Annotated in this window: 53 protein-coding genes and 1 riboswitch; of the genes, 23 read left to right on the top strand and 30 right to left on the bottom strand. The window is 58.4% G+C overall.

What is annotated here, in order from left to right; all coding sequences use genetic code 11:
• The first annotated feature begins 20 nt into the window (after positions 1-20).
• A complete protein-coding gene (pgl, locus tag GRPL_RS03655; protein WP_032697714.1) occupies positions 21-1,016 on the top strand; it encodes a 6-phosphogluconolactonase in 996 nt (331 codons plus the stop codon).
• Positions 1,017-1,143: 127 nt separating this feature from the next.
• Here the strand turns inward: pgl and GRPL_RS03660 are convergent, their stop codons facing one another.
• The 8 genes from GRPL_RS03660 to GRPL_RS03690 all read right to left on the bottom strand — a co-directional run bounded on the left by GRPL_RS03660 (position 1,144) and on the right by GRPL_RS03690 (position 7,806).
• Complete coding sequence (locus GRPL_RS03660; RefSeq protein ID WP_032688770.1) at positions 1,144-1,773, bottom strand: NrsF family protein; 630 nt, start codon at positions 1,771-1,773, stop codon at positions 1,144-1,146.
• Positions 1,760-2,317: a sigma-70 family RNA polymerase sigma factor gene (locus tag GRPL_RS03665; RefSeq protein WP_032688769.1), complete on the bottom strand. Its 558-nt coding sequence runs from the start codon at positions 2,315-2,317 to the stop codon at positions 1,760-1,762. The genes GRPL_RS03660 and GRPL_RS03665 overlap by 14 nt, the downstream gene beginning before the upstream one ends.
• 17 nt (positions 2,318-2,334) lie before the next feature.
• A complete protein-coding gene (locus GRPL_RS03670) occupies positions 2,335-3,573 on the bottom strand; it encodes a protein-disulfide reductase DsbD family protein (RefSeq protein ID WP_032700547.1) in 1,239 nt (412 codons plus the stop codon).
• A gap of 15 nt (positions 3,574-3,588) precedes the next feature.
• Positions 3,589-4,161, bottom strand: coding sequence for a peroxiredoxin (locus GRPL_RS03675; protein WP_032688995.1), 573 nt, complete (start codon positions 4,159-4,161; stop codon positions 3,589-3,591).
• Positions 4,162-4,341: 180 nt separating this feature from the next.
• A complete protein-coding gene (locus tag GRPL_RS03680) occupies positions 4,342-5,145 on the bottom strand; it encodes an anti-sigma factor family protein (protein WP_032697711.1) in 804 nt (267 codons plus the stop codon).
• On the bottom strand, positions 5,142-5,693 hold the full coding sequence (locus GRPL_RS0126065; RefSeq protein ID WP_072010705.1) for a sigma-70 family RNA polymerase sigma factor: 552 nt from the start codon (positions 5,691-5,693) through the stop codon (positions 5,142-5,144). Before GRPL_RS0126065 ends, GRPL_RS03680 begins: the two co-directional genes overlap by 4 nt.
• Entirely contained in the window at positions 5,680-6,231 is a 552-nt protein-coding gene (locus tag GRPL_RS03685) for a tetratricopeptide repeat protein (RefSeq protein ID WP_032688765.1), read from the bottom strand. Before GRPL_RS03685 ends, GRPL_RS0126065 begins: the two co-directional genes overlap by 14 nt.
• 291 nt (positions 6,232-6,522) lie before the next feature.
• A complete protein-coding gene (locus GRPL_RS03690) occupies positions 6,523-7,806 on the bottom strand; it encodes a putative acyl-CoA thioester hydrolase (protein WP_032700545.1) in 1,284 nt (427 codons plus the stop codon).
• 250 nt (positions 7,807-8,056) lie between these two features.
• Here GRPL_RS03690 and hutI point away from each other — a divergent pair, with 250 nt between their 5' ends.
• The 6 genes from hutI to GRPL_RS03720 all read left to right on the top strand — a co-directional run bounded on the left by hutI (position 8,057) and on the right by GRPL_RS03720 (position 15,995).
• Positions 8,057-9,391 (top strand): imidazolonepropionase, encoded by a 1,335-nt coding sequence (hutI, locus tag GRPL_RS03695; RefSeq protein ID WP_162180121.1) that lies wholly within the window; start codon positions 8,057-8,059, stop codon positions 9,389-9,391.
• The gene (gene hutG, locus GRPL_RS03700) at positions 9,388-10,344 is read left to right on the top strand and encodes a formimidoylglutamase (RefSeq protein WP_032700544.1); all 957 of its coding nucleotides are present in this window, start codon (positions 9,388-9,390) and stop codon (positions 10,342-10,344) included. The genes hutI and hutG overlap by 4 nt, the downstream gene beginning before the upstream one ends.
• A gap of 56 nt (positions 10,345-10,400) precedes the next feature.
• On the top strand, positions 10,401-11,126 hold the full coding sequence (locus GRPL_RS03705) for a histidine utilization repressor (RefSeq protein ID WP_032700552.1): 726 nt from the start codon (positions 10,401-10,403) through the stop codon (positions 11,124-11,126).
• Between the two features lie 143 nt (positions 11,127-11,269).
• On the top strand, positions 11,270-12,955 hold the full coding sequence (gene hutU, locus GRPL_RS03710) for a urocanate hydratase (protein WP_032697708.1): 1,686 nt from the start codon (positions 11,270-11,272) through the stop codon (positions 12,953-12,955).
• Between the two features lies 1 nt (position 12,956).
• A complete protein-coding gene (hutH, locus tag GRPL_RS03715) occupies positions 12,957-14,489 on the top strand; it encodes a histidine ammonia-lyase (protein ID WP_032688761.1) in 1,533 nt (510 codons plus the stop codon).
• Between the two features lie 99 nt (positions 14,490-14,588).
• Positions 14,589-15,995: an amino acid permease gene (locus GRPL_RS03720; protein WP_032700543.1), complete on the top strand. Its 1,407-nt coding sequence runs from the start codon at positions 14,589-14,591 to the stop codon at positions 15,993-15,995.
• A 267-nt stretch (positions 15,996-16,262) separates the two neighbouring features.
• Here GRPL_RS03720 and GRPL_RS03725 read toward each other — a convergent pair whose 3' ends face one another.
• Together GRPL_RS03725 and bioA are read right to left on the bottom strand one after the other, a co-directional pair.
• Entirely contained in the window at positions 16,263-16,739 is a 477-nt protein-coding gene (locus GRPL_RS03725; RefSeq protein ID WP_032688753.1) for a kinase inhibitor, read from the bottom strand.
• 75 nt (positions 16,740-16,814) lie between these two features.
• Positions 16,815-18,104, bottom strand: coding sequence for an adenosylmethionine--8-amino-7-oxononanoate transaminase (gene bioA, locus GRPL_RS03730; protein ID WP_032700542.1), 1,290 nt, complete (start codon positions 18,102-18,104; stop codon positions 16,815-16,817).
• An 85-nt stretch (positions 18,105-18,189) separates the two neighbouring features.
• Here bioA and bioB point away from each other — a divergent pair, with 85 nt between their 5' ends.
• The 4 genes from bioB to bioD are packed head-to-tail and all read left to right on the top strand — an operon-like array spanning position 18,190 to position 21,838.
• Positions 18,190-19,230: a biotin synthase BioB gene (bioB, locus tag GRPL_RS03735; RefSeq protein ID WP_049267849.1), complete on the top strand. Its 1,041-nt coding sequence runs from the start codon at positions 18,190-18,192 to the stop codon at positions 19,228-19,230.
• Positions 19,227-20,384 (top strand): 8-amino-7-oxononanoate synthase, encoded by a 1,158-nt coding sequence (gene bioF, locus GRPL_RS03740; protein ID WP_032700541.1) that lies wholly within the window; start codon positions 19,227-19,229, stop codon positions 20,382-20,384. The genes bioB and bioF overlap by 4 nt, the downstream gene beginning before the upstream one ends.
• A complete protein-coding gene (gene bioC / locus GRPL_RS03745; RefSeq protein WP_032697704.1) occupies positions 20,368-21,123 on the top strand; it encodes a malonyl-ACP O-methyltransferase BioC in 756 nt (251 codons plus the stop codon). Before bioF ends, bioC begins: the two co-directional genes overlap by 17 nt.
• Positions 21,116-21,838, top strand: coding sequence for a dethiobiotin synthase (gene bioD / locus GRPL_RS03750; RefSeq protein WP_032700540.1), 723 nt, complete (start codon positions 21,116-21,118; stop codon positions 21,836-21,838). The genes bioC and bioD overlap by 8 nt, the downstream gene beginning before the upstream one ends.
• Here the strand turns inward: bioD and GRPL_RS03755 are convergent.
• Complete coding sequence (locus GRPL_RS03755) at positions 21,780-22,502, bottom strand: ABC transporter ATP-binding protein (RefSeq protein WP_032688746.1); 723 nt, start codon at positions 22,500-22,502, stop codon at positions 21,780-21,782. The genes bioD and GRPL_RS03755 overlap by 59 nt on opposite strands.
• 736 nt (positions 22,503-23,238) lie before the next feature.
• On the opposite strand from GRPL_RS03755, the gene uvrB reads away from it, so the two are divergent.
• A complete protein-coding gene (gene uvrB / locus GRPL_RS03760) occupies positions 23,239-25,260 on the top strand; it encodes an excinuclease ABC subunit UvrB (protein ID WP_032688745.1) in 2,022 nt (673 codons plus the stop codon).
• A gap of 235 nt (positions 25,261-25,495) precedes the next feature.
• On the opposite strand, the gene pmrB is transcribed toward uvrB, so the two are convergent.
• From pmrB to yvcK, 4 genes are all read right to left on the bottom strand, one after another.
• The gene (gene pmrB / locus GRPL_RS03765) at positions 25,496-26,587 is read right to left on the bottom strand and encodes a two-component system sensor histidine kinase PmrB (protein WP_032700539.1); all 1,092 of its coding nucleotides are present in this window, start codon (positions 26,585-26,587) and stop codon (positions 25,496-25,498) included.
• 4 nt (positions 26,588-26,591) lie between these two features.
• Positions 26,592-27,263 (bottom strand): two-component system response regulator PmrA, encoded by a 672-nt coding sequence (gene pmrA, locus GRPL_RS03770; protein ID WP_032688742.1) that lies wholly within the window; start codon positions 27,261-27,263, stop codon positions 26,592-26,594.
• Complete coding sequence (eptA, locus tag GRPL_RS03775; RefSeq protein WP_032700538.1) at positions 27,260-28,906, bottom strand: phosphoethanolamine transferase EptA; 1,647 nt, start codon at positions 28,904-28,906, stop codon at positions 27,260-27,262. Before eptA ends, pmrA begins: the two co-directional genes overlap by 4 nt.
• Positions 28,907-29,024: 118 nt before the next feature.
• Positions 29,025-29,930: a uridine diphosphate-N-acetylglucosamine-binding protein YvcK gene (gene yvcK / locus GRPL_RS03780; protein ID WP_032688739.1), complete on the bottom strand. Its 906-nt coding sequence runs from the start codon at positions 29,928-29,930 to the stop codon at positions 29,025-29,027.
• Between the two features lie 209 nt (positions 29,931-30,139).
• Positions 30,140-30,278, top strand: a riboswitch (molybdenum cofactor riboswitch).
• Here yvcK and moaA point away from each other — a divergent pair.
• The 6 genes from moaA (at position 30,266) to GRPL_RS03810 (ending at position 33,726) form a co-directional block, all read left to right on the top strand.
• The gene (gene moaA, locus GRPL_RS03785) at positions 30,266-31,255 is read left to right on the top strand and encodes a GTP 3',8-cyclase MoaA (RefSeq protein ID WP_049267844.1); all 990 of its coding nucleotides are present in this window, start codon (positions 30,266-30,268) and stop codon (positions 31,253-31,255) included. (Overlaps the previous riboswitch by 13 nt.)
• A gap of 22 nt (positions 31,256-31,277) precedes the next feature.
• A complete protein-coding gene (gene moaB, locus GRPL_RS03790; protein WP_004859772.1) occupies positions 31,278-31,790 on the top strand; it encodes a molybdenum cofactor biosynthesis protein B in 513 nt (170 codons plus the stop codon).
• Positions 31,791-31,793: 3 nt separating this feature from the next.
• The gene (gene moaC / locus GRPL_RS03795; RefSeq protein WP_032688736.1) at positions 31,794-32,282 is read left to right on the top strand and encodes a cyclic pyranopterin monophosphate synthase MoaC; all 489 of its coding nucleotides are present in this window, start codon (positions 31,794-31,796) and stop codon (positions 32,280-32,282) included.
• Complete coding sequence (gene moaD, locus GRPL_RS03800; protein ID WP_032700537.1) at positions 32,275-32,523, top strand: molybdopterin synthase sulfur carrier subunit; 249 nt, start codon at positions 32,275-32,277, stop codon at positions 32,521-32,523. Before moaC ends, moaD begins: the two co-directional genes overlap by 8 nt.
• On the top strand, positions 32,524-32,976 hold the full coding sequence (moaE, locus tag GRPL_RS03805) for a molybdopterin synthase catalytic subunit MoaE (protein ID WP_004859775.1): 453 nt from the start codon (positions 32,524-32,526) through the stop codon (positions 32,974-32,976).
• Positions 32,977-33,021: 45 nt separating this feature from the next.
• Positions 33,022-33,726, top strand: coding sequence for a Bax inhibitor-1/YccA family protein (locus GRPL_RS03810; RefSeq protein WP_004859776.1), 705 nt, complete (start codon positions 33,022-33,024; stop codon positions 33,724-33,726).
• Positions 33,727-33,786: 60 nt separating this feature from the next.
• Here the strand turns inward: GRPL_RS03810 and GRPL_RS03815 are convergent, their stop codons facing one another.
• The 3 genes from GRPL_RS03815 to GRPL_RS03825 are packed head-to-tail and all read right to left on the bottom strand — an operon-like array spanning position 33,787 to position 36,751.
• Positions 33,787-34,752, bottom strand: a complete 966-nt coding sequence (locus tag GRPL_RS03815) for a lysylphosphatidylglycerol synthase domain-containing protein (protein ID WP_032688733.1) — start codon at positions 34,750-34,752, stop codon at positions 33,787-33,789.
• Complete coding sequence (gene clsB / locus GRPL_RS03820) at positions 34,752-35,996, bottom strand: cardiolipin synthase ClsB (RefSeq protein WP_032688732.1); 1,245 nt, start codon at positions 35,994-35,996, stop codon at positions 34,752-34,754. Before clsB ends, GRPL_RS03815 begins: the two co-directional genes overlap by 1 nt.
• Entirely contained in the window at positions 35,993-36,751 is a 759-nt protein-coding gene (locus GRPL_RS03825) for an endonuclease/exonuclease/phosphatase family protein (protein WP_032688731.1), read from the bottom strand. The genes clsB and GRPL_RS03825 overlap by 4 nt, the downstream gene beginning before the upstream one ends.
• 131 nt (positions 36,752-36,882) lie before the next feature.
• On the opposite strand from GRPL_RS03825, the gene GRPL_RS0126060 reads away from it, so the two are divergent.
• Positions 36,883-37,311: a YbhQ family protein gene (locus GRPL_RS0126060; RefSeq protein ID WP_032688730.1), complete on the top strand. Its 429-nt coding sequence runs from the start codon at positions 36,883-36,885 to the stop codon at positions 37,309-37,311.
• A 56-nt stretch (positions 37,312-37,367) separates the two neighbouring features.
• Here the strand turns inward: GRPL_RS0126060 and GRPL_RS03830 are convergent, their stop codons facing one another.
• The 5 genes from GRPL_RS03830 to cecR form a co-directional block, all read right to left on the bottom strand.
• Entirely contained in the window at positions 37,368-38,474 is a 1,107-nt protein-coding gene (locus GRPL_RS03830; RefSeq protein WP_004859781.1) for an ABC transporter permease, read from the bottom strand.
• A 119-nt stretch (positions 38,475-38,593) separates the two neighbouring features.
• A complete protein-coding gene (locus GRPL_RS03835; protein ID WP_162180120.1) occupies positions 38,594-39,727 on the bottom strand; it encodes an ABC transporter permease in 1,134 nt (377 codons plus the stop codon).
• A complete protein-coding gene (locus tag GRPL_RS03840) occupies positions 39,717-41,456 on the bottom strand; it encodes an ATP-binding cassette domain-containing protein (protein WP_032697694.1) in 1,740 nt (579 codons plus the stop codon). Before GRPL_RS03840 ends, GRPL_RS03835 begins: the two co-directional genes overlap by 11 nt.
• Positions 41,449-42,444, bottom strand: a complete 996-nt coding sequence (gene hlyD, locus GRPL_RS03845; RefSeq protein ID WP_032688726.1) for a secretion protein HlyD — start codon at positions 42,442-42,444, stop codon at positions 41,449-41,451. Before hlyD ends, GRPL_RS03840 begins: the two co-directional genes overlap by 8 nt.
• Positions 42,441-43,118, bottom strand: a complete 678-nt coding sequence (gene cecR / locus GRPL_RS03850; protein WP_032688725.1) for a transcriptional regulator CecR — start codon at positions 43,116-43,118, stop codon at positions 42,441-42,443. Before cecR ends, hlyD begins: the two co-directional genes overlap by 4 nt.
• A 281-nt stretch (positions 43,119-43,399) precedes the next feature.
• Here cecR and rhlE point away from each other — a divergent pair, with 281 nt between their 5' ends.
• The 3 genes from rhlE (at position 43,400) to ybiB (ending at position 48,189) form a co-directional block, all read left to right on the top strand.
• Positions 43,400-44,800, top strand: coding sequence for an ATP-dependent RNA helicase RhlE (gene rhlE / locus GRPL_RS03855; RefSeq protein ID WP_032688724.1), 1,401 nt, complete (start codon positions 43,400-43,402; stop codon positions 44,798-44,800).
• 233 nt (positions 44,801-45,033) lie between these two features.
• Positions 45,034-47,178 carry an ATP-dependent DNA helicase DinG gene (gene dinG, locus GRPL_RS03860; protein ID WP_032700536.1) on the top strand — a complete coding sequence of 715 codons (2,145 nt, stop codon included), beginning with the start codon at positions 45,034-45,036 and terminating at the stop codon, positions 47,176-47,178.
• Positions 47,179-47,220: 42 nt separating this feature from the next.
• The gene (gene ybiB / locus GRPL_RS03865; RefSeq protein WP_032700535.1) at positions 47,221-48,189 is read left to right on the top strand and encodes a DNA-binding protein YbiB; all 969 of its coding nucleotides are present in this window, start codon (positions 47,221-47,223) and stop codon (positions 48,187-48,189) included.
• A gap of 131 nt (positions 48,190-48,320) precedes the next feature.
• On the opposite strand, the gene ybiJ is transcribed toward ybiB, so the two are convergent.
• From ybiJ to GRPL_RS03890, 6 genes are all read right to left on the bottom strand, one after another.
• Positions 48,321-48,581, bottom strand: a complete 261-nt coding sequence (gene ybiJ / locus GRPL_RS03870; protein ID WP_032688720.1) for a DUF1471 family protein YbiJ — start codon at positions 48,579-48,581, stop codon at positions 48,321-48,323.
• A 285-nt stretch (positions 48,582-48,866) separates the two neighbouring features.
• Entirely contained in the window at positions 48,867-49,133 is a 267-nt protein-coding gene (locus tag GRPL_RS0126055) for a DksA/TraR family C4-type zinc finger protein (RefSeq protein ID WP_004859799.1), read from the bottom strand.
• Positions 49,134-49,400: 267 nt separating this feature from the next.
• Positions 49,401-50,078 (bottom strand): PKHD-type hydroxylase YbiX, encoded by a 678-nt coding sequence (ybiX, locus tag GRPL_RS03875; protein ID WP_032700534.1) that lies wholly within the window; start codon positions 50,076-50,078, stop codon positions 49,401-49,403.
• A 45-nt stretch (positions 50,079-50,123) separates the two neighbouring features.
• Positions 50,124-52,412, bottom strand: coding sequence for a catecholate siderophore receptor Fiu (locus GRPL_RS03880; RefSeq protein ID WP_032688717.1), 2,289 nt, complete (start codon positions 52,410-52,412; stop codon positions 50,124-50,126).
• Positions 52,413-52,682: 270 nt separating this feature from the next.
• Positions 52,683-52,949: a YdgH/BhsA/McbA family protein gene (locus GRPL_RS03885; protein WP_032700533.1), complete on the bottom strand. Its 267-nt coding sequence runs from the start codon at positions 52,947-52,949 to the stop codon at positions 52,683-52,685.
• A 155-nt stretch (positions 52,950-53,104) separates the two neighbouring features.
• On the bottom strand, positions 53,105-53,719 hold the full coding sequence (locus tag GRPL_RS03890; RefSeq protein ID WP_032688714.1) for a flavin reductase family protein: 615 nt from the start codon (positions 53,717-53,719) through the stop codon (positions 53,105-53,107).
• Between the two features lie 95 nt (positions 53,720-53,814).
• Between GRPL_RS03890 and rlmF the strand changes: the two genes are divergently transcribed.
• Positions 53,815-54,735 (top strand): 23S rRNA (adenine(1618)-N(6))-methyltransferase RlmF, encoded by a 921-nt coding sequence (gene rlmF / locus GRPL_RS03895; RefSeq protein WP_032700532.1) that lies wholly within the window; start codon positions 53,815-53,817, stop codon positions 54,733-54,735.
• A 53-nt stretch (positions 54,736-54,788) separates the two neighbouring features.
• Here rlmF and ybiO read toward each other — a convergent pair.
• Positions 54,789-56,906, bottom strand: a 2,118-nt coding sequence (gene ybiO, locus GRPL_RS03900) for a mechanosensitive channel protein (RefSeq protein WP_032700531.1), incomplete at its 5' end; no start/stop codon positions are given.

The raw sequence follows: 56,906 nt of genomic DNA, 5'->3' as shown, positions 1-56,906 counted from the left end.
CAGTGAGGAAAGGAGCAGTCATGAAACAAACCGTTTATACCGCCAGCCCGGAAAGCCAGCAGATTCATGTCTGGAGTCTCGATCTTGAGGGTAACCTGAAGCTTGTTCAGGTTGTGGATGCCCCGGGTCAGGTTCAGCCGATGGTGGTGAGCCCGAATAAAGAGTATCTCTACGTTGGCGTACGTCCGGAGTTTCGCGTCCTGGCTTACCGCATTGCGCCCGATAACGGCGCGCTGACTTTCGCCGGCGAAGCGGCGCTGCCGGGCAGCCCGACGCATATTTCGACCGATCATCAGGGCCGTTTTGTCTTCAGCGCGTCCTATAACGCCGGCTGCGTGAGCGTGACTCCGCTGATCGATGGCCTGCCGGGTGAAACGGTGGCCGTTGTGGAAGGACTGGAAGGGTGCCACTCGGCCAATATTTCTCCCGACAACCGCACCCTGTGGGTCCCGGCGCTGAAACAGGATCGTATTTGCCTGTTTACCCTCAGCGATGATGGATTCCTTGCCGCGCAAGAACCGGCGGAAGTGACCACCGTTGAAGGGGCCGGTCCGCGTCACATGGTGTTCCATCCGAATCAACAATACGGCTACTGCGTGAATGAACTGAACAGCTCCGTTGACGTCTGGGCGCTGAAAGATCCGCATGGCAAAATTGAGTGCGTCCAGACGCTGGATATGATGCCTGCCGATTTTACCGGCGTACGTTGGGCGGCGGATATTCATCTGACGCCGGATGGCCGTCATCTGTACGCCTGTGACCGCACCGCCAGCCTTATCACCATTTTCAGCGTATCCGAAGATGGCAGCGTGCTGTCGATTGAAGGGTATCAGCCGACGGAGGCGCAGCCGCGCGGTTTCAATCTCGATCACAGCGGTAAATATCTGATCGCTGCGGGGCAGAAATCACACCATATTGCGGTCTATGAGATCGCCGGTGAGCAGGGGCTGCTGACCGAGAAAGGGCGCTACGCCGTCGGTCAGGGGCCAATGTGGGTGGTGGTTAACGCTTACTAAGTTGCTGAGAAAAAAACCTCGCTGCGGCGAGGTTTTTTTTATCGGTTAGCGCAGCCTGAGGCGCTGGCAAACAAAGAGCCATCAACCTGACGGATGCCCCGTCCCGATCGGTAGCGGAGAACGCCCCTTAATCCAGCGCCACCCAGCGTCTGCCAACCAACACCGTCAGCGCCACGATCGTGACTATCGCCGCCAGATGCATGACAAAATCTATCGCGTGCAGATGTACCGGATGGCAAAACGCCAGCAGACTGACCGCCATGCTGGCAATGCCCAGTCCTGCCATCCCCAAGCTGCGCACCGGATGCAGCGTTCGGGTGCGGCGCAGGCTGGCAATCATCAGTACCATCATTGGCGTGCTGACCACCAGCAAAAAGGTAAAGCAGGGCGTGCTGTCGCTCTCCGGCACCCGCAGCGCCGGATAGGGAATGCTGCTGATACTCAGCCCCAGCCACATCAGGCCAATCGGCAGCAGGGCTTTCCAGCTGAGAGAACGCCGACCGGCAATACTCATCGTGAAGGCGCTACGAATCGCCAGCGCGCCGAGCACAAAAGCCAGCAGCAGCTGCACCACCGCCAGAGAGGCGCCAGGCTGTGACCAGTCGGTCGGGCTGCGTTGCACAAGGAAACTGGCGGCCGCCGCGCACGGCAGAGCCGCTGCCAGCCAGCTCAGAACCCGCCTGCCGGTCGATGGCAGGCGTTTCACCGGCCGCATGTCGCGCCCCAGCTTGTCTATTAACAGGTCATGATTCGTCATGATGAGCTCCAAAACGGCGCAGGTTTTTCAGCGCCCGATGCAGCAGCGATTTCACTGCGGCGACACTCAGATTATTATGTGCAGCGGCTTCCGTCAGGCTCATTTCGCGTAGATGGACATGCTCCACAATGGCTCGTTGGCGGGAGGGGAGCTGGCGCAAATAGCCTGCCAGCTCCTCCCGGCTATCCCGTTTTTGCGGATCCGCTAACGTTGCCGCTTCCGGCAACGTCTCTTCGGGGATCTCCCACTGCTGATAGCGACCGCGACGGCGCAACGCATCAACGGCCCGCGCCGAGATAATCGCCATCAGCCAGGGCAAAAAAGGGTAGGTCGGATCGTAGGTATGGCGTACCCGATGCACCGTCAGCAGCACATCCTGAATGACATCTTCGACTAACGCGTCGTCGGCGATTCGCTTACGTATCTGCGAACGAATGACCGGGACCAGCGCTTTTAACAGCCGGGTGTAGGCGAGCCGATCGCCCGCCTGCGCCTGCGCCATTAGCGCGGGCCAGCTTTCGCGCGCGCTATCGTTTATTTCCATAATCCGCCTTGTTGCGTTTATGCTTTTTTGCCGGTGGCCTGGTTCAGCGCGTTCACGACGATGCCCGGCGTCAGGAGCTGCGGCAGTACTTTTGGCGGCCCGCCATCGGCAGGATAGACCACGTACAGCGGCAGACCGCCCTGGCCAAACTGATTCAGCGCATCATCGACATCCGGATTAAATTTAGTCGAGTCTGCCACCATATACAGCGTCCCGGTTTTTGCCAGCGCGTCTTTTACGGCCTGGGTTGAAAGCGATGTCTTTTCGTTAACCTGGCAAGTGATACACCAGGAGGCGGTGAAGTTAACAAAGATCGCTTTGCCGTGGCCGCGCTGCGCCTCGACGGCCTGCGGTGTCCATTTTTCCGCAGCGCTCCCGGCGGTCGCGACAGTCTGTGCGCCGGGCGGCACGGAATCGGCCTGAATCAGACCGGCCAGCGGAGCAATAACCGCGACGGCGAGCACCCCGGTGACGGCGAACAGGCTCCTGTGCCCTTTGCCCTGAAAGCGGCGCTGCTGGGCTATACCATAGAGCCAGGCAGCAAAGCCCAGCACCACCGAGACCGCCAGTAGCGTCGCCAGCGCGCTGCTACCGGCCTGCTGCGCCAGTACCCATACCAGCCAGGCGTAAGCGCCGAACATCGGAAAGGCCAGCGCACGTTTAAGCATATCCATCCACCTGCCAGGACGGGGGAGGAGAGAAGCCAGCGCCGGAAACAGCGAAACGAGGGTGAATGGCGCGGAAAAACCGAGCGCGAGGGCAAAAAACACGGCCAGCGCGGTGGCCGGCGGCTGCACCAGCGCATAGCCAATCGCACTGGCCATAAACGGCGCCGCGCACGGGGTTGCAACGACGATCGCCAGCGCCCCGGTCATCGCCGAGCGTACAAAGGCGCCGCGACCAATATCCAGAGCGCCGACGCGCTGCGCCGATAGCCCGACCTCAAACACCCCCAGCAGGTTCAGCGCGGCGGCGAGCATCACCAGCGAAAGCAGGGCAATCACCAGCGGCGATTGCAGCTGGAATCCCCAGCCGACAGCGACGCCGCCGGCGCGGGCGGCCAGCAGAACGGCGGCCAGCAGCATCATGGTGACCATCACACCAAGTAAAAAAGCCAGCCCTTCGCGACGAGCGCCCACGGCGTTATCCGTATGGCGCAGAAGCCCGAGCGCTTTCAGGGAGATAACCGGAAAAACGCAGGGCATAAAGTTGAGTATGATGCCGCCAATAAAGGCGGCCAGCATGGCGGTGAGCATCGCTGGCCTCTTTGTTTAGTGGGTTTGCGGGTGGGCGGCGTCGTACTGCTTGACGGCGGCCAGGGTTTTCTCAATATGGGCATCCGGATTTCGATCGGTGTAGCTGAGCAGAATCGTGTTGTCCGGCGCAATGACAAATGAAGTCCGGTCGGAAACGGTCTTGCCCTTCATCTCCATCAGCGTTTGATACTGCGCGGCCACTTTGGCCCCCGGATCCGCGGCGACGGCGAACTTATCGCGGCACTCCAGTTTAGAGAAATCGCTAACCTGATCGGTGTTACCGGCGGTGACGCCGATGACGGTGGCACCCATTTTGTTAAATTCATCGCTGGCTTCGGCGAAGTCGTGGGCCTCAATGGTGCAGCCAGCGGTAAATGCCGCCGGGAAGAAATAGAGCACCACCGGCCCCTTTTGCAAAGCCTGCTGCAGGGAGAAGGCGATCGGTTTACCGGCTAAGGCGCCCTGCAGTTCGAAAGCAGGGGCTTTCGCGCCGACGGGCAGCGCCGCGCCGGCGTTAAACGCGGTGGCGGACAGGCCAAGCGCGACGGTCAGGGTCAAAGAACGAGCAAGGTTTTTCATCAGTTTCATTATTAGCTCCAGCGATGTCAGGGCGTTCTGGTCAGGTGACTCTGCTATACAGTTCGCCGGAGTGAGAAAGAAAGTTTCGCCGGGTGAAAAATATTTAGCGGCCGGATGCGATGGCCGGCGGCAATTCTCAGCGAAACATCGCCCGCGATCGCTGGTCATCGCCCCGAACGGCGACGTTGGCTATGACAGTAAGTCCTGCAACTGGCGGGCGTTATCGTGCAATTGCGCGCCAGGATTGCGACCAATCAGCACAAACTGATACCCGTTAGCGCGCCACCAGGCGAGATTCATGCCGTGTCGCCGTTCCGCGGCTATCCTGGTATCGTTTTGCGGGCTGTCCGGAGAGATGCACAGCGCCATCGGCCCATACGCCGCGTGAATCCAGGCGATCTGCGCAATGGTGGTGCGCTCATAGCGCAGAATACGCACCATTTTTAGCTCGGCGCCCGGTAGCGCGAGCTGCTGCGGCTTGAGCGCTAAACCGATATCCTCGGCGGTACGCGCCAGGCCGCGCTGTAATATCGCCGGTGAACTGTCCATATCGAGCAGGGTTTCCGCGCTGTAGAGCGACATGTAACGGGCTTCAAGATCGCGAATGTTTTCGCTCTCATCAGGTTCACCGGCATCGGGACGGGCCAGATAGCCTAAGCCGCTGCCGATGAGTAAAAAAGTGAGCGAGGCGGCAATCATGGCGCGGCGACTAAAGGCCGGGAGAGGTGCAGAGCTCTTCGGCGCGGGCATTGCTGCCAGATGGGCATCAAGCCGGCTCCGCATGCGCGCGACGGGAGCCTGCTCCAGCAGCGGGGCAAACGCCTGCTGATAATTCTGCGCGATGCTCTTCAGTTCGGCGGTGCGTGCGGCCAGCTGCCGATCCTCTCTGAAGGCGGCTTCAAAGCGGAGGGCGTCGGGAGCGCTCATTTCGCCATCCAGCCAGGCAATAATGGCCTCATCGCCATAGGGGGGAGTAAAAAAGGATGATTTCACAAGCGTTTCTCCCTGGCTGCAGCGGCGGTAGCGGGGGCTTTTGCCAGCGTCGATCGCGCCGCCGCCAGCCGGCTCATCACCGTACCGATGGGGACCGATAGCGTGTCTGCCGCCTCTTGATAGGTAAAACCTTCAACATACACTAAAAACACCGCGTTGCGCTGGGCTTCCGGCAGGGCGCTGACCTGACGCATAAGTTGCTGATACTGGCGATGATCCTCATTCAGCTCGCGATCGTCTGTGGCGAGCTGCGGGTCGTTTTCGACGAAGCCTTGCCCCCTTCGGACGTGACGCGCCCGCAGCTCGGAAATCCAGATGGAGTGGAGAATAGTGAACAGCCACCGGTCGATACGGGTGCCCGGCGTAAACTGCGCGCTCCGTTCGAGCGCGCGAACACAGGTTGACTGAACCAGCTCTTCGGCAATATCGCGATTGTGCGACAGAATTAGCCCGTAGCGCCAAAGACGGGCCAGATGTGCGGCAAGCTGTGAGCGAACGTCGCTGGTAGTAATTTTTTTACCCTCGCGATGAGCTTCAGGATTCCGGATGTCCGTTAATGGCGGCCTGCAAATCGCGATACTCCTCGCAGCTTTGACCGCAAATCCCGGAAATCACTTTGAGCTGTTCCTGCGCCAAATCCCGGCGGCCTTTTACCATCCACGCTTCGCCAAGATACTCACGCGCTTTGGCGTAGTTGGGCTCAAGCGCCAGCGCGCGCTGATAATAGCCAATCCCTTCATCCGTACGTCCGAGCTTACGGGTGGCATAGCCGCGATAGTTCCAGGCTTCGGCGGTATTACCGTTTTTCAGCGAATCCAGCAGGTTCAGTGCCGCCTGATATTCCCCTTTTTTCGCCAGATGATAGGCGTAGTTGGTTTTATCCTGGTCGCTAAGACTGCTGGTTTTATCCGGGACGCACCGTTTGCTGACGCTGTCATACACCTGTCCGCTGGGGCAGTCCGGCGTTTTGCTCTGGGTGCTGTTATCGCCCATGGCGAATGACGGCGATGCATATAACAAACATAGCAGTGCCGGAACCATTAAGCGGCGTGAAGCCGGCACAATCGATGAGATAAGAGTGTTCATTTTTCGTCTCCAGGGGCAACGATGCGGGTAACCCGGCGGTATCCCTTTCGCGGGGAAGCGTGCCGGAAGGCCGTTGTGTTGTTACAGAGAGTAAACGCATCAGCGCAGATATTTATTCGCCAGAAAACGCTATTTTTTGCACGCGCAAGAGAAGCGGCTGCGGTAGCGATCAATTGAGGGGGCGCAGCGGAGGAAAAAAGCAGAAGAGAAAGTCGCGAAAGAGCACGGCGCTAAGGAAAAGAGGGGGAAAAGAGAGGAAAAAGGGGGAGACGCGCTCCCCCTCGCGAAGATTTACTGCTTCGGCTCTGCGACAACCACGCTGCCCACGCCGCGGTTATTGTATTCCCACATGCGGTTGAAGCTGCTGTCGTTGAGATTACGCTGCGGCACGCCTTTCGCATCCGCGGCGCCGGTGTTGCCGCTGAACGCGCGGTTGGAAATTGCCGCGTCGGCCCACGGTTTCGCCACGTTGAAGCCTTCATTGATGGCGCTGTCGCGGATCACCACCTGGCCACTGGTGGCGCTGTCGACATCAAGAGAGCGTCCCAGTTGCGCCACGCCGTCGCCGGAGGCGGTAAAGCGGCTGTTCACGGCCAGGAAGCCGTAGGTGACGCTTTTCAGCGTTGCCGGTGCAAAGACGTAGGCTTCTTTCTGAGTGCGTGAATTCACGACGCGGAAATCGGTGTTATCAAACACCACGGCACCGCGGCCGGAAACGATATCAACATCGCCTTCAATGTAGCTGTTGCTCACCAGAGTACGGGTCTGGCGATCGTTTTGCAGACGGTTCTGCACGCCGCTGTTGGTGACGAAGAAGGTGTTCTGGCGACCCAGAATGTTGACGTTGTTAATCTGGACCTGGTCGCCATCGCTGCGCAGCGCAACGGCCTGGTGAGTCCCGGCATCCACGCTGTCGCCGAGGTTGTTGGCGATGGTCAGGTTTTGCAGCTGCAGGCCATTGTTCTGCGACCAGAATACCGCTGAACACATCACCCCGACGGTGGCGGCGCGTTTGCTCTGGCAGCTGTCAAACATATACCACGCCGGTTTACCTGGCATATATTTGCCGGCCGGGTTGACCAGGTGGCGCCAGGTGTTCACGTCCATCTCCGAGTCAATGGCCTGGCTGATTTTCACATCCAGAGGCTTCTCGCCGGTACCGTACAGCGTCAGCGCCCCGGGTGCCGCAGGGACATAAACGGTACCCGTATATTCACCCGGCATAATCGCAATAAACTGACGACGATCGGAGTGGCGGGCGATAGCCGCATCAACCGCAGCCTGAATGGTGGTATGGGTTACGCCCTGAGCGCCCGCCGGGCCGACGACGAAGTCAGGCTGAGACGGTATGCTGATGGCCGCCGGGGTCCACGCCGCGGCGTTTGGATCCAGGGACTGGAAATAGCTTGCCGGAGTGAAGTTTTTCGCTTCATCAGCGGTTAACACAGGGCGAGAGGCGGTGCCCGGCGCAGTCTGCGTCGAGGGCTGTTGATCGGCAGGGGTTGAGCTACAGGCGGATAACGTCACGCCAAAAGCCAGTGCCAGCGTCAGGCGGGAAACTGAGAATGTGTTCATGTTGCTCCGGGCAAGAATCAATTAACAAGACCTGTCATTCTTCAGGCTGCCTCTCTGTTGGCGTATTTGTTGATTTCCGCCGCAAAGCAACCCGAATGATTTGGGCAGGGCATTATACAAAAAACATGCAAGCGGCGTCAGGCCGGCAAGGTATGAATTACGCGTATAACGTCCTTTAAAACCTGCTTTTTATACTAAGTTGAGCGAAACGGGAAGACGCTGCGCGAAAAAGTTCGCCTGAACAGGTCAGATGGCCGCAGCGTCGCTCGCGTTCGGTCACAAAAAAATAACAATTACCTCTGCTTTTATTGACATTCCGCGTGGAATGAAAATAAATGTCTATACAACCCATGACAAGTTGACTGGTATGACTGAAGCCACCTCCGATCGCGTTATCTGGCGAAATGCTCGCCTCGCCACTCTGAACCCTGATGATTCGCAACCTTATGGCCTGCGGGAGGGTCATGCGCTGCTGGTGCGCAATGGCCGGATTGAAGCCATTGTGCCTGAAAACGATGCCCCTGCCGGGCGGAGCATTGACCTTGGCGGCAGGCTGCTGACGCCGGGACTGATTGATTGCCACACCCATCTGGTCTTCGGCGGCAGCCGGGCGCAGGAGTGGGAGCAACGTCTGAACGGCGTCTCCTACCAGACGATCAGCGCCAACGGCGGCGGCATCAACTCCACGGTGCGCGCCACCCGTGAAAGCAGCGAAGCGCAGCTGTTAGCGCTGGCCCAGCAGCGACTGGACCGTCTGCTTCGCGAGGGAGTGACTACGCTGGAAATTAAATCCGGCTACGGGCTGGATCTGGAAAACGAACGCAAAATGCTGCGCGTGGCGCGCCAGCTTGCGCAGAACAATGCGGTCGAGCTGTCGCCGACGCTGCTCTCGGCTCACGCCACGCCGCCGGAATATAAAGACCGCCCGGATGCCTATATTACGCTGGTGTGTGAAACCCTGCTGCCGACGCTGTGGGAAGAGGGGCTGTTTGAAAGCGTCGATGTTTTCTGCGAAAACGTCGGCTTCAGCCCGCAGCAGACTGAACGCGTATTCCAGGCCGCGCAGGCACGCGGTATTCCGGTCAGAGGGCACGTTGAACAGCTCTCTTCGCTGGGAGGCGCGCAGCTGGTGAGCCGTTATCAGGGGCTCTCGGCCGATCATATCGAATATTTAACGGAAGAGGGGGTTGCGGCGATGAGCCGCAGCGCGACGGTGGCGGTGCTGCTGCCCGGCGCGTTCTATTTCCTCAATGAAACCCGCAAACCGCCGGTCGGGCTGCTGCGTCAGTATCAGGTGCCGATGGCGGTGGCGACGGATTACAATCCGGGCACCAGCCCCTTTGCCAGCCTGCATCTGGCGATGAACATGGCCTGCGTCAAGTTTGGCTTGACCCCGGAGGAGGCGTGGGCGGGCGTGACGCGTCATGCCGCGCAGGCGCTGGGACGCCAGAATAGCCACGGCCAGCTGGCGGCGGGGTTTGTTGCCGATTTTGCTATCTGGGATGCTGAACATCCGGTTGAAATGGTCTATGAACCGGGGCGTAGTCCGCTCTGGCATCGCGTGGTGCGAGGAGAAATGCAATGACATTGTGGCAACCGACCCCCGCCGACATCTGGCAAGGGCGTGACGACAGCGCGGAAGCCGCCAATGCGCTGCGCCTGTTTCAGACTATCGTGCGGGCCGAACGCTTTGCGCCACAGGCGCTGCCGGGGGATATTGCCCTGCTGGGGTTCGCCTGCGATGAAGGCGTTCGCCGCAACCGCGGACGCACCGGGGCCGAAAAGGGGCCGGAAACCCTGCGTCGGGCGCTGGCGAACATGGCCAGCCACAGCGGTCACGAGCGCTGTGTCGATATGGGCACCATCAGCGTCGCCGGTGAAGGGCTGGAGGCAGCCCAGCAGGCGCTGCGCAAAGCGGTGGCAGCCTGCCAGCGCGCAGGCAAACGCACGCTGGTTCTCGGCGGCGGGCATGAGACGGCATTCGGTCATGGCGCGGGTGTGCTCGATGCTTTCCCCGGTGAAAAGGTCGGGATCATTAACCTCGATGCGCACCTGGATTTGCGGATAGCTGACCAGGCCAGCTCCGGTACGCCGTTCCGCCAGCTGGCGCTGGAGTGCGACGCGCAGCAGCGCGGCTTTCACTATACCTGTATCGGCGCCAGCCGTGCGGCGAACACCCTGGCGCTGTGGGATGAGGCCGCGCGTCGTCAGGTGCGGGTTATCGAAGATCTGGAGGTGCTGGACGCCTTTGAATTACGCGTTGCGCCGGAAATCGCGCGTCATATTGCCCTCTATGACAGGCTCTATTTGACCATCGACCTGGATGTGCTGCCGGCGCGCGAAATGCCGGCGGTCTCGGCGCCTGCCGCGCTGGGCATTACGCTGGCGACCCTGTTGCGCATCGTTGAACCATTATGCCGCAGCGGAAAACTGCAGGCGGTGGATCTGGTGGAGTTTAATCCGCGGTTTGACATTGACAGTCAGGGGGCCCGTGCGGCGGCCCGACTGGCATGGCAAATCGCCCATTGGTGGCGCTGACGATTCAGTATATTCTGACCGTTTCGCCGCCCATTGCGTATAAGGAAAGACAGGCTATGTTTTCACAGCAACCTCGAACCGCGCCTGCCCCGTTTTATGAAAAGGTGAAGCAGGCGATCAGCGAAAAGATTCAGCGCGGCGTCTGGCGTCCCCACGACCGCATTCCTTCCGAGGCGGAACTGGTAGCCCAGTTTGGTTTCAGTCGCATGACTATCAATCGGGCGCTGCGTGAACTCACGGATGAAGGTTTACTGGTACGTTTGCAGGGCGTCGGTACCTTTGTGGCGGAGCCGAAAGGGCAGTCGGCGCTGTTCGAAGTGCGTAGCATCGCCGACGAGATTATCTCCCGTCGCCATCAGCACCGCTGCGAGGTGCTGCTGCTGGAAGAGACCGAAGCCGATCTTATTCAGTCGGCGGCGCTGAATGTCGCTGAAGGGACGCGGATTTTTCACTCTCTGATGGTGCATTTCGAAAACGACATTCCGGTACAGATCGAAGACCGCTGCGTCAATGCGGCGGTGGTGCCGGCGTATTTAGATCAGGACTATACCGTCACCACGCCGCATGATTATCTGTCGCTGATTGCGCCGTTAACCGAAGGCGAGCATATCGTCGAAGCGGTACAGGCCAGCGCCAAAGAGTGCGAACTGCTGCATATCCATGCCCACGATCCTTGCCTGCTAATCCGGCGCCGTACCTGGTCTACCACGCATATTGTTTCCCACGCCCGTCTTCTGTTCCCGGGTAGCCGCTACCGGCTGCAGGGCCACTTCACGTCCTGACGATCGCTTGCGTCGGCAAAAGCGTGATTGCTGACGCAATATAACAAAATTGTATCATTTCTGTTAAATCCTGGCTTGCGTAGAGTTGTATAGACAAGTATATGTATCTACGTAAACAACGTTAATTGTCAGGAGAAACCCCGATGTCGCAAAGCAAATATCGCCAGCAAGACGTACGTGCACCGCGAGGCACGACGTTGAATGCCAAGAGCTGGTTGACCGAAGCCCCGCTGCGTATGTTAATGAACAACCTCGATCCCGATGTTGCCGAGAACCCACATGAGCTGGTGGTCTACGGCGGGATTGGACGCGCGGCGCGTAACTGGGAATGCTATGACGCTATCGTGAAGGCGCTGAAAAACCTGGAAAGCGACGAGACGCTGCTGGTGCAGTCCGGTAAACCGGTCGGCGTATTTAAAACCCACGAAAATTCACCGCGCGTACTGATTGCCAACTCCAACCTGGTCCCGCACTGGGCGACCTGGGAACATTTCAACGAGCTGGACGCAAAAGGTCTGGCGATGTACGGCCAGATGACCGCGGGCAGCTGGATCTATATCGGTAGCCAGGGCATCGTGCAGGGTACCTACGAAACGTTCGTCGAAGCCGGACGTCAGCACTATCAGGGCAGCCTGAAGGGGCGCTGGGTGTTAACCGCCGGTCTGGGCGGTATGGGCGGGGCACAGCCGCTGGCGGCGACGCTGGCAGGCGCCTGCTCGCTGAACATCGAATGTCAGCAGAGCCGGATCGATTTTCGTCTGCGTACCCGCTACGTTGACGAGCAGGCCACCTCGCTGGACGACGCGCTGGCGCGGATCAAGAAATACACTGCGGAAGGCCGGGCTATCTCTATCGCTCTGTGCGGCAATGCCGCCGATATCGTGCCGGAGATGGTGAAACGCGGCGTGCGCCCGGATATGGTCACCGACCAGACCAGCGCCCACGATCCGCTGCATGGCTATCTGCCGAAAGGCTGGAGCTGGGAAGAGTACCAGGCGAAAGCCGAATCTGACCCGCAGGGGACGATTCTGGCGGCCAAGCGTTCGATGGCCGACCATGTTCAGGCGATGCTGGCCTTCAACGAAATGGGCGTACCGACCTTCGACTACGGCAACAATATCCGCCAGATGGCGCAGGAGATGGGCGTCGACAACGCATTCGACTTCCCGGGTTTTGTCCCGGCCTATATTCGTCCGCTGTTCTGCCGCGGCATCGGTCCGTTCCGCTGGGTGGCCCTCTCCGGCGATCCGCAGGATATCTACAAAACCGACGCCAAAGTGAAAGAGATCATCAAAGATGATAAGCACCTGCACCACTGGCTGGATATGGCGCGTGAGCGCATTAGCTTCCAGGGGCTGCCGGCGCGTATTTGCTGGGTAGGGCTGGAGTGGCGCCAGAAGCTGGGGCTGGCCTTTAACGAAATGGTCCGCAGCGGTGAAGTGTCTGCGCCGATCGTCATTGGTCGTGACCACCTTGATTCTGGCTCGGTCGCCAGCCCGAATCGCGAAACGGAATCCATGCGTGACGGCTCCGATGCGGTGTCCGACTGGCCGCTGCTGAACGCCTTGCTGAATACCGCCAGCGGCGCGACCTGGGTGTCGCTGCATCACGGCGGCGGCGTCGGGATGGGCTTCTCGCAGCACTCCGGGATGGTTATCGTCTGTGACGGTACCGACGAAGCGGCCGCGCGTATAGCCCGCGTGCTGCATAACGATCCGGCGACCGGGGTGATGCGTCACGCCGATGCGGGTTACGACATCGCGATTGAGTGCGCGGCGGAACAAGGACTGAATCTTCCTATGGTGGCAGCAACGCAGGGGCAACGCTGAGATGAAAAACTTAACTCTGATTCCAGGTCAGCTGAGTCTGGCGCAGCTACGCGAGGTGTTCCAACAGCCGCTGACCATCACTCTCGACGAGCAGGCTTTTGCCGCCATTAACGAGAGCGTCGCCTGCGTTAACGCCATTCTGGCCGAAGGACGCACCGCCTACGGCATTAACACCGGTTTTGGCCTGCTGGCGTCAACGCGCATCTCTACGGACGATCTGGAAAACCTGCAGCGTTCTCTGGTGCTGTCTCATGCGGCGGGTATTGGTGAGCCGCTGGATGATGCCATGGCGCGTCTGATCATGGTGCTGAAGATTAACAGCCTTTCCCGCGGCTTCTCCGGGATTCGTCTGAGCGTCATTCAGGCGCTGATTCAACTGGTGAATAAAGGCGTCACGCCGTGGATCCCGGCCAAAGGTTCCGTCGGCGCATCCGGTGATCTGGCGCCGCTGGCGCACATGTCCCTGACGTTGCTGGGTGAGGGCAAAGCCCGCGTTGACGGCGAATGGATGCCGGCGCTGCAGGCGTTGAAAAAAGTCGGCCTCGAGCCGATTACCCTGGCGGCGAAAGAGGGGCTGGCGCTGCTGAACGGCACGCAGGCATCGACGGCGTTTGCGCTGCGCGGCCTGTTTGACGCGGAAGATCTGTTTGCTTCCGCGGTGGTATGCGGCGCGCTTACCACTGAAGCCGCGCTGGGATCGCGTCGTCCGTTTGATTCGCGTATTCACGAAGCGCGCGGCCAGCGCGGGCAGATTGACGCTGCGGCGCTGTACCGTCATGTGCTGACCGACAGCAGCGAGATTTCGCAGTCGCATCACAACTGTAGCAAAGTGCAGGACCCATACTCTCTGCGCTGTCAGCCGCAGGTGATGGGCGCCTGTCTGACCCAGATTCGCCAGGCCGCTGAGGTCCTGCTGATTGAGGCCAATGCGGTGTCGGATAACCCGCTGGTCTTCGCCGCCGAGAACGAGGTGATTTCCGGCGGTAACTTCCACGCCGAACCGGTGGCGATGGCGGCGGATAATATTGCGCTGGCGATTGCCGAAATCGGTTCGCTGTCCGAACGTCGTATTGCGCTGATGATGGACAGTCATATGTCGCAGCTGCCGCCTTTCCTCGTGAAAAACGGCGGCGTCAACTCCGGCTTTATGATTGCGCAGGTGACCGCGGCGGCGTTAGCCAGCGAGAACAAAGCGCTGGCGCACCCGCACAGCGTTGACAGCCTGCCGACGTCGGCAAACCAGGAAGATCACGTTTCAATGGCGCCGGCTGCCGGTCGTCGTCTGTGGGCGATGGCGGAAAACACCCGCGGCGTACTGGCCGTGGAGTGGCTGGCCGCCGTCCAGGGGCTGGATATGCGCGAAGGGCTGGCCAGCAGTCCGCTGCTGGAAGAGGCTCGTCATCTGCTGCGCGAGCGGGTTTCGCATTACACCCAGGATCGCTTCTTTGCCCCGGATATCGATAACGCTATTGAGCTTCTGGCAGCGCGCCATCTGACGCGACTGCTCCCTGCCGTCTTGCCTGGTCAGATCTGACCCTCGTTGTTTTCTGTACCCGTGTCGGGGGGATAACCTCCCCCCGGCCGTCCTACACGCATATTTGTCGTCATACAAAAATTATCAGGACACTTGCATATGCAACAACAACCACAATCGCCACAAAAGCCCCACCTGCTGCGCGGGCTGAATGCCCGACATATTCGCTTCATCGCGCTCGGTTCCGCCATCGGTACCGGGCTGTTTTATGGTTCTGCCGCCGCCATTAAGGCCGCGGGACCGGCGGTTCTGCTGGCCTATCTGATCGGCGGCGCGGCGGTATTTATCGTCATGCGCGCGCTGGGCGAAATGGCGGTACGCAACCCGGTGTCCGGCTCCTTCGGCAGCTATGCCCGCCAGTATCTCGGGCCGCTGGCCGGGTTTATCACCGGCTGGACCTACACCTTTGAGATGGTGATTGTCGCCCTGGCGGATGTCACCGCGTTTGGTATCTATATGGGGCTCTGGTACCCCGATGTACCGCGCTGGATTTGGGTACTGAGTATTATCTTCTTCATCGGCGCGATGAACCTGTGCCACGTGCGCATTTTCGGCGAAATGGAGTTCTGGCTGTCGCTGATTAAAGTGGTGGCGATTATTGCGATGATCGTCGCCGGCGGCAGCATTATTTTCTTCGGCTTTGGTCATGCCTTCCCGGCGACGGGGCTGGAAAACCTGTGGAGCCACGGCGGGTTCGCGCCGAACGGCTGGCAGGGAATTATTGCGTCGCTGGGTATTGTGATGTTTGCCTTTGGCGGGGTCGAAATTATCGGCGTTACCGCAGCGGAAGCGCAGAATCCGAAGAAAGTGATTCCGCAGGCGATTAATACCATCCCGCTGCGCATCGTGCTGTTCTATGTCTGCACGCTGGCGATCCTGATGGCCATTTTCCCGTGGAACAGTTTTGGCGAGCAGGGCAGTCCGTTCGTCCTTATTTTTAGCGGTCTGGGGATTCCGGCGGCGGCGACAATCCTCAATATTATCGTGATCAGCGCCAGTATTTCGGCCATCAATAGCGATATTTTTGGCGCCGGTCGCATGATGTACGGCATGGCAAAAGAGGGGATGGCGCCTAAAAGCTTCCAGCGCATTGCCAGCAACGGCGTGCCGTGGATGACGGTCGTGGTGATGGGCGTGGCGCTGCTGGTGGCGGTGGTGCTGAACTATCTGATGCCGGAACAGGTCTTTGTGCTGATTGCCTCCCTGGCGGCATTTGCCACGGTGTGGGTGTGGCTGATGATCCTGCTGGCCCATTTCGCCATGCGTCGCGGTTTGTCGGCGGAAGAGCGTCGCCAGATTGCGTTCCCGGTGCCGTTCTGGCCGGTTGCGCCGCTGTTGACCCTGCTGTTTATGGGACTGGTGATTGCGGTGCTCGGGATGGTAGAAGAGACGCGAATTGCGCTGATTGCCGGTCTGGTCTGGCTCGGGCTGCTGACGATTATCTGGTATGCGAAAGTCAAAAAAACCGTGCGGATGTCGGTGGCTGAGCAGTCATCTTCGAGCTGAATGAATCCCCGGTGGCGCTGCGCTTACCGGGGCTACAAAGGAGCTGTCGGGTCGCCTGGGTAAGATGTAAGCCGCGACCCGGGATGTTCCCCGGTGGCGCTGCGCTTACCGGGGCTACAAAGGTGCTGTCGGATCGCCCGGGTAAGACGTAAGCCGCGACCCGGGATGTTCCCCGGTGGCGCTGCGCTTACCGGGGCTACAGAGGTGCTGTCGGGTCGCCCGGGTAAGGCGTAAGCCGCCACCCGGAGAGGGACTGACGAGAGAAAGTCAGATAAACAGGGCGGTGATGGATGCGCTGCCCAACGAATGAAAATGGACGTTAAAGCCTACCATCGCACCGCTTGCCCCTTCATCGACCTCGATCTTCTCGACATCCAGCGCATGCACCGTAAAGATGTAGCGATGGCTTTCCCCTTTTGGCGGCGCCGCGCCGCCGTAGCCGGGCAGGCCGAAATCGGTGCGGGTCTGGACTGCGCTGGCCGGCAGCGGGGCCAGACCGGACCCGGCTCCCTGCGGCAGTTCGCGCGTTTCCGCCGGCAGATTGGCGACCAGCCAGTGCCACCAGCCGGAGCCGGTGGGCGCGTCGGGATCGTAACAGGTCACCACAAAGCTTTTAGTCCCCTCGGGCACCTCGTCCCACGCCAGATGCGGCGAGATATTGTCGCCATCGTAGCCCATGCCGTTAAATACATGGCGGTGGGGCAATTTCCCGCCATCCTGCAGATCGTGACTGATTACGTTCATGCCGTCTCGTCTCCTCTGGGATAATCGACTGATTAACAAAGAAGTATAGTCCTGTTGACGATCGGTTTCCGCTGCTTATTGGCGAAAAAATGTTTCGTTCAGCACCGCCGCGTTAACCGCCTGGGTCAGGCGCGTCAGCTGCTGCGGGGTAATCACATACGGTGGCATCAGGTAAATCAGGCGGCCGAACGGGCGAATCCATACGCCTTGTTCGACGAAGAAGCGCTGCAGCGCGGCCATATTGACAGGGCGGCAAGTTTCCACCACGCCGATGGCGCCCAGCACGCGGACATCGGCGACCAGCGGGGATTCGCGTGCCGGAGCCAGCTCCACATTAAGCTGCGCTTCAATCGCGGCGACCTGGCCTTGCCATTCGCCGCTTTCCAGCAGCCGCAGGCTTTCTGTCGCCACCGCGCAGGCCAGCGGGTTGCCCATAAAGGTCGGACCGTGCATAAAGCAGCCGGCTTCGCCGTTGCTGATGGTCTCTGCCACCGGCCGGGTGGTGAGGGTGGCCGACAGCGTCATCGTTCCGCCGGTCAGCGCTTTACCGAGACACAAAATATCCGGGGCGATATCCGCGTGTTCGCAGGCAAACAGCTTGCCGGTCCGGCCAAATCCGGTGGCAATCTCATCGGCAATCAGCAGAATGCCTTCCCGGTCGCACATCTTGCGGATGCGCTTCAGCCATTCCGGATGATACATCCTCATGCCGCCGGCGCCCTGCACGACGGGCTCGAGAATGACCGCCGCGATCTCATCCCGATGGGCCGCCATCAGGCGGGCAAACGGCACCATATCCCGTTCATCCCACTCGCCGCCAAAGCGGCTTTGCGGCGCCGGGGCGAACAGATTATCCGGCAAATAGCCTTGCCACAGGCTGTGCATGGAGTTATCCGGATCGCAGACCGACATCGCGCCAAAGGTATCGCCGTGGTAGCCATTGCGGAAAGTGAGAAAACGCCGCCGCGGTTCGCCTTTTGCCTGCCAGTACTGCAGGGCCATCTTCATGGCCACTTCCACCGCGACCGAACCGGAGTCGGCGAGGAATACGCACTCCAGCGACGCCGGGGTCATCGCCACCAGCTGGCGGCACAACGCCACCGCCGAAGGGTGGGTGATACCGCCAAACATCACGTGCGACATCTGGTCAATCTGCGCTTTCATCGCGGCGTTCAGGCGAGGGTGATTGTAACCGTGGATTGCCGCCCACCATGAAGACATCCCGTCAATCAACTGCTCGCCGCTGGCGAGGGACAGCTCGCAGCCGTGGGCGGCAACCACCGGATATACCGGCAGAGGGGAGGTCATGGAGGTGTAGGGGTGCCAAATGTGGCGCCGATCGAAGGCGAGATCGTCCGTTGTCATAAGTGACTTGTAAACCATTTTGAAAACATTTAGGTTTACGAGTATAAACCGAACCGACAATTAACAAAACCCTTTGGAGAGGCCAATGGCTCACCACGCACGCTGGACAATGTCGCAAGTTACTGAGTTGTTTAATAAACCATTGTTAGATCTGCTGTTTGAAGCGCAGCAGACCCACCGCCAGCACTTTGATCCGCGCCAGGTCCAGGTCAGCACGCTGCTGTCGATTAAAACCGGCGCCTGCCCGGAAGACTGTAAATACTGCCCGCAAAGCGCGCGCTATAAAACCGGTCTGGAATCGGAGCGCCTGATGGAAGTGGAACAGGTGCTGGAGTCCGCGCGGCAGGCAAAAAATGCCGGATCAACGCGCTTCTGCATGGGGGCCGCCTGGAAGAACCCCAACGATCGCGATATGCCGTATCTGGAGCAAATGGTCAAAGGCGTCAAGGCGTTGGGGCTCGAATCCTGCATGACGCTCGGTACCTTGACCGACAGCCAGGCGCAGCGTCTCGCGGGAGCCGGGCTGGACTACTACAACCATAACCTGGACACCTCGCCGGAATTCTACGGCAATATCATCACCACCCGCACCTACCAGGAGCGGCTGGATACCCTCGACAAAGTGCGTGACGCCGGGATTAAGGTCTGTTCCGGCGGGATAGTCGGCTTAGGCGAAACCGAGAAAGATCGCGCCGGCCTGCTGCTACAGCTGGCTAACCTGCCGACGCCGCCGGAGAGCGTGCCTATCAACATGCTGGTCAAAGTGAAAGGCACGCCGCTGGCCGATAACGACGATGTCGATGCTTTCGATTTTATCCGCACCATTGCCGTGGCGCGCATCATGATGCCGACCTCGTACGTGCGTCTTTCCGCCGGCCGCGAGCAGATGAACGAACAGACCCAGGCGATGTGCTTTATGGCCGGGGCGAACTCGATTTTCTACGGCTGCAAGCTGCTGACCACGCCGAACCCGGAAGAGGACAAAGACCTGCAGCTGTTCCGCAAGCTGGGCCTTAACCCGCAGCAGACGGCGGTGCTGGAAGGGGATAACGAACAGCAGCAGCGTCTGGAACAGGCACTGCTCAACCCGGATACCGAGGAATATTACAACGCGGCGGCGCTATGAGCTGGTCGCAACGCATCGACCAGGCGCTGAACGAGCGGCGGGAGGCGGATGCATTCCGCCGCCGTCAGCCGGTGGCGCAGGGGGCCGGGCGTTGGCTTATCCGTGAAGATCGGCGCTGGCTGAATTTCTCCAGCAATGATTATCTCGGGCTGAGCCAGCATCCGCCGATTATCGCCGCCTGGCAGCAGGGGGCGGCGCGTTATGGCGTGGGCTCCGGCGGCTCCGGTCACGTCAGCGGTTACAGCGAGGCGCATCGTGAACTGGAAGAGAGCCTGGCGGACTGGTTGGGGTATCCGCGCGCGCTGCTGTTTATTTCCGGGTTCGCTGCCAACCAGGCGCTGATTGCCGCGTTGCTCGCCGGGGACGATCGCATCGTCGCGGATCGCCTGAGCCACGCTTCGCTGCTCGAGGCGGCCAGCCTGAGTCCGGCGCAGCTCAGACGCTTTGCGCACAATGATGTGCAGCAGTTGGACGCCCTGCTGGGCAAACCGCTGGTGGGTCAGCAACTGGTGGTGACGGAAGGGGTCTTCAGCATGGATGGCGACAGCGCCCCGCTCGGCGCCATCTCCCGAACCACCCGGGCTGCCGGCGGCTGGCTGCTGGTGGATGATGCGCACGGCATTGGCGTGGTGGGCGAAGAGGGGCGCGGCAGCTGCTACGCGCAGCATGTCCGTCCTGAGCTGCTGGTGGTGACCTTTGGTAAAGCCTTTGGCGTCAGCGGCGCGGCAGTCCTGTGCGACGAGGCGCTGGCGGACTATCTGCTGCAGTTTGCCCGCCATCTGATTTACAGCACCGCCATGCCGCCGGCCCAGGCGGTAGCGCTGAGCGCCGCACTGGCGGTGATCCGCAGCGACGACGGCCAGCAGCGGCGGGAAAAACTGGCCAGCCGCGTGGCGCAATTTCGCGCCGGCATGGCTGGTTTTCCGGGGGAACTGAGCGCCTCGACCAGCGCGATTCAGCCGCTGATCGTTGGCGACAATACGCGGGCGTTGCAGCTGGCGGCGCGCCTGCGTGAGCAGGGCTGCTGGGCAACGGCCATTCGTCCGCCGACGGTGCCGGCAGGCAGCGCGCGGCTGCGCCTGACGCTGACCGCAGCCCATGAGTCGACTGATATTACCCGTCTGCTGGAGGTGCTGCATGGCGGCGGTGAATAAACGGGCGGTGGCTGCGGCCTTTGGCCGGGCGGCCAGCCACTATTCGCAACACGATGCGCTGCAGCGGTACAGCGCCGAACTGCTGCTGCGTCAGCTCCATGGCCGCGCCTTTTCAGCGGTGCTCGACGCCGGCTGCGGACCTGGCAGCATGAGTCGCTACTGGCGTGAGGCCGGCAGTCATGTGACGGCGCTCGATCTCTCGGTTGAGATGCTGGCGCAGGCCCAGCGCGACGAGTGCGCGCATCGTTATCTTGCTGGGGATATTGAGTCGCTGCCGCTGGCCGATGCCTGCGTCGATCTGGCGTGGAGCAATCTGGCGGTGCAGTGGTGCGAGAGTCTGGCCGGCGCGCTCGACGAGCTGTGCCGGGTGGTGCGCCCCGGCGGTCGGGTGGCGTTCAGCACCTTGCTGGCCGATTCGCTTCCCGAGCTGAATCAGGCCTGGTGCGCCATCGACAGACATCCCCATGCCAACCGTTTTCTCAGCGAACAGGCGGTGCGCGAGGCGCTGGCCGGGCGGCGAGCCGTTGGCGAGGTTCACGCCGTCAGCCTGCCCTTTGCCGATGCCCTGAGCGCGATGCGTTCGCTCAAAGGGATTGGGGCAACACACTTGCATCAGGGGCGCAGCGCGGTGCCGTTGAGCCGGGGAAAGCTGCGTCAGCTGCAGCTGGCCTGGCCAAAACAGCAGGGCCAGTGCCCGCTGACGTACCATCTTTTTACAGGAGTCATTGCACGTGACTAAACGTTTTTTCGTCACCGGAACCGACACTGAAGTCGGTAAGACGGTCGCCAGCTGCGCCCTGTTGCAGGCGGCAAGGCTGTCAGGCCTGAAGTGCGCGGGCTATAAACCGGTCGCTTCCGGAAGTGAGTTGACGGCGCTCGGGCTGCGTAACGATGATGCGCTGGCACTCCAGCGTAATAGCGGGGTGGCGCTGAGCTATGCGCAGGTTAACCCCTTTACCTTCGCCGAACCGACCTCACCGCATATCGTGAGCGCGGAGGAGGGGTGGCCGATTACGGGCGATGCGCTTTCTGCCGGGCTTCGTGAACTGGAGACGCTGGCGGAATGGGTGCTGGTGGAGGGGGCGGGGGGCTGGTTTACGCCGCTCTCCGCGACGCTGAGTTTTGCCGACTGGGTTCGCGACGAACAGCTGCCGGTCATTCTGGTGGTCGGCATTAAACTCGGCTGCATCAACCACGCGCTGCTGACGGCCCAGGCGGTACGTCAGGCCGGGCTGCCGCTGGTGGGCTGGATTGCAAACGACATCCAGCCGCCGGGTAAACGCCATGCAGAATATTTGGTGACCCTCAACGATCGACTTGCGGCTCCGTTGCTGGGTGAGATCCCATGGCTGGCGGACGCGTCGCGGCGTGAGGATCTCGGCCAGTATCTGGATCTCAGCGCGCTGGATCGGGCGTCATCCACTGTGCCAGCAGCGGTTCATCCAGCTGGATAACGCGGCCTTGCGCCACGTTACGCCCGCGATGCAGCAGGCAAAAACGGTCCGCTACCCGGCGAATAAACGGCAGGTGCTGTTCGGCAAGCAGCACCGTTAAGCCGATGTCGCGGTTCAGGCGCACCAGCAGGTCACCCAACTTATGCACGAAGTGCTGTCCGCTGCCGCGCGAAGGCTCATCAAGAATCAGCAGACGCGGCCGGACAACCAGCGCTCTCGCCAGCGCCAGCTGGTACTGGTCATCTTCTGACAACATGGCGGCTTTATGCTGACGTCGTCCGTAGAGATCCGGAAAAAAATCGTAAATCTCCCCCTTGACGGCGACGCCCGGGTTTCCTCCGGCGGCCAGCGCAATATGCAGATTCTCCTCGACGCTCAGTTGAGAAAAGATCCGCCTGTCCTGCGGGACATAGCCGATGCCAATAATCGAACGGGAATGGGCGGAGAGCGGCGTGATATCGCAGGGCGGCGAACCGACGTCATGCCAGGTCATACTGCCGCTGGCGACCGGAAGATGCCCGGTAATGCAGTTCACCAGCGTGGTTTTGCCCATCCCCTGGAGTCCCATCACACAGGTGCACTCCCCCGGCTGAAGTTCAAGGTCGACATTCCATAGCGTGTGCTGATTTCCGTAGTACTGATTGACTGCGCGTAGACTCAACATAGACGTTTTCTCCTGTTTGGGGATAGCGGGCGACATGAAGATTCTGCAAATCTCTTGCCAGGAAAAAGAAGTTTCGGTTTTTTCCCGTATGGGCAGCTGCGGCGGGGCGGGGTGAAGGCGGGCCAGCGAGGCGGTTGCACTCTCCCGGTGCTAACGGGTATGAAAAATGGTGCAGAAAGCAACAAAAAGGCAGGCACCCTTAGCTGATAAATATCAAAAATAATTCGATAATTTTTTTAGGCGGTCGATTTTCACCGCCGGTCGATTTCTGCGGGGTGGCAGAAGCCATGGCCTGCAGACACTTATCCACTATTCCTGTGGATAACCTTGTGTATTAGAGTTAGAGAACTTGCGGTAAGCTAGAGATTACGCGGCCTGCGGCTGAATTGGCGCGAAACCCATCTTTTGTTTAATATCATTAAATATCAATTAGTTGAATAAAAGCAATGGCTGTAAGGAAAGTGTCACCTGATGCCATAAAAGATTCACCACCTTGCTTGACAAATGTTAAATGATAAATTTTTTTGGGGATAACCCTACTGTCTGGCGGATTATTCTGCAGGATGGTCTTTTTTTACCCCAAAACGACGCGCATGCCGACCATTTCAGGAACAAACGATAATCGAACACTGTTTTTATATCCAGTATTATTTATTGGCAAAAATGAGCGTGAAGGGTAGAATTAAACACCTGCCGCATATCACCAGGCGCTTCATCCTTCTTCAGGGCCAGACATATGAGTAAAACGTTCACGCTGCATTCCGCATTCCGTCCTTCTGGCGACCAGCCGGAAGCTATCCGACGCCTGGAAGAGGGGCTGGAAGATGGTCTGGCGCACCAAACGCTGCTGGGGGTGACCGGGTCGGGTAAGACGTTCACCATTGCTAACGTTATCGCCGATCTCCAGCGTCCGACGATGGTGCTGGCGCCGAATAAGACCCTGGCGGCGCAGCTGTACGGCGAAATGAAAGAGTTCTTCCCGGACAATGCGGTGGAATATTTCGTCTCCTACTACGATTACTATCAGCCTGAAGCCTACGTGCCGAGCTCAGACACCTTCATCGAGAAGGATGCGTCGGTGAACGAGCATATCGAGCAGATGCGTCTGTCGGCGACCAAAGCGCTGCTTGAGCGGCGCGATGTGGTGGTGGTGGCTTCAGTATCGGCTATCTACGGTCTGGGCGACCCGGATCTCTACCTGAAGATGATGCTGCACCTGACCACCGGCATGCTGATCGACCAGCGGGCGATTTTGCGCCGCCTGGCGGAGCTGCAGTATACCCGTAACGATCAGGCCTTCCAGCGCGGCACCTTCCGCGTGCGCGGTGAAGTGATCGACGTCTTCCCGGCGGAATCCGACGATATTGCGCTGCGTATCGAGCTGTTCGATGAAGAGGTTGAGCGGCTGTCGCTGTTCGATCCGCTTACCGGTCAGGTTGAATCGACGATTCCGCGCTATACCATCTACCCGAAAACGCACTACGTGACGCCACGCGAGCGCATCGTGCAGGCGATGGAAGAGATTAAAGTCGAGCTCGCCGACAGGCGGAAGGTGCTGCTGGAGAACAACAAGCTGCTGGAAGAGCAGCGTCTGAGCCAGCGTACGCAGTTCGACCTCGAAATGATGAACGAGCTCGGCTACTGCTCCGGTATCGAAAACTACTCGCGCTATCTTTCCGGGCGCGGGCCGGGCGAGCCGCCGCCGACGCTGTTTGATTACCTGCCGGCGGATGGACTGCTGGTGATCGACGAATCCCACGTCACCATTCCGCAAATCGGCGGCATGTACCGCGGCGACCGGGCGCGTAAAGAGACGCTGGTGGAGTACGGCTTCCGTCTGCCGTCGGCGCTGGATAACCGCCCGCTGAAGTTCGAAGAGTTTGAGGCGCTGGCGCCGCAGACCATTTACGTCTCAGCGACGCCGGGTCCTTATGAGCTGGATAAATCCGGCGATGAGGTGGTCGATCAGGTGGTACGTCCGACCGGGCTGCTTGACCCGCTGATCGAAGTGCGTCCGGTGGCGACTCAGGTCGATGACCTGCTGTCGGAAATTCGCATCCGCGTCGCCATCAACGAGCGGGTGCTGGTCACCACCCTGACCAAACGCATGGCGGAAGATTTAACCGAGTATCTGGAAGAGCACGGCGAACGCGTGCGCTACCTGCACTCCGATATCGATACCGTGGAGCGTATGGAGATCATCCGCGACCTGCGGCTGGGCGAGTTCGATGTTCTGGTCGGTATCAACCTGCTGCGTGAAGGGCTGGATATGCCGGAAGTGTCGCTGGTGGCAATTCTGGATGCCGATAAAGAGGGCTTCCTGCGTTCCGAACGCTCGCTGATTCAGACCATCGGCCGCGCCGCGCGTAATATCAACGGTAAAGCGATTCTGTATGGCGATAAAATTACGGCTTCGATGGCGAAAGCCATCAGCGAGACCGAGCGTCGCCGTGAGAAGCAGCAGCGCTATAACGAAGAGCACGGCATCACCCCGCAGGGGCTGAATAAAAAAGTGGTCGACATTCTGCAGCTGGGCAGCAATCTGGCGAAGACGAAAACCAAGGGCCGCGGAAAATCACGTTCGCCGGTTGAGGCGGATACGCCTGAGGTGGTGCTGACGCCAAAAGCGCTGCAGCAGAGAATTCACGAGCTGGAAGGGCAGATGATGCAGCATGCGCAGAATCTGGAGTTTGAAGAAGCCGCGCAAATTCGTGACCAGCTGCATCAGCTGCGCGAGCTGTTTATTGCGGCGTCCTGATCCCGCAGGAGGCGATGCGCCGCGCGTGGAGCCAGGCAGTGTGACGGGACGCCGATTTTTTGTTATTCCGCAGCGTTTTCCGCTTGGCTTAATGTCTGCTTAATCTTGCCAGGCGACACTATCTTCATTCTGATGAGGATAGTGTCATGCAAAAATTAACCTTCCGTGAGTCTCTGGCCGTTATCTGCGCTGTTGTTGTGGTTGTCGCTTTTGTCCATCAGTGGGTGCTGACTTTCTAACGCGAAGGCTTAGGAAACAGAATCCAGCCGCGAACGCCGGGGCCAGGCTGGCGGTTATGTAAGAAGAACTGGGCATCGTGCAGCTGAACGATGCGCGTCACAATGCTTAATCCCAGACCGATTCCTCCGTAGCGGCTGTCCATACGGACAAACGCCTTGCTCAGTTCGCCGCTTTTCGCTTCATCAATCCCCGGACCTTCATCTTCCACGGCCATAACCGGCGTTGTACCGGCCTGTATGGCGATTTTTATCTTCGACCCTGCCGGGCTATAGCGATGCGCATTCTCCACCAGATTACGCAGCACAACGCGCAGCAGCGTGGCATCGCCGGAGACGACAACATCTTTGGCATCATCTCCGTCGGGGAGGGCGAGCTCCAGCGTCTGCTGGCGTTGTTCCAGCATGCTCTCCAGCTCACCGCGAATCGGTTCGACCACATCCTCTTGCAGCAGCACGCGCTGGTAGCTCCCGGCGGAAAATGACTGCCCGACGCGCGCCAGCTGCAGCAGCTGTGAGATGCTGTTGGTCATCTGATCCAGACGCTGGATCAGCGGACCCACCTCCACATGGTGCACTTTCGCCATCAGCTCCAGATGCAGGCGCAGTCCCGCCAGCGGGGTACGCAGCTCGTGCGCGACGTCAGCGGTGAACAGACGTTCGCGATCGAGGGTTAAGTTAAGGCGAGAAACCAGCTGATTAATCGCTGTCGTCACCGCCGTCACTTCCGGAACGGACTCCGTCAGCGTAATCGGCTGCAGGTTATCCGGCGTGCGGCTCTCCAGCTCAGTTTGCAGATTCGACAGCGGTCGGGTGATTTTTCTCACCGCCACCAGACTGATATACAGCGCCAGGCCGACGATCAGCAGGCTGGGTATTAACAGACTGGCGACCGCCTCGCGCACTTCGTGTTCAACGTGCTTTTGGTTGTTATGTCCTTCGATGGCGCTCGCCACCAGCAGCTGAATCTGCTCTTTGCTTTCATGCCATAACCAGAAAACGCTGATCAGCTGACAGACCACCAGAATGGAGCCGATCGTCAGCAGCAGGCGGTGACGCATGGTCCAGGTTTCACTTGCGAACAGTGCCATGGCGTTATTCCGTTCCTGAATTATTCACCAGCATATAGCCAAACCCCCTGACGGTACGAATGCGGGCTTTGCCCACTTTTTCGCGCAGGTTATGGATATGAACCTCCAGCGTATTGGTGGCGGGTTCATTGTCCCAGCTGTAGATATCGTTGTAGAGAATTTCACGGTGTACCGGGCTGCCTGCTTTCATCATCAGGCGAGAGAGCAAGGCGTACTCTTTCGGCGTCAGGTCCAGCGCATCGCCGCCCAGCCACACCAGGCGACGGGTAATGTTCAGCCGCAGGTTGCCCACGGCCATTTCGTTGTCGCCCTGGTTATTATGGCGGCGGAGCAGCGCGCGGATGCGGGCGTTCAGCTCTTCCAGCGCGAAAGGTTTCACCAGATAATCATCCGCGCCGGTGTCGAGACCGCTGATGCGATCTTCAACGGTATCGCGGGCGGTCAGGATCAGAACCGGCTGGCTGAATTTTTCCCGGCGCATGCGCGTCAGGAAGTGCAGACCATCTTCATCCGGCAGGCCGAGGTCGAGTACGATCAGGCTGTAATGGTTGCTGGCGAGGGACAGGGCGGCCTCGTGAGCAGTGGCGACGCCATCACAGACATATCCCTCGCTTTGCATTGCCAGGATCAGGCCTTGTAACAGGAGTGCGTCGTCTTCAATGACTAAGATTTTCATCTGGCGGTCTCGCTTCTGCACGGCGTTAAAATATCATCGGTTGCCTGGTATTCGTGGGTATCAACCCCAAGAAGCCCGAGCAAGGTAGAAAACAGATTATCCTGAGAATAAGGGTCTGTTTTAGCTCTTTGTTGCAGACACTGGCTGGAAACGCCATAGCGCTGCTGGTAATCCTGGGACAACCACAGCAGCATCGGTACGTGCTTTTGCGTTTCCGGGGCGATTGACCACGGCAGCCCGTGTAAATAGACGCCATCTTCGCCCAGCGACTCGCCGTGATCGGAGAGGTAAACCAGGCTGGTGGTGAATTTATCCTGCTTTGACTGCAGTAATTTTATCGTCTTATCAACTACATAGTCGATATACAGAATTGTATTATCGTAGGTGTTGGTCAACTGCTGCTGGCTGCAGCTCTGGATTTCGTTGGTATCGCAGGTTGGGGTGAATTTTCTGAATTCAGCAGGGTAGCGATTGTAATACGTCGGACCGTGGCTGCCGATGGTGTGCAGCACGATAATTCCGTCCTGTTGCAGATTGTCGATGTAGCTCTCCAGATTATGGAACAGCACTTCATCGTAACATTCCCCCTCGATGCACTGACCGGTCAGGTTCAGGTCGGTCACGTTCTGATGCGGGACGCGATCGCAGGCGCCCTTACAGCCCCCGTCGTTGTCGTTCCACAACACCCGAATGCCGGCGCGTTGCAGGATATCGAGAACGCCTTCCTGATGGTGGGCCAGTTCTTCATCGTAATGCGCACGCGGCATGTTGGAGAACATGCAGGGTACCGACACCGCGGTGGCCGTGCCGCACGAGGTGGTGTTCGCAAAGTAGATGACATCATCTTGTTTGAGTCGCGGATTGGTCTCGCGTTCGTAGCCGCCCAGCGAGAAATTCTGCGCGCGCGATGTCTCTCCCAGCACCAGAATGGTCAGGTTTTTGCGCGGACCGCTGTGCATTTCGGGTTTTTGCACGGCATCTTCGCCAATTTTTACCAGCGGCAGGTTGTCCATCTTGTTGTGCGCATACCATGAGTTGATGGCGACGATGCTGTTGGAGGGGCTCAGGGATTTCACCAGCTCTTTATTGTTGCGAAAGACCGAGGCGTAATCTTTATAAAACAGCGCAGCGACCAGAACGATCAGCAGGGCCGATACGAGGATATTCAGCAGACGTACCGCGATGCTGCGCCACACCGTTTTGGCTTTACTGATTTTTATCCACCAGGCGAAGGCGACCATCAGAACACCGGACAGTCCCAGCGTCAGCACCATCTTACCGGACATCAGGGCGAAGCTTTCCGCCGGCGTGGTATCCAGAATGTTGGTAATCATGGCGCGGTCGATGACGACGCCGAAGGTCCAGATAAAATACTGGGCCGAGGCGCTTAGCAGAATAAACAGGCTAATAACGAGGCGGTCGAGCTTGAGGAACGAGGCGAGCGTGGTGAGAATATTCATCACGCTGAAGGCAACCACCGGCATGCTGAGGAATACCAGCCAGTTGTGCAGGCTGTTTACCGGCAGCAGGGTGAACACCTGACGATAGAACGCGAGATTGAGCAGCAGCCCGACATAGAGGGCAAAAATTATCAGATAAACCGTACGGCTCATGACCGGCCGACGTAAAGTGAATAACGACATAGCAACAATCCTGGGACTAAGATAGTTGCCATGGTGCCACCTTTATTTTAAGACAACCTTAATATTTTAATATAAAGGTCTGGCGCGTCGTTACCCGCGCCTTCTCGTCTCTCGCGAGCTAACCTAAAGCCTGGATCGCTTTTTCCAGCGCGTTACGTAACAGCACCCGGTCGTGGCGATAGGGAACATCTGCGGCATCCAGCGGCGTTTGCACAATCGCCCGGTTTTCCAGACCGGTAGTATCGGTTTTCGGCCCAACAACGATGGCATCGATCACTCGCTTGCCAACATAGTGCTCCATAATCCCGACCCTGTCCGCCAGCGTCAGATTCGCGGCCGGGCTGTGTTCTTTGCCGAGATTGTCGATAAAGACCATGGTCGCCGGCGTTCGGCGCAGCGCCTGCGCCATCTCATCGAGCAACAGAATCGGCAGCAGGCTGGTATAGAAACTTCCGGGGCCAATCAGGATTAAATCGGCTTCTGCGATAGCCTCTACCGCTTCGCGGGTCGCCGGCACCGGTGGGGAGAGCATCAGCTCCTTCGGGACGCAGGGCAACTGGTCGATATTGACTTCGCCGTAGACTTCATGGCCTTCGTGGTCAATGGCCATCAGATCCACCGGTTGTTCCGACATCGGAATCAGGAATGCGTCCACTTTTAGCAGATTTCTGATTAAATTGATCGCCTCTAAAGGCCGTACGCTCAGGTGATCCAGAGCCTTTAACATCAGATTTCCGAGGTTATGCCCGGATAGTTCGCCATTACCGGAGAAACGGTACTCAAACATCGCCGAAGCAATGCTGGGTTCGGCGATCAGCTGGTTAAGGCAGTTGCGCATATCGCCCCAGGCGATGCCGCCTTCGGAACGGCGAATTCGCCCCGTCGAGCCGCCGTTATCGGTAGTCGTGACGATCCCGGTAAGACGTGAGCCGAGCGATGAGAGTGATGACATCACCCGGCCCAGACCGTGTCCTCCGCCAAGTGCCACTACGCGATCCAGATCGGCGAACGTACGAGTGCGCATACATATTCCTTATCTCAATTAAACGGGCTCACAGTAACCGATCTACCCCTAAAAGACGATGCCCGGATCCTGACAAAATGACCGATATCAATGCAAAAGCCTGGTTTTTGGCTATTCTGTACCGAAAATGCACGATTGTGTCGATATATACATAATTATATAACGAAAGTGAGAATGGCGAAACTGTCGTTTCCGCGCTACTATCGGCATAAACCAGTTAACACTCTAGCCTCTGTGCCTGTGTCGCAAGATATGGTGCTTTGGCCGTGACAGCCTCGCTTGTCACCAGGGCGTGGGAAGAAATGACCGCGTCTCCCGTACTTGGAAAGGTGTATATGGCTTCACAGCTTACCGATGCATTTGCGCGTAAGTTTTATTACTTGCGCCTGTCAATTACCGATGTGTGTAACTTTCGTTGCACCTATTGCCTGCCGGATGGTTACAAACCCGGCGCGGTCACCAACAAAGGCTTTCTCAGCGTTGATGAAGTACGCCGCGTCACGCGCGCTTTCTCTGCCCTCGGCACCGAGAAGGTGCGGCTGACCGGCGGCGAACCCTCTTTACGCCGCGACTTTGCCGATATCATCGCCGCCGTACGTGAAAACAGCGCGATTCGCCAGATAGCGGTCACCACCAATGGCTATCGTCTGGCCCGCGACGTCAGCCAGTGGCGTGATGCCGGACTGACGGCGATTAACGTCAGCGTTGACAGCCTCGACGCGCGCCAGTTTCACGCCATTACCGGGCAGGATAAATTTCACCAGGTCATGGACGGCATTGATGCCGCCTTTGCCGCCGGTTTTGAGAAGGTGAAGGTCAATACCGTGCTGATGCGCGATGTGAACCATCATCAGCTCGACACCTTCCTCGCGTGGATCCAACCTCGACGCATTCAGCTGCGTTTCATCGAGCTGATGGAAACCGGCGAGGGCAGCGACCTGTTCCGGCGTCACCATATTTCCGGCATGGTGCTGCGCGACGAGCTACTGCGTCGCGGCTGGATCCACCAGATCAGCCAGCGCAGCGACGGCCCGGCCCAGGTCTTTTGTCACCCGGATTACGCCGGGGAAATTGGCTTAATCATGCCGTACGAGAAAGATTTCTGCGCCAGCTGCAACCGTCTCCGCGTCTCCTCCGTGGGCAAACTGCATCTGTGTCTGTTCGGCGACGGCGGCGTGGATCTGCGCGACCTGCTTGTCGAGGACCAGCAGCAGGCGGCGCTGGAAGCGCGCATCTCCGAAGCATTAACCCATAAAAAACAAACCCATTTCCTGCATCAGGGCAACACCGGTATTACGCAAAACCTGTCGTATATTGGCGGATAATTGATTCTAAAGGAGCGAACAGATGAGTCAGGCCAGCGCTGAGTTTAACCCGACCCGTATTGCTATTCTCACCGTCTCCAGCCGGCGTGGCGAAGAGGATGATACCTCAGGCCACTGGCTGCGTGATGCGGCGCAGGAAGCGGGCCACCGTATTGTTGATAAGGCGATTGTTAAAGAGAACCGCTATGACATCCGCGCCCGGGTCTCGGCGTGGATAGCCAGCGATGATGTGCAGGTGGTGCTGATCACCGGTGGAACCGGGTTTACCGACGGGGATCAGGCCCCGGAGGCGCTGCGGCCGCTGTTTGACCGTGAAGTCGAAGGGTTTGGCGAAGTTTTCCGCATGCTTTCCTTTGAAGAAATCGGCACCTCGACGCTGCAGTCCCGGGCCATTGCCGGCATGGCGAATCGCACGCTGATTTTTGCCATGCCGGGCTCAACCAAAGCCTGTCGCACCGCGTGGGAAAATATCATTGCTCCGCAGCTGGATGCCCGTACGCGGCCATGTAACTTTATCTCTCATCTTAAGAAATAAGCGATGTCACAACTCACCCATATTAACGCCGCCGGCGAGGCGCACATGGTCGATGTTTCTGCCAAGGCCGAGACGGTACGCGAAGCCCGGGCTGAAGCCTATGTTGAAATGCGGCCGGAGACGCTGGCGATGATCATCGACGGCAGCCACCATAAAGGCGATGTCTTCGCCACCGCCCGCATTGCCGGTATCCAGGCGGCAAAACGCACCTGGGAGCTGATCCCGCTGTGTCACCCGCTGATGCTGAGTAAAGTCGAGGTCAATTTGCAGGCCCAGCCGGAACACAACCGGGTACGCATCGAATCGCTGTGCCGTCTGACCGGCAAAACCGGCGTGGAGATGGAAGCGCTGACCGCTGCTTCCGTGGCGGCGCTGACGATTTACGATATGTGCAAAGCGGTGCAAAAAGATATGGTGATTGGCCCGGTGCGTCTGCTGGCGAAAAGCGGCGGCAAATCCGGGGATTTCAAGGCGGACGAGACTCATGATTAAGGTTCTGTTTTTTGCCCAGGTGCGTGAACTGGTTGGCACTGAATCCCTGACCCTTGAGGTCGATGCGCTGTCGACGGTCGAAACCGTACGGCGTCAGCTTTCCGGCCGCAGCGAACGTTGGGCGCTGGCGCTGGAAGAGGGCAAACTGCTGGCGGCGGTAAACCAGACGCTGGCCCCCTTTGACCATCCGCTGGTGGCCGGCGACGAAGTGGCGTTCTTTCCGCCGGTTACGGGAGGTTAAATGACGCAGACTCGCATTATCGTCAGCCACGATCGTTTTTGCGTCGGCGACGAATATCCGTGGCTGGCCGAACGCGATGAAGACGGCGCGGTGGTCACTTTTACCGGAAAAGTACGTAATCACAATCTCGGGGACAGCGTTAAGGCGCTGACCCTCGAACACTACCCGGGAATGACGGAAAAATCGCTGGCGGAAATCGTTGAGCTGGCGCGCGAACGTTGGCCGCTCGGCCGGGTGACGGTGATTCACCGCATCGGCGAAATGTGGCCAGGCGAAGAGATTGTGTTCGTTGGCGTGACCAGCGCGCACCGCAGCAGCGCTTTTGCCGCCGGAGAGTTCATTATGGATTACCTGAAAACCCGCGCGCCGTTCTGGAAGCGGGAAGCGACACCGGAAGGCGAACGCTGGGTGGATGCACGCGATAGCGATCGCCAGGCGGCAGAGCGCTGGTAGTGTGGTACGCTTACTAAGAGAAAACGTGTTAATCAGGAGACAGTCATGGACAGATTCCCTCGTTCAGATTCCATTATTCAGGCGCGCAGCGGCCTGCAAACCTATATGGCCCAGGTTTACGGCTGGATGACGGTCGGGCTGCTGTTGACGGCATTCATTGCGTGGTTTGCCGCCAATACGCCGGCGGTCATGATGTTTGTCTTTTCCAGCAAAATAACCTTTTTTGGTTTGATTATCGCCCAGCTGGCGCTGGTATTCGTGCTTTCCGGGATGGTGCAGCGCCTGAGCGCAGGGATGGCGACCACGCTGTTTATGCTCTATTCGGCGCTGACCGGACTGACGCTATCCAGTATCTTCCTTGTCTATACCTATTCGTCGATTGCCAGCACCTTTGTGGTCAGCGGCGGGATGTTTGGGATAATGAGCCTCTATGGCTATACCACGAAGCGCGATCTCAGCGGTTTCGGCAACATGCTGTTTATGGCCTTAATTGGTATTGTCCTGGCTTCGCTGGTCAACTTCTGGCTGAAGAGTGAAGCGCTGATGTGGGCGATTACCTATATCGGGGTGATCGTGTTTGTCGGCCTGACCGCTTATGACACGCAGAAACTGAAAAACATCGGCGAGCAGATCGATACGCGAGACACCTCCACGCTGCGTAAGTACTCCATTCTCGGCGCGCTGACGCTGTATCTGGACTTTATCAACCTGTTCCTGATGCTGCTGCGTATTTTCGGCAACCGCCGTTAACGCCTTTGATCCCCGGGCCGCGCCTGGCCCGGGGAGCGCGGATTATCCCGGCCCTCTCTCTTATCCGTCCGCCAGCTTACGCTGATTCTTTTCGCGTAATGTTTTCGCCCGACTCTCCAGCAGCAGATAGCCGACGGTAGCGATAAGCAGCGGCAAAAAGTAATACAGCGCGCGCCAGGCCAGCAGGGCGGCAATAATCGCCCCGCGGCTAATCGACTCGGCGGAAAGCATGGCGATAAAAACGGCTTCCAGCACGCCGATCCCGGCAGGAATATGCACAATGACGCCGGCAATACTGCTGACCAGCAGCACGCCCAGTACGAGGAAATAATCGACCTGCTGCGCCATCAGCAGCCAGATAATCGCGCCCATCACCATCCAGTTTGCCACCGAAAGCGCCATCTGCAGCAGAGCGAACCGCCATGACGGCAGCACCAGCCGTTGGCCTTTAATCGTCAGATGGCGCCGACGGGCGAAGGCGCAGGCCCACAGATAAACTGCGGACATCGCCAGCAGTCCGCCCCCGATGAGCCGCAGCGTGTCCTGGCTGATATACCAGTGCGCCGGTAACGCCACCAGATTGGCACTGAAAATCACGCCGCCCAGCAGAATAAAGCCCAGCCAGTTGGTGGTGATGCTCAAGGAGAAAATGCGCGTAATGGTCCCGCCGCTCAAACCGAGACGCGAATAGAGGCGGTAGCGCATACCGATACCGCCGACCCAGGTACTGAGGGTCAGATTAAAGGCGTAGCAGATAAACGACACCAGCATCACCTGCCGTTTAGCCAGTTTATGTCCGCACCAGGCGCGCCCCAGCAGATCGTAGCAGCCATAAATCAGGTAGCTCGCTATCGTCAGCCCCACCGCGCCGAGCAGGGCGGTGCGATCGTAGTGACGAATCACCTTCCAGACCGCCGGCCAGTCTACTTTTTGCGCATAAACCACCAGCAGGGCCGTCACGGCGAGGAAGAAAATGACGGTAAAGATCTTTTTCGCCATCCGCCTGCGAGGGTGTGATTTTGCCATCAGGGTTTTACCTCCTGATTGGTCGCATCCAGCCGATCCTGGGTTTCAATTTCTGGCTGCACAGGCGGTCGGACCCGCGCCAGATGCGGCGTGTGGGCAGGCAGCCAGCCTATCCACGCCGGGAAGTGGCGCAGAAAGTGGAAGGCCAGCACGCTGGTACCCACATTCCACCAGCTGCGCTTTGGCAACATCGACTTGTCCACTTGCATGCAGTCCTCGGCGATCAGTCCGTTGAGGTTATCGCGCAAGGTCTGGTTAAACTGACGATCGTGGATAATCAGGTTAGCTTCCAGATTTAATGAGAGGCTCAGCGGGTCGAGATTGCTCGAGCCGACGGTGGCCCAATGGTCGTCGGCGAGGGCAACTTTGCCGTGTAGCGGCCGGCGGCGATACTCAAATATCTGTACGCCCCCGTTGACCAGATAGCGATACAGCAGGCGGGCGCCGACTTTAACGATTGGGATATCCGGCTCGCCCTGCACGATCAGCTTAACCCGTACGCCGCGGCGGGCGGCGTTACGCATCGCATGCAGCAGCCGGTAGCCGGGGAAAAAGTAGGCGTTGGCAATGATCACTTCCCGGCGGGCGTTAGCCAGCATCTTGAGATAATGGCGTTCAATATCATCGCGATGTTCTTGATTATCCCGCCAGACAAACAGCGCCTGCGCTTCTCCGGGGCTGCGGTTGATCGCCGGCTGGTGTCGACGCCGGAGCCACCAGCGGCGTGTCTCTTCGCTGGCCGGGAGATTTTCCAGCTCAAATTGCAGGATATCCTGCACCACCGGTCCCTCCACCTGAACGGCATAATCCTGCTTTGCCTCCGGGCCGTAGTCGGTCATGTGCTCGGCGGAGTAATTGATGCCCCCGACGAAGGCCGTCGTCTCATCGATCACCACGATTTTGCGGTGCATGCGGCGGAACAGATTGGTGCGCATGCCGAACAGGCGAGGGCGCGGATCGTAGTAGCGAAAAATCACGCCGGCGGCACTCAGCTCATTGACGAAACGCTCACTCAGGTCGGGAGAACCGTAGCCGTCGAGCAGTACTTCGACCCGTATCCCGCGGCGTGCGGCTTTTAACAGCACGGCGTGCAGCTGCCAGCCCACGTCATCTTCAAACCAGATAAACGTTTCGAGGATCACTTTGCGCTGCGCGCGGGCGATGGCGGCAAACAGTGCCGGATAGTAGTTATCGCCGTTCTCCAGGAGCTGGATGCGGTTTCCTTCCTGCCAGCTGCATTTCATAGATGAATCTCCACGCTCAGCGGGGCATGATCAGAGAGGTGACGCCAGGGCCGAAGTGGCAACGCCGTCGGGTGGCTGGCATGGGCATTTTTCACGTAGATCCGGTCAAGGCGCAGGAGCGGAAGACGCGCCGGGAAGGTTCTCGCCGGGCGGCCATGGGCGCGGGTAAAGATCTCCTCCAGCCCGGCCTGCGACTTTAGCACCCGGTTGGCCTGCTGGCGCCAGTCGTTAAAATCGCCGGCCACCACCACCGGCTGCCGGGCGGGCAGGTCGTTGACCCGCCTGGCGAGCATTGCCAGCTGAGCCGATCGTTGCCGCGCACTCAGGCCGAGGTGCACACAAATCAGGTGTAGCGCCGCGCTTTGCGGCGGAACGATTCGGCAGTAGAGCAGACCGCGCTTTTCGCTGTTGCCAACGGAGATATCGATATTTTCATTATATTCAATAGGAAAGCGGGAGAGCACGGCATTACCGTGATGGCCTTCCGGGTAGACCGCGTTGCGTCCGTAGGCGTATTCGCTCCATAGGGTATCGGCAAGAAACTCATAATGGCTGCGGTCCGGCCAGTTTTCGATCTGCAGCGAATGAATCTCATGCGCCCCGGTAACCTCCTGCAGACAGACGATGTCGGCGCTGACGCTGCGGATGGCGTCGCGCAGTGCCGGCAACATGAAGCGTCGATTAAACGTCGTAAAGCCTTTATGGATGTTAATTGTCAGCACGTTTAACGAAAATCTGCACGTTTGCTCAGCCATATTTCCCCGGTCAATGTCACTTTCCTGAATGAAATAGTGTAGTAGGTGTCACAAAAAGATGCGGTGTTCCGGAATTTTCCGTAAAGTGCGGTACTCTGAGTTACAGATAAAGATCCTTCAGGAGAGAAGCCATGAAGTGGCAACAACGTGTACGCGTCGCAACTGGCCTCAGTTGCTGGCAGATTATGTTGCATCTACTGGTCGTGGCAGTACTGGTGATGGGTTGGATGAGTGGCGCGCTGGTTCGCGTCGGATTAGGGCTGTGCGTACTGTACGGCGTCACGTTACTGTCGATGCTGTTTTTACAGCGTCACCACGAAGCACGCTGGCGCGATGTCGGTGACTTCCTTGAGGAACTCACCACCACCTGGTACTTTGGCGTAGCGGTTATCGTGCTGTGGCTGCTGTCGCGCGTGCTGCACAATAATCTGCTGCTGGCTGTCGCCGGGGTGGCGATTCTGGCTGGCCCGGCCGTGGTCTCCTTGCTGGCGAAAGATAAGCACCGAGCGTTCGGGCTGCAGCAAGGCGGTAACGCTGCCAATCCCCAGAAGCACAGATAGCTGTGCGAACGGGGCCGTTCAAATCCGTTGGCAGCAGATTTGAACGATAGCGGCGATTAGGCGATCTTTCTGCGGAACATCGCATACGCCGCTGAACCCGTCGTGGCCGCTATGACCAGTAGCGGCCACAAACTTCCCCAAACAATCTCCAGACTTGCATCCTTCAAATAAATCTGCTTGGTGATGTCAGTAAAGTGACGAATCGGGTTTATCCATGTCACGTCCTGCAGCCACTGCGGCATATTTTCAACCGGCGAGACGTAGCCGGAGAGCAGGATCGCCGGCATCATAAAGACGAAAACGCCGATGAAAGCCTGCTGCTGGGTTGAGCACAAAGACGAAATCAGCAGACCGAATCCCACCAGCGACAAACCGTAAATGACCATCGTAAAGTAAAACAGCAGCAGCGAACCGGCGAAGGGGATTTGATACGCCCAGATGCCGATAGCCAGCACGATGCTCGCCTGCAGCGTGGCGACAATCAGCGCCGGGACCGCTTTGCCAACGAAAATTTGCCAGGTGGCCAGCGGCGAAACCAGTAGCTGATCGAGCGTGCCTTGCTCCCGCTCGCGGGCCACCGAGAGAGACGTGACGATCATCACCCCGATGGTGGTGATCATCGCGATCAGCGACGGGACCACAAACCATTTGTAATCGAGATTCGGGTTATACCAGTTGCGCACGATCAGCTCGCTGTTGTTCGGCTTCGCTTTCCCTTCCAGCAGCTCCTGCTGATAGTTTTTGACGATCTGCTGGAGATAGTTGGCGGCGATTTGCGCGCTGTTCGAGTTGCGTCCGTCCAGTAAGAGCTGGAGCGGGGCGGGCTGGTTGGTGTCGAGATTGCGCGAGAAGTCCGCCGGGAAGCGGATGAGCAACAGCGCTTTTTGCTCATCAATCGTCGGGCGGATCTCCTGCGGGCTCTTGAGGAGCATCACATGGGTGAAGGCCTTAGCCCGGGCGAAACGCTGGGTCAGTTCGACCGCGTGACGGCCGTTGTCTTCGTTGTAGATGGCGATGGTGGCGTTGGTCACTTCCAGCGTTGCGGCGAAGGGAAACAGCAGCACCTGAATCAGAACCGGCATAATCAAAATGGCGCGCGTTTGCGGTTCGCGCAGCAGCGATTGCAGCTCTTTACGAATCAAGGTCCATAAGCGATGAAACATAGTACTTTCCTCATGTCGGGTGGCGCTGCGCTTACCCGACCAACATCATTACCGAAACTGCGCCCAGGTAGCCCGGGCAAGGCGTTCACGCCGCAACCCGGGGAAAGCGCGCAGGGGAATTAATCCAGACGCCGTTTGGTTTTCAGCCAGGTCAGGCCGATAAACATCACCGCCGAGGCGATTAAAAACAGCGTGTTCACCAGCAGCACCAGCGGAATATTACCGGCGAGAAACAGGCTTTGCAGCGTGCTGACGAAATAGCGCGCCGGGATGATGTAGGTCACCGCACGGATCACCGCCGGCATACTGTCAATCTGGAAAATAAACCCGGAGAGCATAATTGAGGGCAGAAAGGCGGCGTTCAGAGCGACCTGCGCGGCGTTAAACTGGTTGCGGGTGATGGTCGAAATGAGCAGCCCCATCCCGAGGGTGCTGAGCAAAAACAGGCTGGTTATCAAGAACAGAATCACCAGCGAACCGCGAAACGGCACGCCGAGGATGAACACCGCCACCAGCATGCACAGCAGCATCGCCAGCATGCCGAGGAAATAGTAGGGAATCAGCTTACACAGCAGCAGCTCCGCGCGGGTGATTTCCGTCGACAGCAGCGCCTCCATGGTCCCGCGCTCCCATTCGCGGGCCACCACCAGCGAGGTCAGAATCGCGCCGACCACCGTCATAATGATGGTAATAGCGCCGGGAATAATAAAGTGCTGGCTGATGGCCGCTGGGTTAAACCAGTAGCGCATCTGTACATCAATCAGCGGTTCGAAGGTTTCCCCGCGATCTTCCGCGCGCTGCTGCTGCCAGATTTGCCAGATGCCCTCCACGTAGCCCTGGGCAAAGTTGGCGGTATTGGGTTCGCTGCCGTCGGTAATCAGCTGGATGGGAGCATTATCGCCGGGGCGCGCCATCTTCTGATCGAAGTCTACCGGGATGACCACCAGCCCACGAATGCGCCCGGCCTGCATCATCTCAATCAGCTGCTGGCGATTGTCGCTGACCGTGGCGTCAATATAGGGTGAGCCGGTCATGGCGTGGACGAAATCCAGCGCCTCTTCGCTTTGTTGCTCCAGCAGTACGCCGACTTTGAGCTTGCTGGAGTCGAGATTGATCCCGTAGCCGAAGATAAACAGCAGCAGCAGCGGAATGACCACCGCAATCAGCCAGCTGCTGGGGTCACGGACGATCTGCCGCGTCTCTTTGACGCACAGGGCGCGCACGCGTCGCCATGAGAGAATTTTAGCGCTCACCGGCATTCTCCTTATCCCAGTCGTGGATCAGGGTGATAAAGGCCTGCTCCATCGTGGGATCGGGCTGTTGATCATTTGCCGCCAGCGCTTTTAGCGCATCCGGCGTGCCGCTGGCGATCAGCTTGCCGTGATACACCAGACCAATACGATCGCAATATTCGGCTTCATCCATAAAGTGGGTCGTCACCATCACCGTCACCCCTTTATCCACCATGCTATTAATATGCAGCCAGAACTCGCGGCGGGTAATGGGGTCGACGCCTGACGTCGGCTCATCGAGAAACAGAATATCGGGTTCATGCATCAGCGAGCAGGCCAGCGCCAGACGCTGCTTATACCCTAGCGGTAGCTCATCGGCCGCATGGCTGGCGATGCTTTTCAGACCAAAAGCGTCGCTCATCCGGGCGATTTTCTCGTTCTGGACCCGACCACGCAGGCCATAAACGCCCGAGAAGAAGCGCAGGTTTTGCTCAACGGTCAGGTTACCGTACAGCGAAAACTTCTGCGCCATATAGCCGAGATGCTGGCGCGCTTTCCCGGAACTGACTTTCAGATCCATTCCCAGAACCAGCGCCTTGCCGGAGGTCGGCACCAGCAGGCCGCACATCATTTTAAAGGTCGTGGATTTGCCGGCGCCGTTGGGGCCAAGCAGGCCGAAAATCTCCCCACGTTTGACGCGAAAATCTACGTGGTCGGTAGCGGCGAAGTCGCCGAATTTTTTGGTCAGGCTCTGCGCTTCAATCACCGTCTCATCGGCCGTGCCCTCTACGCGATGGATAATTTCGCCCAGCGGCGATTCCGCGGTCGCGGCGCCGCCCAGCAGATCGATGAATGCATCTTCAAAGCGCGGTGCGGTTTCGGCAATCTCCAGCGTCGGCATGCTAGCGTTGCGCTGCACCTCTTCAACGGTGGCCTCTTTTTTCAGGATCAGGCGTACCGATTTCCCCTGAATGACGCCATCGCTGATCTGCGGCAGCTTCAGCGCTCGTTGCAGGAGGCGACGGTTATTTTCCTCGCGGCTGGAGACGAGGAAACTGCGACCGGCCATGGTTTGGGTCAACGCTTTCGGCTCGCCCTGATAAAGCAGCTGGCCTTCATTCATCAGCAGGACGTCGCGGCACTGTTCTGCTTCATCAAGGTAGGAGGTGCTCCAGAGGATCAGCATCCCGTCACCGGCCAGTTCATGCACCATTTGCCACAGTTCACGGCGGGAGATAGGGTCAACCCCGACCCCTGGCTCATCAAGCAGCAGGACTTTTGGCTCACCCACCAGGGTGCAGGCGAGCCCCAGTTTCTGCTTCATCCCGCCGGAAAGTTTCCCCGCCAGGCGATCGGTAAAGGGGCCGAGGGAGGTAAATTCCAGCAGGCGAGCGAAGGTGTTCCTGCGCGTTTCGCCGGTAACGCTGCGCAGGTCGGCATACAGCGAGAGGTTTTCCATGACCGTCAGGTCTTCGTACAGGCCGAATTTTTGCGGCATATAGCCGAGCACCGCGTGCAGCGCGCTATCGTCGGCAATCGGGTCGAAACCGATCACCCTGGCGGTGCCGTCATCGGCCTTCAGTAGCCCGGCGAGCATGCGCATCAAGGTGGTTTTCCCGGCGCCGTCAGGGCCGACCAGACCAGTAACATAGCCGGCGCGGATAGTGCAGTTGAGCGGCGCAACGGCGGGCCGATCCATGCCGGCGAAGCGGCGGGTTAGCCCGCTGAGCGTGATAACGTCCTCACTCATGTCCGTTCCCGCTGCTGAAGGTGACGGTCACCGGCATTCCCTGGCGCAGCGAATCATCCGCATCGGTGACGACAATACGCAGGCGATAGACGAGGTCAGTACGTAAATCTGGCGTCTCAACGGTCTTCGGCGTAAATTCGGCGACTGGCGACACAAAGCCAATCTTGCCGTGCCAGGGCTGATTCGGGCGACTATCGGTATAGAGCAGCACTTCTCGTCCGGGCACCGCCTGGCCGAGATTTTTTTCATCAATGTAGGCCCGGACCCATACCGGGTGAGTCAGCGACAGCGTCATGACCGTGCCGCCGGCGCTGAGCATGCTACCCGGTTCGACGGCGCGGGTCATCAGCGTGCCGTCGGAAGGGGCGATAAGCGTGGTATCGTGCAGGTCGAGTTTAGCCTGCGCCAGGGCCGCCTGCGCCTGTTCAAGGCTGGCTTTGGCCTGGGCGATTTCCTGCGGCCGGTTGCCGGCGCGATACTGGCGCAGCTTGTCCTGCGCGGACTTTAGCGTCGCCTGAGCCTGGTCGCGGGAGGAGCGCGCGTTTTCCAAATCGTTCACCGAGATGGCGCTGTTCTGACGTAGCCCCAGTTGGCGCTGGTAAAAGTTCTGCGCGTAATCGTACGCGGCCTGCGCCTGTTTGACGGCGGCGGCGGCCTGGGCTATCTCTTCTGCCCGGTAGCCAGCCATCATCAGATCATACTGCGCCTGAGCGGTGGAGACATTCGCCTGAGCCTGCTGTAAGGCGTTCTCATACGGGGCGCGATCCAGCTGGCCGAGTATTTGCCCGGCCTGAATCTTATCGCCCTCATCAACGTTCAGCGATGCCAGTCGTCCGCCGACGCGGAAGCTCATGTTCACGGTACGAATATCGACGTTGCCATACAGAGTCAGCTCCCTTTGCTGGCTGCTTTGATACCACCACCAGCCGCCGCCGAATGCGGCAATCAGCAGCAGTATGAACAAAACGATGATGACGGGTTTTTTCATGATCCCTGGCTCCTTTGCAATAACCCTTGCAGAACGAAATCAATATGGCAGGCGATAACCTGATAAATTTGCTCAGTTTTTTCTTCGTCGAACTGCGTCCATCCGGTGCGCAGCAAAATGGTTTCCCGCCCAAGGCGGAAGGCCAGAATCTCTCCCAGCAGCGCGTGGGTGTGCAGAATCATTGCCGTGTCATCGGCATCGAGGCCGGTAAAGGCGCCGATTAAACGGGTCAGGTAGCGATGGAGCGGCGCAATCACCTGCCCGTGGATGAGCTGGTAGGCCGGGGTAGGAGAAAGCTGCTCGCGGGAGATGAATTTGCTCAAATTGACCGTGTCATCCTGGGTCAGCAGCAAAATCATATTCTGACAGGCGCGCAGAATCAGAACCCGAATCGCCGCCTTATCCGGAGAAGCTGTCGCCAGCAGCGTTTCCGCCGCTTCGGCATGCGGACGAAAATTATGGCTGATAAAATCGGCAATCCACTGGGCGCAGGCGAGATAGAGATCGTCCTTGGAACCAAAATAGTAGGGGATCGCCGCGATATTTTGCCCGGCCTGCGCGGCAATATCGCGGGTGGTGGCGTGCAGGCCGTATTCGCCGAACTGGGCGATGGCTGCGGCAATGAGCTGGCTTTTGGCTTGTTCGCCTTTGGTTGTCACAGGAGTCGTCGTCATCGCACGATAAAAATTAATCAATCGATTGATTAAGAGTATGACCAATTCGCGTCACTGTCCAGAATAGTGGATACTCTCTTTTGCGTATTTCGCATCACTCTTTACAAGCGGCGCGTGACGAGGATTAGCCGGCGCAGCGGCCCTGAGGGGATATTTATGCGCTGCGTCACAAAATCTGCTAGACTGCGCCACTTCATGGCATTGTGGTTTTTGCCATCTCTATTCGCAATAATCTCCCCGAAAACTACGCCTGTCACGGGCCGGGGTGGTTTGGAGTTGTTATGTCTTTTGATTCCCTTGGCCTGAACCCTGATATCCTGCGCGCTGTCGCCGAGCAGGGTTACCTTGAGCCAACCCCAATTCAGCAGCAGGCTATCCCTGCGGTGTTGCAGGGACGCGATCTGATGGCCAGCGCCCAGACCGGCACCGGCAAAACGGCAGGCTTTACCCTGCCGCTCCTGCAGCATCTGATTCAGAAAGAGCCGCATGCTAAAGGCCGTCGTCCGGTGCGCGCGCTGATCCTCACGCCAACGCGTGAACTGGCGGCACAAATCGGCGAAAACGTTCGCGATTACAGCAAATACCTGAATATTCGCTCGCTGGTGGTTTTCGGCGGGGTGAGCATTAACCCGCAGATGATGAAGCTGCGCAGCGGCGTCGATGTTCTGGTGGCCACCCCTGGGCGCCTGCTGGATCTTGAACATCAGAATGCCGTCAGCCTGGACAAGGTTGAAATCCTGGTGCTTGATGAAGCCGACCGCATGCTGGATATGGGCTTTATTCATGATATTCGCCGCGTGCTGGCGAAGCTTCCGGCGAAGCGCCAGAACCTGCTGTTCTCCGCGACCTTCTCCGACGACATTAAAGCGCTGGCGGAAAAGCTGCTGCATAACCCGCTGGAAATCGAAGTGGCTCGCCGCAATACCGCTTCCGAGCAGGTGACGCAACACGTCCATTTCGTTGATAAGAAACGTAAGCGGGAACTGCTGTCGCAGATGATCGGTGAAGGTAACTGGCAGCAGGTGCTGGTCTTTACCCGCACCAAACATGGCGCCAACCACCTGGCCGAGCAGCTGAATAAAGACGGCATCCGCAGCGCGGCTATCCATGGCAACAAGAGCCAGGGGGCGCGTACCCGGGCATTAGCCGACTTTAAATCCGGCGGTATTCGCGTGCTGGTGGCGACGGATATCGCCGCGCGTGGTCTGGATATCGAAGAACTGCCGCACGTCGTCAACTACGAGCTGCCTAACGTACCGGAAGATTACGTTCACCGGATCGGCCGTACCGGTCGCGCAGCCGCCACCGGTGAAGCGCTGTCGCTGGTCTGCGTGGACGAGCATAAACTGCTGCATGATATCGAACGTCTGCTGAAAAAAGAGATTCCACGCATCGCCGTCGATGGCTATGCGCCGGATCCGTCTATCAGAGCGGAGCCGATTCAAAACGGTCGTCAGCAGCGTAGCGGTGGCGGCGGTCGCGGCCAGAGCCAGGGCCGCAGCGGTCAGGGACAAGGACGTAACGCCCAGGGGCAGGGGCGCAGCCAGCAGTCGGCGCCGCGGCGTAACGACGGCGAAGCGCCGAAAGCCGGGGCAAAGCCTTCACGCCGTATCGGCGAGGCGAAACCGGCCGGCGAGCAACAGCGCCGCCGTCGTCCGCGTAAACCTGCGGCCGCTGAGTAACCGCCTCCCGCCATATATGCGTCATCCGGGCAAGACGTTTTGCCCGAATGACGCAACGATACCCGGAAGCAGCAAGCATGCTGTCTCCGGGTTCCTCCCTCGCGTGCCCTGTGATTCCCGGCCGGTACATTGATAAATCCCGAGCATCATTCCACATTGCTCAGAAAGTAATTCCTCCTGCCAGGCAAAAAGTGTCACAATAGTGGCTGTTTATACAGTATTCAGGTTTTCTCATGGCTTTGACCGCTGCGCTAAAAGCGCAAATCGCCGCCTGGTATAAGGCGCTTCAGGAACAGATTCCGGATTTCATTCCCCGTCCGCCACAGCGGCAGATGATTGCCGATGTGGCAAAAACGCTTGCCGGGGAAGAAGGCCGACACCTGGCCATTGAGGCGCCCACCGGCGTCGGGAAGACGCTGTCATACCTGATTCCCGGCATCGCCATCGCCCGTGAGCAGCAGAAAACCCTGGTGGTGAGCACCGCCAACGTTGCGCTACAGGATCAGATCTACAGCAAGGATCTGCCGCTGCTGCGCAAAATTATTCCCGATCTGCGTTTTACCGCCGCGTTTGGCCGCGGGCGCTACGTTTGCCCACGCAACCTTACGGCGCTGGCCAGCACCGAACCGACGCAGCAGGATCTGCTGGCGTTTCTCGATGACGATCTCACGCCGAATAATCAGGCTGAACAGAAGCTGTGCGCGACGCTGAAAACCGACCTCGACAGCTACCGCTGGGACGGTCTGCGCGATCACACCGATAAACCTGTCGATGATGCGCTCTGGAGCCGCCTGAGCACCGACAAAGCCAGCTGCCTCAACCGCAACTGCCACTACTATCGCGAATGTCCGTTCTTCGTTGCCCGGCGAGAAATTCAGGAGGCGGAAGTGGTGGTGGCGAACCATGCGCTGGTGATGGCGGCGATGGAGAGCGAAGCCGTGTTGCCCGAGCCGAAAAACCTGCTGCTGGTGCTCGATGAAGGCCATCATCTGCCGGACGTGGCCCGCGATGCGCTGGAAATGAGCGCGGAAATGACCGCCCCATGGTACCGGCTACAGCTGGATCTGTTCAGTAAGCTGGTGGCGACCTGTATGGAGCAGTTTCGGCCGAAAACCACGCCGCCGCTGGCCAATCCCGAGCGCCTGAGTGGCCACTGTGAGGAGCTGTATGAGCTGATCGCCTCGCTGAACGCTATCCTTAATCTCTATATGCCGGCCGGCCAGGAAGCCGAGCATCGTTTCCCGATGGGCGAGTTGCCGCAGGAGGTGATGGATATCTGCCAGCGTCTGGCGAAACTGACCGAGATGCTGCGCGGGCTGGCGGAGCTCTTTCTTAACGACCTCGGGGAAAAAACCGGTAGCCACGACGTGGTACGTCTGCATCGGGTTCTGCTGCAAATGAACCGTGCGCTGGGGATGTTTGAAAGCCAGAGCAAGCTGTGGCGGCTGGCATCGCTGGCGCAGTCATCCGGCGCGCCGGTCACCAAATGGGTGACGCGCGATATGCGCGACGGTCAAACGCATATCTGGTTTCACTGCGTCGGCATTCGCGTCAGCGACCAGCTGGAAAGGCTGCTGTGGCGCAGCGTGCCGCATATTGTCGTCACCTCCGCCACCCTGCGATCATTGAACAGCTTTTCACGCCTGCAGGAGATGAGCGGGTTGAAAGAAAAGGCCGGCGATCGTTTCGTGGCGCTGGATTCCCCCTTTAACCATGTTGAGCAGGGCAAAATCGTTATTCCACAGATGCACTATGAACCGCTAATCGATAACGAAGAGCAGCATATTGCTGAAATGGCGGCTTATTTCCGCGAGCAGGTTGAAAGTAAAAAGCACCTCGGGATGCTGGTGCTGTTCGCCAGCGGGCGGGCGATGCAGCGTTTCCTGGAACACGTTCCCGATCTGCGACTGCTATTGCTGGTACAGGGCGATAAGCCGCGCTACCGGCTGGTGGAACTGCACCGCAAGCGCGTCGAAGGAGGGGAGCGTAGCGTACTGGTGGGGCTACAATCCTTTGCCGAAGGGCTGGATCTCAAAGGTGAGCTGCTCAGCCAGGTACATATTCATAAAATCGCCTTCCCACCAATCGACAGTCCGGTGGTGATTACCGAAGGCGAATGGCTCAAGAGCCTGAATCGCTATCCGTTTGAAGTGCAGAGCCTGCCAAGCGCCTCCTTTAACCTGATTCAGCAGGTCGGACGCCTGATTCGCAGCCACAGCTGCTGGGGCGAAGTGGTGATTTATGATAAGCGTTTGTTGACCAAAAATTATGGTAAGCGTCTACTGAATGCATTGCCCGTTTTTCCAATAGAACAGCCTGCCGTTCCTGAGGTTATCGTCAAAACGAAAGTAAAACAGGCGCGTCGTAAACGGCGTTAACGGTGTAATGTCGACGATGTGAGCAGCTAACAGGAGTCTTCGATGGACTACAGCAAGATCATTAAAGAAGTCGGGCGCGGGAAAAATCACGCGCGTGACCTGGATGTGGATACTGCCCGCGCGCTTTACTCGCGGATGCTTGACGGCGAGGTGGCTGAGCTGGAGCTGGGCGGGATTTTAATTGCCCTGCGTATTAAGGGCGAAGGCGAAGCGGAAATGAAAGGTTTCTATGAAGCCATGCAGCAGAAGACTCTGCGTCTGACGCCGCCTGTCGCCAGACCAATGCCGATTGTGATCCCCAGCTATAACGGCGCGCGTAAGCAGGCTAATTTGACCCCTCTGCTGGCCGTTTTGCTGCATAAGCTCGGTTTTCCGGTGGTGGTGCATGGTGTCAGTCACGATCCGACCCGGGTGCTGACGGAAACGATTTTTGAGCTGATGGGGATCCCCGCCACCCGACATGCGGGCCAGGCTCAGGCGCGGCTCGACGGCCACGAGCCGGTGTATATTCCGGTTGGCGTACTCTGTCCGCCGCTGGAAAAACAGCTTGCCCTGCGCTGGCGTATGGGCGTACGCAACAGCGCACATACACTGGCAAAGCTGGCGACGCCATTTGCTGAAGATGCGGCGCTACGTTTATCGAGCGTTTCTCACCCGGAATATGTGGGCAAGGTTGCAAAATTCTTTGTCGAGATCGGCGGACGGGCGCTGTTAATGCACGGGACGGAAGGTGAAGTGTATGCCAATCCGCAGCGATACCCGCAAATTAGCCTGATTGACGCTTCAGGGACGCGGGTAGTGCATGAACGCCAGAGCGAGTTGCCGGAGGAGGGAGGGGGACTACCGGAGTCAAAAGATCCTCAGGTCACCGCCCGCTGGATTGAGCGCTGCGTAGCGGGGAGTGAACCGCTGCCGACCTCGCTGAGAATTCAGCTGGCTTGCTGCCTGGTGGCGACTGGTGAGGTTGCGACCCTGGAGCAGGGGCTAAGCCGGGTTGCTGAACACTGGTAGCCACCCGTTTCCCCTGAAAAAAGCTCACGTCAGACAGTGACGTATAAAAAAAAAAAGCCCGTCCGGTGGCACGGACGGGCAAAACAAGGGTATTAAAGGGTCGTTCAGGGTTAATACAGGTCGTGCAGCGGTTATTTATAGATAACCGCGGTACCGCTAATTTTGTTGTTGGTGTTGGCGGAGGTGATGCTGTAACCAGTCGCACCAGCGGCTTGCGCTTTTTCAGCCAGTTTGGCTTCCAGACCATCCAGAGTCGTTGCGCCTTCAGCAGAGACCACGCCAATTTTGTTCATGCTTTCAGCCTGAGACGGGCTAACCGGCTGAGCGGCGAAAGCGCCAAAGGACAGAGTAGTAAGGGCAATAGCAGCGGCAGCATATTTAATGGTTTTCATAGTTAATCTCTCGCAGGTTATTTTGTTAAGAGGACGATGTTCCGTCGATGTGATAAGTATCACGCTTTTTTGCGAGAGATAAAATCGAAGGAAATTAACAGTCTTCATCGATTTTTTTGAATGATTATTAATTTATTGAATATTAATAAATTATTTCGTGGTGGGATGGCCGGAGAGACCCCAGCGGGGTACAGAACGTATTCAGGGCACATTTTGCCACTTTTTTGGCCGAAAAACGTGCGCGAAAAGATAATGCTTTCTGTGGTAATGAACGGTAAAGGAAGGTCAGCGTAGCTGGCTGTCCTTGGAGCCACGGCGATTATATCCTGAAAATGTATTGTTATGTAAATCTTTCTCCTGTTGGCACTTCACGCAGTATCTGACCCCCGGGATCGCCTTTCTTCGGGCCTCGGGAATCGGCTCTCCGCATTCATCACAAAATTTGTGGCTCTCTCCGCTGGGGAGGGCGTTTCTCGCCCGTGCGACCGCATCGTCAACGGTGCTGTCGATCTGATCCTGAACTGCGCCATCATTTGCCCAACCTGATGCCATGATGCACCTCCTCACTGTTGTTACTGTCATTATATACCCTGACTTATGCGAGTTGCAGAAAGGCGACGCCGCCGAGCCCTCCGGGCGCTTACTTTGCTAAATGGCTGGGGCGAGCGGCCAATCTGTCCGGAACAGATTTGAACGCTGCTCTGCGGCGGCTCGTATGGGTGAGGCTTATTGGGGAGTCGAGTCACGAAGCCAACGTGCAGGCAACTTGAGTATGACGGGTAGAGTGAAGATGGGGGCAAAAATGAGTCTGGCAAGGGCTCAGATTTCCGACCAGTCCCGCAGCAAGTTATGGTACAGATTAAGTAGCGATAGCACCTCGTCACTCTCGCCGTGGCGGCTCTTCAGAGTCTGAATATTCCGATCCAGCTCGAACAGCATGCTGCGGCGTTTGTCATCGCGGATCATCGACTGGACCCACAGGAAAGAAGCCACGCGCACGCCCTGGGTCACCGGCGTCACGCAGTGCAGGCTGCTTGACGGGTAGAGTACCAGGTCGCCCGCCGGCAGCTTGACCGTATGCTGACCATAGGTGTCGTTTACCACCAGCTCACCGCCTTCATAACTCTCAGGCGCGCTGAGGAACAGGGTGGCAGAAAGGTCGGTACGCATCCAGCCGCCCTGGGCCTGACTGCGCACCGCGCCGTCAACGTGAAAACCGTAGGTCTCACTCTGCTGATAGCGGTTAAACAGCGGGCTGGAGAGGGTTTTAGGCAGTGCGGCGGCGAAGAACAGTGAACTGCGGTTGAGCGCCGCGAGGACTCTGTTCTGCAGTTCGCCGTACAGCGGACTGCGGGTATCGACCTGCTGATTTTTTTTCACCAGCGCGCCCTGATCGCCGGTGGTGGCTCGCCCGTCAACCCAGTCGGCCTGCTGCAGCTGCGCGCGAAAATCGTCAACTTCCTGCGGGCTGAGAACGGTGGGGATATGGTACATCATCGTTGTTTCTCCTCAAGAAACGGGGCGTTGCCGCCCCGCTGTGGATTAGAAATGCACGTTGGCAGTCAGCAGGAAAGTACGCGGTTCGCCTGGATGATAACGGTAGCCGCTCTTGTTGATTGAGGCGACATAATGGGTATCGAACAGGTTATAGACGTTCAGCTGCAGATCGACGTTACGGTTGATACGATAGCCCACTTTCGCATCAGCCACCCAGTAGCCTTCGGTGGAGGACGGCGTACCGACGGCGCCGTCGCTGCCGCGATGCATGCTGCCGATATAGCGAGCGCCTGCGCCAAGGGCGATAGCATCGGTTGCCTGGTACTGGCTCCAGAGGGTAAAGGCGTGTTCCGGCGTGTACGGCAGCGCGCTGGTGCCGTCCTGGGAGATGTTGCTGCCTTCACGGACGCTGGCGTGCTGCTGGGTATATCCGCCGATGACCTGCCAGTCCGGGGTGATATTACCGGCCAGAGACAGCTCATAACCTTCAACGCGTTTTTTACCGTACTGCGAATAGGTGCCGTCGTCGTTTTGCTCGACTTCGTTCTCAATATCGGTACGGAAAAGCGCAGCCGTCAGCAGCAGACGTTTATCCATCAGCTCCCACTTGGTACCGACTTCGCTGGTCTTCGCTTTCTGCGGTTTAAAATCGGTACGGTTGGCGCTATTCCCGGTACCGCTTTGGGCCAGGGCAAAGTTATTGCCGCCCGGAGGCTGCTGGGAGATCGCATAGTTGACGTAAACGTTGCCGCTGTCGGTCAGGTGGTACAGCGCCCCGGCTTTCCAGTTCACCAGATTGCCGCTGGTGGAGGTATCAACCGTGGTGACCGGGCTGTTTTTCACCACGCCGTCCGGGCAGGCAACCGCACCGCGGCCGGTGCCGCCGCACAGGCTGGCGCTGTCATATTTTGTCTGGTAGTTATCCAGACGGATGCCGCCGTTCAGCTCGAAATCATGGGTAATCTGCAGAGTATCGAAGGCATAAACGCCGAAGGTATCCGTCTGCCCGTTGGCGTTGGCGCCGCTGCGGTCCAGACCGCCAATAGAGATGTTGCTATTGGGATGGTAAATATTGACCGCCGGAGGCGTAATGGGATAAACGCCGTAGTTGGTCTGCGTTTCCCGGGTCAGCTCGAAACCGGTGCTGATGTCATGCCCGATCGAACCGGTATAGAACTTTGAGGTCAGGTTGGTCTGGTTGGTCAGAATTTTATTACTGACGTCTTTGGTGTTCGCCAGACGCGACCAGGTCCAGGTGCCGACATCGTTCGGGTCCGGCTGGGTGATGTTGGTTGCGCCGCCCATCACTGCGGTTAGCAGATAATCCTGTTTCACGCGCGACCAGCGGGTGGTGTTGCGAAGGGTGGTGTTATCGCTCAGGTCGTGCTCGAAGCGCATGGTCACCGTATCGGTGGTGGAGTCGTCGTAGTCGGAATCCGTCCCGTAGAAGTTGCTGGTGGCGACCTTACCCGAGTGATTGAGCGCCGCGGTGCCAGGAGTTGGCGCGGAGTACCCCGGCAGACCAATGGTCGGGATACCTCCGTCCGGCGTGTTGTGCTGGGTCACATGCAGATAGTTCAGGTACAGACGGTTCTCAGTACCGAGACCAAACGCGGCCGATGGCGCGATACCGTAACGCTCATTTTTGACGTTATCGCGGCCGGCATCATGGGTTTTTTCGCCCATCAGGTTCAGACGCACGGCGCTGGTTTCGCCGATGGCTTCATTGATATCGAGCGTACCGCGACGGAACCAGGCGCTGCCAGCGCTGACGGAGGCATCGATACCGGAGTCCAGACGCGGCTGTTTGCTGATCATATTGATTGAGCCGGTTGGAGCGCTACGGCCGTAGTCAGAACCCGACGGGCCTTTAATCACTTCCACTTGTTCGGTGTTAAAGGTATCGCGGGTCACGCTGCCGATATCGCGGACACCATCGACATAGATGCTGTTAGAGGTATCGGCTCCACGCATATAAATGGTGTCGCCGGTCGACGAGCTGCCGTTTTCCCCGGCATAGAAGGCTCCGACGCCGGGAACGTTTTTCAACGCATCGGTCAAATTAGTCACGCCCTGATCTTTCATCACCTGCTCGGAGACCACGGTGACCGTGCGGGTGGTATCGGCAATCGGGCGGGAAAATTTGGGGTCGGCAGATTGCGTAGGGGCATACAGAGAGGGAGCCTGCGCTTCCACCACCAGCGTTTCACCGCCATTTTGTTCAGTGCCGTCTGCGGCCAGAGCCAGGCCTGTCGGCGACAGACTCAGACACATGCCGGTAAAGATCGTCAGCGAGCTAAAACTGCTGAACGGTAAATTTTGTTTTTTGTCCATTTCAATAAGCAACTTATAGTTTTAATTAAAGCCATCACAACCGCAGGCACAGCGATGCCGGGCCCCGACCGCTGCAGGTGATTTGTTAAAATAGCAATGCGTTTGATAATGATTTTGATAACTATTATCAAATGAAGGCAAATTTTTATCACTCGTTGATAAAAAAATAAATACATTTCTTTACGTGAACTGCATTTTTTCTACATAAACGGCAGCCGTCAGGCCATCGGGCGGGACCCTGATGGGTTCCGACCCGTGCAGAGCGGTGGATTATTTATAGATAATGGCGGTACCGGACATTTTATTCGCGCTGCTGGCGGAGTTGATTCGCCAGGCTATCGCCCCTTTTTGGTGGGCTTTTTCCGCCAGTTTCGCCTGCAGATCATCCAGATTGCTGGCGCCGGAGGCGGAGACGGTGCCTGCCGGGCGTAGCGGACCGCTCTCGGCGATAGACGGCGGAGGTGAGATCCCGGCCTGGGCAATAAAAGAGGTGGCGGCAATCGTGATTACGGTGAGTAACAGCAGCGTTCTTTTCATGAGCATATCCTCATTAACCGCATGGGACATACTTTAAGTTTAGGCCTTTACGGCAGGATAGACAGGGTAAAAAACTGAAGACAAACAACATCTTTTTTGAATAAACGGCGGCCCGACCAGGCGCGCGCCGTGGGCCGGGCAGAAGAACAAACGGCTTAGCGAGCGTCCGGGCGGATCAGGTCGAAACGCAGATTTTCATCGATAGTGTAATAGGCGCTCGGCCCACCGGCGCGGAGAATCGGCCTGGCCTTAGCGGTCTGATAGACGCCATTTTCCAGTAACGACTCATCGATATGGACTGCGACCACTTCACCCAGCACCAGCCAGCTATCGACAGGCTCGCCATCGGCACGGGTCAGGCGAATACATTGGGAGAGCCGACATTCGAAGTTCACCGGGCTTTCCGCGACCCGCGGGGCGGCGACCATCCGGCTGGCGGCGGGAGTCAGCCCGGCACGGGCAAATTCATCTTCGTCGCGAGGGATGCTGGCGGAGGTTTCGTTCATCGCTTCAGCCAAAGGGCGGGTGGCCAGATTCCAGACAAACTCTTTGGTTTCGATAATATTCTGTACACTGTCTTTCCAGCCGCTGCTGGCAAAACCGATAATCGGCGGCCGATAGTTAAAACAGTTAAAGAAGCTATAGGGGGCAAGATTGCGATGACCTGCGGCGTCCAGAGAGGCGATCCAGCCGATCGGGCGTGGGCCGATAATCGCGTTAAGCGGGTCGTGCGGCAGGCCATGTCCCTGTGAAGGTTGATAGAAATACATAGAGCACCCGTAACCGAATGAGAGATATCCAGACTCCCTTATTTACCGCGCCGCCGTCAACGGGTATCTTACGCGGCTGTTCAAAGGAGATTGCCATGAAAGCCCAGAAACCGGGGTTACACCCGCGTAACCGTCATCATCAACGTTATGATTTGCCCGCGCTATGCCAGGCTCACCCTGAGCTGCAAGGCTTTATCACCCTTAATCCGGTGGGCGAGCAGACCATCGATTTTGCTAACCCGCTGGCGGTGAAGGCGCTGAATAAGGCGCTGCTGGCGCATTTTTACGCGGTGAAACACTGGGATATTCCGGACGGCTTCTTATGCCCGCCGGTACCGGGAAGAGCGGATTATATTCACCACCTGGCCGACCTGCTGGCGCTGGATACCGGCACCATTCCTGAAAATGCCAGCATTCTGGATGTCGGCAGCGGCGCAAACTTAATCTATCCGCTGATTGGTGCGCATGAGTACGGCTGGCGTTTTACCGGTAGCGAAATTAGCCCGGAAGCGATCGCCAGCGCCCAGGCGATCATCAACGCTAACCCGGGACTCAGCCGCCAGATTCGCCTGCGTCGACAGAAAGAGAGTGGGGCTATCTTTAGCGGCATTATTCATAAAAATGAGTGTTTTGATGCGACGCTGTGCAACCCGCCATTCCACGATTCTGCTGCCAGCGCGCAGGCCGGCGGCGAGCGTAAGCGTCGGAACCTGGGGCTGGGGGCGGACAGCGTGATGAACTTCGGCGGTCAACAGCAGGAGCTGTGGTGCGAAGGCGGTGAAGTGGCGTTCATTACGCAGATGATCCGCGAAAGCCAGCAGTTTGGTCGCCAGGTGAAATGGTTCACCTCACTGGTGTCGCGCGGCGATAATCTGCCGCCGCTTTATCGTGCGCTGACCGAAGCCGGCGCGGTGAAGGTGGTGAAAAAAGAGATGGCCCAGGGACAGAAGCAGAGTCGCTTTATCGCCTGGACCTTCATGGATGAGGCTAAACGCCGCCGTCCGCTGGCACGCTAAGAATGATGCGTCCGGGCGGGTCTGGCCCGCCCGGAATGTGCTCTGCGCCGTGGCTATAGCGTCGGTTCTGCGGGTGCCGCTGGTGGTGCGGCGATGGGCGCAGGAGCCGGCAGAACCTGGTAGGTTTGCACGGGCGCCCGTACTCCGGCGAGATCGAAATGTTTCTTCACCTGCGTATCGAGCGCAAAGCGTACCGTCCACTGCTTCAGCGGCAGAGTGGTGAAGGTGACTCGCAGGGTAAATGCCGTATTGCTCAGGCCGACCAGCCCGGCAAATGACGGCTCGCCAATCACCAGCCCGCGAATCTCCTCCTGATCCATCACGTCGGCAACCGCGTTTTTCAGCGCCTGACCGGCTTTATCCAGATCCTCCTGTCTGTCGACATCGTAGTTGGCAACCACTGAGCCGATGCCGCGCACGAAGTTGGCGAAGGTGGTAATCGAGGACCACGGGATAATATGGTAAGCGCCGGTGTCCTGGCGCACGCCCACGGAACGGATCGACATCCGTTCCACCGTGCCGGTTAACGGGCCGATGGTCACCAGGTCACCGGTATTCATCCCGTTCTCAAACTGGATAAAAATACCGGTGATAATATCTTTTACTAGCGTCTGGGCGCCGAACGAAATGGCCAGCCCCAGCGCACCGGCGCCGGCCAGCAGCGGCGCAATGTTCACCCCCACTTCGGAGAGCAGGATCATCGCCGTGATGGTGCTGATAATGACCGCCAGCGCGTTACGGAATAACGTCAGCAGCGTACGGGCACGAGCGCCCGGTAGCGGGCGGCCGTGAATGTCTGAGGCCAGGCGGTTTTCTATCAGGCTGGCGAGCAGCGTCCAGCCGATGGCGGAGAAGAACAGAATCAGCGCGATGCGAATCAGCACATCCACCGCTTTTTGCCCGGCGCCGTGTTGCATCCAGTTCCAGAAATCAAACAGTCCCCAGGCGCTTAGCAGCAGCATAATCGCCACGCAGACCACTAAAATTCGCGCCACTTTGAGCGCGACGGAGATCCAGCCGTTTAGCCGCTTCTGCAGCTCGGGATAGTTACGCTGGGTCTGCGGCGACAGGGTAATGGTTTTCGCTATCCAGCGTGACAAGATGCCGGAGAGCAGCGCGGCGGCGCCGATAATCGCCAGACTGCGTACCGTGGCCCCCATCATAAACTTCAGGCTGTTGCCGGGGTCGAAAAGGGAAAAGAAAAACAGCACGATAAAGTAGAGGCAGGCCAGCCAGTGCCAGATAAGCGCAAAGGCGCGGATAAACAGACTGAAGAAGGCCAGCGAGCGGTCTGCCAGGTGCAGCAGTCCCTGAGTAATCCGCGTTTTATTACGGAAGATCAGATACAGCGCCCAGAGGGTGATACACAGCATAATGACCACATTCGCCAGTGCGCCGACCTGAACGTTGACCTGATTGGAGATAATCGGCACTGCGACGATCAGGCCGTAGCCAATCAGACTGCTCAGCGCGCTCAGGCGCAGGTTCCAGTACTTCGCGCTCTCATCGCTGAGGTTAAACGGCCTCAGCTCCGTTACCCGCGGACAGAAAATCAGCCGCAGAATCGCTTTAAAAAACTCAATCAAGGCGAAGGCATTCAGAAACAGGCTTTGCTGAAAGGCGATAGTCCGGCTCCCGCCATTAAACCGATCGCTGAGCATCTGGCCAACAAACAGCGTCAACGCCAGCAGGAGGAGATCGAAGATAAACGCGCCGGCGATGGTGGCCGGGAGCTGTAGCCAGTTACCGCGATCGTGATTTTTGCGCCGTCCCCACTGACCCATTTTGCGATACAGCGGCAGCGCGGCGAGGCGGACCAGCCACCAGAAGGCGAATACCAGCACGGCCAGCAGCAGGAAATGGCCGGCGGCGTTGCGAAAGGTTTCGGCATGAAACGGCTTATGCGCAGAGGCGGTAATATTGCGCCACAGCTGAGAAAAACGCGCAGCAAAGCGTTCACCGTACTCGCGGCTCACCTGGGTGACGTTTTCCAGTACCGTCCGTTCATCTTTCTCTTCCGGCGGCGTCAGCTTTGGCGCGCTGGCCGGCGGCGGCGTGGCGGCGGCAGAACGCAGCTGGTCGATTAATTCCTTACGGGCGGCCTCGTTATCCAGCACGTCAGCCAGCGCCGCATAGGCGGCCTTTTTTTTCTCGAGGTCTGGTTCACTGCT

It is taken from the genome of Klebsiella planticola ATCC 33531 (genome assembly GCF_000735435.1).
GTDB lineage: Bacteria > Pseudomonadota > Gammaproteobacteria > Enterobacterales > Enterobacteriaceae > Klebsiella > Klebsiella planticola.
This window is presented reverse-complemented; position numbering and strand designations above follow the sequence as displayed.

Excerpts from the sequence above, each read along its gene's own strand:
- moaC (WP_032688736.1), top strand. The coding sequence starts at position 31,794 with ATGTCACAACTCACCCATATTAACGCCGCCGGCGAGGCGCACATGGTC.
- GRPL_RS03665 (WP_032688769.1), bottom strand. The coding sequence starts at position 2,317 with ATGGAAATAAACGATAGCGCGCGCGAAAGCTGGCCCGCGCTAATGGCG.
- dinG (WP_032700536.1), top strand. The coding sequence starts at position 45,034 with ATGGCTTTGACCGCTGCGCTAAAAGCGCAAATCGCCGCCTGGTATAAG.
- bioB (WP_049267849.1), top strand. The coding sequence starts at position 18,190 with ATGGCTCACCACGCACGCTGGACAATGTCGCAAGTTACTGAGTTGTTT.
- moaE (WP_004859775.1), top strand. The coding sequence starts at position 32,524 with ATGACGCAGACTCGCATTATCGTCAGCCACGATCGTTTTTGCGTCGGC.
- clsB (WP_032688732.1), bottom strand. The coding sequence starts at position 35,996 with ATGAAATGCAGCTGGCAGGAAGGAAACCGCATCCAGCTCCTGGAGAAC.
- hutG (WP_032700544.1), top strand. The coding sequence starts at position 9,388 with ATGACATTGTGGCAACCGACCCCCGCCGACATCTGGCAAGGGCGTGAC.
- hutH (WP_032688761.1), top strand. The coding sequence starts at position 12,957 with ATGAAAAACTTAACTCTGATTCCAGGTCAGCTGAGTCTGGCGCAGCTA.
- ybiX (WP_032700534.1), bottom strand. The coding sequence starts at position 50,078 with ATGATGTACCATATCCCCACCGTTCTCAGCCCGCAGGAAGTTGACGAT.
- eptA (WP_032700538.1), bottom strand. The coding sequence starts at position 28,906 with ATGTCGTTATTCACTTTACGTCGGCCGGTCATGAGCCGTACGGTTTAT.
- GRPL_RS03810 (WP_004859776.1), top strand. The coding sequence starts at position 33,022 with ATGGACAGATTCCCTCGTTCAGATTCCATTATTCAGGCGCGCAGCGGC.
- moaD (WP_032700537.1), top strand. The coding sequence starts at position 32,275 with ATGATTAAGGTTCTGTTTTTTGCCCAGGTGCGTGAACTGGTTGGCACT.
- ybiJ (WP_032688720.1), bottom strand. The coding sequence starts at position 48,581 with ATGAAAACCATTAAATATGCTGCCGCTGCTATTGCCCTTACTACTCTG.
- GRPL_RS03825 (WP_032688731.1), bottom strand. The coding sequence starts at position 36,751 with ATGGCTGAGCAAACGTGCAGATTTTCGTTAAACGTGCTGACAATTAAC.
- pgl (WP_032697714.1), top strand. The coding sequence starts at position 21 with ATGAAACAAACCGTTTATACCGCCAGCCCGGAAAGCCAGCAGATTCAT.
- GRPL_RS03705 (WP_032700552.1), top strand. The coding sequence starts at position 10,401 with ATGTTTTCACAGCAACCTCGAACCGCGCCTGCCCCGTTTTATGAAAAG.
- cecR (WP_032688725.1), bottom strand. The coding sequence starts at position 43,118 with ATGACGACGACTCCTGTGACAACCAAAGGCGAACAAGCCAAAAGCCAG.
- GRPL_RS0126055 (WP_004859799.1), bottom strand. The coding sequence starts at position 49,133 with ATGGCATCAGGTTGGGCAAATGATGGCGCAGTTCAGGATCAGATCGAC.
- GRPL_RS03830 (WP_004859781.1), bottom strand. The coding sequence starts at position 38,474 with ATGTTTCATCGCTTATGGACCTTGATTCGTAAAGAGCTGCAATCGCTG.
- GRPL_RS03675 (WP_032688995.1), bottom strand. The coding sequence starts at position 4,161 with ATGAAACTGATGAAAAACCTTGCTCGTTCTTTGACCCTGACCGTCGCG.
- GRPL_RS03720 (WP_032700543.1), top strand. The coding sequence starts at position 14,589 with ATGCAACAACAACCACAATCGCCACAAAAGCCCCACCTGCTGCGCGGG.
- GRPL_RS03885 (WP_032700533.1), bottom strand. The coding sequence starts at position 52,949 with ATGAAAAGAACGCTGCTGTTACTCACCGTAATCACGATTGCCGCCACC.
- hutU (WP_032697708.1), top strand. The coding sequence starts at position 11,270 with ATGTCGCAAAGCAAATATCGCCAGCAAGACGTACGTGCACCGCGAGGC.
- pmrA (WP_032688742.1), bottom strand. The coding sequence starts at position 27,263 with ATGAAAATCTTAGTCATTGAAGACGACGCACTCCTGTTACAAGGCCTG.
- GRPL_RS03685 (WP_032688765.1), bottom strand. The coding sequence starts at position 6,231 with ATGAACACTCTTATCTCATCGATTGTGCCGGCTTCACGCCGCTTAATG.
- uvrB (WP_032688745.1), top strand. The coding sequence starts at position 23,239 with ATGAGTAAAACGTTCACGCTGCATTCCGCATTCCGTCCTTCTGGCGAC.
- bioF (WP_032700541.1), top strand. The coding sequence starts at position 19,227 with ATGAGCTGGTCGCAACGCATCGACCAGGCGCTGAACGAGCGGCGGGAG.
- hlyD (WP_032688726.1), bottom strand. The coding sequence starts at position 42,444 with ATGAAAAAACCCGTCATCATCGTTTTGTTCATACTGCTGCTGATTGCC.
- pmrB (WP_032700539.1), bottom strand. The coding sequence starts at position 26,587 with ATGGCACTGTTCGCAAGTGAAACCTGGACCATGCGTCACCGCCTGCTG.
- GRPL_RS03725 (WP_032688753.1), bottom strand. The coding sequence starts at position 16,739 with ATGAACGTAATCAGTCACGATCTGCAGGATGGCGGGAAATTGCCCCAC.
- GRPL_RS03660 (WP_032688770.1), bottom strand. The coding sequence starts at position 1,773 with ATGACGAATCATGACCTGTTAATAGACAAGCTGGGGCGCGACATGCGG.
- GRPL_RS03690 (WP_032700545.1), bottom strand. The coding sequence starts at position 7,806 with ATGAACACATTCTCAGTTTCCCGCCTGACGCTGGCACTGGCTTTTGGC.
- moaB (WP_004859772.1), top strand. The coding sequence starts at position 31,278 with ATGAGTCAGGCCAGCGCTGAGTTTAACCCGACCCGTATTGCTATTCTC.
- GRPL_RS03815 (WP_032688733.1), bottom strand. The coding sequence starts at position 34,752 with ATGGCAAAATCACACCCTCGCAGGCGGATGGCGAAAAAGATCTTTACC.
- yvcK (WP_032688739.1), bottom strand. The coding sequence starts at position 29,930 with ATGCGCACTCGTACGTTCGCCGATCTGGATCGCGTAGTGGCACTTGGC.
- ybiB (WP_032700535.1), top strand. The coding sequence starts at position 47,221 with ATGGACTACAGCAAGATCATTAAAGAAGTCGGGCGCGGGAAAAATCAC.
- rhlE (WP_032688724.1), top strand. The coding sequence starts at position 43,400 with ATGTCTTTTGATTCCCTTGGCCTGAACCCTGATATCCTGCGCGCTGTC.
- bioC (WP_032697704.1), top strand. The coding sequence starts at position 20,368 with ATGGCGGCGGTGAATAAACGGGCGGTGGCTGCGGCCTTTGGCCGGGCG.
- GRPL_RS03880 (WP_032688717.1), bottom strand. The coding sequence starts at position 52,412 with ATGGACAAAAAACAAAATTTACCGTTCAGCAGTTTTAGCTCGCTGACG.
- bioA (WP_032700542.1), bottom strand. The coding sequence starts at position 18,104 with ATGACAACGGACGATCTCGCCTTCGATCGGCGCCACATTTGGCACCCC.
- moaA (WP_049267844.1), top strand. The coding sequence starts at position 30,266 with ATGGCTTCACAGCTTACCGATGCATTTGCGCGTAAGTTTTATTACTTG.
- GRPL_RS03890 (WP_032688714.1), bottom strand. The coding sequence starts at position 53,719 with ATGTATTTCTATCAACCTTCACAGGGACATGGCCTGCCGCACGACCCG.
- hutI (WP_162180121.1), top strand. The coding sequence starts at position 8,057 with ATGGCCGCAGCGTCGCTCGCGTTCGGTCACAAAAAAATAACAATTACC.
- GRPL_RS03670 (WP_032700547.1), bottom strand. The coding sequence starts at position 3,573 with ATGCTCACCGCCATGCTGGCCGCCTTTATTGGCGGCATCATACTCAAC.
- GRPL_RS03755 (WP_032688746.1), bottom strand. The coding sequence starts at position 22,502 with ATGTTGAGTCTACGCGCAGTCAATCAGTACTACGGAAATCAGCACACG.
- GRPL_RS03840 (WP_032697694.1), bottom strand. The coding sequence starts at position 41,456 with ATGAGTGAGGACGTTATCACGCTCAGCGGGCTAACCCGCCGCTTCGCC.
- GRPL_RS0126060 (WP_032688730.1), top strand. The coding sequence starts at position 36,883 with ATGAAGTGGCAACAACGTGTACGCGTCGCAACTGGCCTCAGTTGCTGG.
- rlmF (WP_032700532.1), top strand. The coding sequence starts at position 53,815 with ATGAAAGCCCAGAAACCGGGGTTACACCCGCGTAACCGTCATCATCAA.